The organism is Micromonospora sp. NPDC000668 (assembly GCF_042897975.1).
In the GTDB taxonomy this organism is placed as follows: domain Bacteria; phylum Actinomycetota; class Actinomycetes; order Mycobacteriales; family Micromonosporaceae; genus Micromonospora.
Window position 1 is genome coordinate 205,302 of the sequence record NZ_JBIAYP010000002.1, and the last position, 57,171, is coordinate 262,472.

Consider the following 57,171-nt stretch of genomic DNA (forward strand, 5'->3'; position numbering starts at 1 on the left):
CGAGCGTGCACCGGTCCACCCCGAGGAAGGTGACGTCCGGCCCGTACATGGCCCCGTAGCGGCTCATCGCTCCTCCATTCCCCACGGCGAGCCGTAGGCGGTCAGCAGGTCGAGGAAGGGCATCGGGGGCAACGCCTCCGGGCCGAGCACGCCGACGCCGGACCAGACGCCGGTCGCGAGCAGCTCCAGCGCGACCACCGGGTTGACCGCGGTCTGCCAGACCACCGCCTGGTGGCCGTACTCCCGCATCGACCACTCGTTGTCGACCACGTGGTACAGGTAGACCTCCCGGGGCTGCCCGTCGGGGCCGAGACCGCGCACCCAGGTGCCGGCGCAGGTCTTGCCGCGCATCCGCTCGCCGAGGGTGGCCGGGTCGGGCAGACAGGCCGCAACTACGTCGCGCGGGGACACCTCGACGCCGCGCACCCGGACCGGGGAAGCAGCGTCCAGGCCGAGCTTGTGCAGCGTCTTGAGCACCTCGATGAACTCGTCGCCGAGGCCGTACTTGAAGGTGACCCGACGGGCCTTGACCCAGCGCGGGATGAGCAGCACCTCCTCGTGCTCGACGTTGACGCACTCGACCGGCCCGATCCCCTCGGGGAAGTGGAAGACCTCCGGCTCGGAGAACGGCTCGGTCGTGTACCAGCCCCGATCCTTCTCCCAGACCACCGGCGGGTTGAGGCACTCCTCGATGGTGGTCCAGATGGAGAACGAGGGCGCGAAGTCGTAGCCGTCGACAGTGAGGTTCGCGCCGTCCCGGACGCCGATCTCGTCGATCTCGCTGAACAACTCGTCGGCGGCGTACCGGGCGAACACGTCGGACAGGCCGGGTTCGACGCCGATGCCGCAGAGCGCCAGCCGACCGGCCGTGGACCAGGCATCGGACACCGCGAACTGCTCGTCGCCGAGCATCACCCCGGTTTCGGCGTATGGGCGGGACGGGTGCGGGTGCGACAGCGACATCGCCATGTCGAGGTAGTCCGCACCGGCCGCGAACGCACCGTCGAAGATCGGCATGACGAAGCGCGGGTCGACGGCGTTGAGCACATGGGTGATCCGGTGCTCCCGGCAGAGCGCGGCGACCGCGTCGGCCGACGAGGCGTCCACCTGGGCGGCGACGAAGCGGTCACCGTGCCCGGCGATCGCCCGCTCGGCGCGGCCCGGGTCGTGGTCGGCGACCACCATGGTCTCGAAGTAGGAGCGTCGGGCGGCGATGGCTACGGCGGCGGAGCCGACGCCACCGGCGCCGACGAGGAGGACACGCATCAGGAATCAAACCCCAAACCGAGACGATCGAGAGTACGGAGCCAGAGGTCGCGACGGCCGTCGCGTGCGTCAGCACGGGCCATTGACCAGCGGGTGAGGTTGATGCCGATCGCGCGGACGGGTTCCGGCGGGAACGGCAGTGGCTTGCTGCGGACCAGGTCGAGCCGGGTCAGCGGGGTGTCCCCGCCGGCCAGCAGGTCGAGCAGTACCCGGGCTCCGAAGCGGGTGGCCCCCACGCCGAGACCGGTGTAGCCGGCCGCGTACGCCAGCCGGCCGCCGTACGCGGTGCCGAAGAACGGGCAGAACCGGGTGCAGGTGTCGATGACGCCACCCCAGCGGTGGCTGAAGCGCACGTCGGCGAGCTGCGGGAAGGTGGTGAAGAAGTGCGCGGCGAGGGCGGCGAAGGTGGCCGGGCGCTGCTCCAGCTCCGGCGCTACCCGGTTGCCGTAGTGGTAGACCGCGTCGTAGCCGCCGAAGAGGATCCGCCCGTCGGCCGTGATCCGGTAGTAGTGGAACTGGTTGCCGGTGTCGGCCAGCCCCTGCCGGTTGCGCCAGCCGATCGCGTCCCGCTGGGCCGGGGTGAGCGGTTCGGTCATCAGCACGTGGTCGTAGACCGGCACCAGGTACGCCCGCAGCCGGCGCAGCAGCGGCGGGAAGGCGTTGGTGGCCAGCACGATTCGTCGGGCCCGCACCGACCCGGGCCGACCTGCGGCCGGCGCGCCGGCCATACCGGCGTCGGCGGGATCGGTGCCGAGGGTGCTGGCGTACAGCGCGGCACCGTCGGCGCGCAGCCCGGTGACCCGGGTGTGCTCGTGCACCCGCACGCCGAGGTCGAGGCAGGCGCGGCGCAGCCCCCACGCCAGCTTCGCCGGGTCCAGCATGGCCACCCGGTCGGCGTCGAACATCCCGCCCAGGTACGTCGGTGAGTTGACCTCGGCGCGCACCTCGTCGCGGTCCAGCAGCCGCACGTGGTGGCCGTACCGCTGGGCCAGCTCCGCGTCGGCGGCCAGCCCGGCCACCTGGTACGGCGCGACGGCGACGGCCAGCTCGCCGGTGCGCTCGAAGTCGCAGTCGATGCCGAAATCGGCGACGGTGGTGGCGATGGCGTCCAGGTTCTCCCGGCCGAGGCGTTCCAGCTCGCCGATCTCACCGGGGAACCGGTCGACGCCGTTGGCCAGCCCATGGGTGAGCGAGGCCGCGCAGAACCCGCCGTTGCGCCCCGACGCGGCCCAGCCGCAGGTACCGGCGTCGACCAGCAGCACGTCGCGGTCGGGGTCGGCCTGCTTGGCCAGCAGGGCGGCCCAGAGCCCGCTGTACCCGCCACCGATCACCAGCAGGTCGGCGTCCTGCGGGCCGGCGAGCGGCGGAAGCGGGTCGGGGCGGTCCGGGCGGTCGAGCCAGTAGGGCACGGGCGCCGCGTCGGCCAGCGCCCGGCCGGTATGCGGCAGGGTCATGACGACCGGCGCGTCTGACGGCCCGATGCCGTGCCGGCCAGCAGGTTGGCGCGGCGGGATCGCCGGCCGCGCAGCGAGCTGAGCCCGACCAGCAGAAGCGCGATTGCGAACATCGCGGTGCCGATGACGTTGACCTGCGGCGGGATGCCCCGCTGGGCGGCACCCCAGACGTACATCGGGAACGTGACGGTGGTGCCGGCGTTGAAGTTCGTGATGATGAAGTCGTCGAAGCTCAGCGAGAAGGCCAGCAGCGCGGCGGCCACGATGCCGGGCAGCACCAGCGGCAGGGTGATCCGCCGGAAGGTCTGCCACTCGCTGGCGTAGAGGTCCATGGCGGCCTCCTCCAGCCGCCGGTCCATCCCGGCCAGCCGCGCCTTGACCGTGACCACCACGAACGAGACGCAGAACATCACGTGCGCGATGACGATGGTCCAGAAGCCCTGCGGCACCCCGGCGGAGACGAAGAGGGCCAGCAGCGAGGTGCCCATCACCAGCTCCGGGGTGGCCATCGGCAGGAAGATCAGCACGTTGATGCCGGACCGGCCACGGAAGCGGTGCCGGACCAACGCGAACGCCATCAGGGTGCCGAGCACGGTGGCGACCACGGTGGCGATGAAGCCGATCTGCACGCTCCGGACCACCGAGTCGCACATGTCGGAGGTGGCGCAGGGCTGACGCCAGTTGTCCAGGGTGAACTCGTTGAAGTCGTACGACAGCCGGCTCGACGGCCGGTTGAACGACAGCCCGGCCACCACCAGGATCGGTAGCGCCAGGTAGCCGAGCACCAGCAGCGCCACGATCATCACCCAGCGGTCGGCCAGCCAGCGGGACACTCTCATCAGAGAACCTCCTCCGTGCCGGCCTTGCGCAGGTAGCCGAAGACCACCGCGAGGATCGCCGCCATCAGCAGGAACGACAGCGCCGCGCCCTGCGGGTAGTCCAGCCGGACCAGGAACGCCGAGTCGATGACGTTGCCGATCATGTACTCGTTCGGGGTGCCGAGCAGCTCGGCGTTGATGTAGTCACCGCTGGCCGGAATGAAGAACAGCAGCGTGCCGGCGATCAGGCCGGGCATGGACAGCGGCAGGGTCACCCGGCGGAACGCCTGCACCGGGCTGGCGTACAGGTCACTGGCCGCCTCCAGCAGCCGGTAGTCCAGCCGTTCCAGGCTCGCGTACAGCGGCAGCACCAGGAACGGCAGGAAGTTGTACGTCAGGCCGAGCACCACCGCGAACGGGGTGGCCAGCAGCCGGCCGTCCGGGGCGAGCAGGTGCACGTCGCGCAGCAGGCCGACCAGCGCGCCGTTGTCCGACAGGATGGTCTTCCAGGCCAGCGTGCGGACCAGGAAGCTGGTGAACATCGGCGCTACCACGCAGACGAGCAGCAGGTTCTTCCACCGGCCGGCCTTCTGCGCGATGGCGTACGCCAGTGGGTAGCCGAGCAGCAGCGCCAGCACCAGGGCCAGACCGGCGTAGCCGAACGAGCGGAGGAACTGCGGCCAGTACGCCTGCAACACGTCCGGGTAGTTGCCGAACGCCCAGGTCATCGCGTACCCGGTGGAGAGCGAGCCGCTGGGGTCGTAGAGGCTGGCCGAGGCGAGCTGCACCAGCGGCACGCCGAAGAAGACCAGCAGCCAGGCCGCGCCGGGCAGCAGCAGCAGGTACGGCAGCAGGCGGTACTTCCCGGACCGGGCGGCCGGCGGCGTGGGCGGCGGCTGCCCCGATCCGGTAGGCACCTGGGCCAGGAGGGTCACGACGACGCACCCACCGGCTCGTCGAGCACCGGGGAGGTCCGATCGGTGTCGGCGGCGTCCCGGGGCAGCAGGAACGCGTGCCGCGGGTCCCAGTAAGCCACCGCCTCGCTGCCGACCGGAACCTGCGCCACCGCACCGCTGTTGGCCGCGAAGACCGACAGTTCGGTGCCCCAGCCGGTGCGCAGGAGGTACTGCGTGCTGACTCCGACGTAGGAGGCGTCGGTGACCACCCCGGTGACGTGCTGGTGGCCCGCGGGCACCTGGTCGGCGGAGCCGACCAGATGGAGCTTCTCCGGGCGTACCCCCAGGTGGACCGGGCCCTGGTCGGCCCGGGCGCGGCCGGCGGGCACCGAGAAGCGCGCGCCGTGCGCGGTCACCGCGACCTCGCCGCCGCCGGTGCCGGCGGCTTCGCCGGCGAGCAGGTTGGACTGGCCGAGGAAGTTCGCCACGAAGGCGGTTGCCGGGAACTCGTAGATGTCGGCCGGGGTGCCGAGCTGCTCGATCCGGCCGGCGTTCATCACCGCGACGGTGTCGGCCATGGTCATGGCCTCCTCCTGGTCGTGCGTGACGTGCACGAAGGTGATGCCCACCTCGGTCTGGATCCGCTTCAGCTCGATCTGCATCTGCCGACGCAGCTTCAGGTCGAGCGCGCCGAGCGGCTCGTCCAGCAGCAGTACCTGCGGCTGGTTGATCAGCGCACGGGCCAGCGCGACCCGTTGCTGCTGGCCGCCGGAGAGCTGGGCCGGGCGACGGTTGCCGTAGTCGTCGAGCTGCACCAGCGACAGCATCCGCATGACCTCGTCGTCGACCGAGCGGATGCCACGCCGACGCAGCCCGAAGGCCACGTTCTCGAAGATGTTCAGGTGCGGGAAGAGCGCGTAGCTCTGGAAGACGGTGTTGACCGGGCGCTTGTACGGACGCAGCCGGGCGATGTCCCGGTCGCCGAGCAGCACCTGGCCGCTGGTCGGCTCCTCCAGGCCGGCGATCATCCGCAGCGTGGTGGTCTTGCCGCAGCCGGACGCGCCGAGCAGGGCGAAGAACGAGCCCTGCGGGACGGTCAGGCTGAGGTCGTCGACGGCGGTGAAGATGCCGAACCGCTTGGTGAGGTTGGCCAGGCGCAGGTCGCCGGCGGGTGTCTCGCGCGCCATCCCCGTCACGCTCCGATGACCTGCTGGAACTTGCCCTCGAACTCCTTCTCCTGCTTCTCGTCCAGGGCCATGAACACCTTGGACTTCGACAGCAGCGCCTCGTCAGGGAAGATCAGCGGGTTGGCGGCCAGCTCCGGGTCGATCTTCTCCATCTCGGCCTGGGCGCCCTTGACGGGGCAGATGTAGTTGACGTACGCGGCGAGCGTCGCGGCGACGGCCGGCTCGTAGTAGTAGTTGATCAGCGCCTCGGCGTTGCCCTTGTGGGTGGCCTTGTTGGGGACCATCATGTTGTCGCTGAACAGCATCACGCCGGAGTCGGGTGCGACGAACTGCACCTTCTCGTTCTCGCTGGAGAGCTGGATGACGTCGCCGGACCAGCCGATGCACGCGGCGATGTCGCCCTTTGCCAGGTCGGGTGCGTAGTCGTTGCCGGTGAACTTGCGAATCTGCCCCGAGTCGACGGCCTTCTTGAGCTTGTTGAGCGCGTCGTCGAACTGGGCCGTGGTGAAGTTGGCCGGGTCGTGCCCGTTGGACTGCATCAGCAGGCCCATGGTGTCGCGCATCTCGCTGAGCGCCGTCACCTTGCCCTTGAGATCGGGGCGGGTGAGCAGCTCGTCCACAGTGCGCAGCTCCTTGGTGACACTGCCGTTGTACGCCAACCCGGCGAGGCCGGACTGCCACGGGATGGAGATCCGGTTCTCGGTGTCGAAGGAGCGGTTGAGCAGCGACGGAAGCAGGTTGGCCTGGACGTTCGGGATCTTCGCCGGGTCGAGCTTCTGGATCCAGCCGAGCCGGATCATCCGGGCCGCCATCCAGTCGGTCAGCACGATGATGTCCCGGTCGGTGCTCTGGCAGGCCGCGAGTTGGTTCTGCACCTTGCCGAAGAACTCGTTGTTGTCGTTGATGTCCTCGGTGTACGTGACCTGGATGCCGCTCTTGGTGATGAACCCGTCCAGGCTGGGCCGCTTGGACTCGTCCTTCTCGTCCACGTCCATGTACTGCGGCCAGTTGGAGAAGGCAAGCTTCTTCTCGGTGCCGGAGAGGTCCTCGCTGACGCAGCCGGCCTCGGTCTGCTGGGCACCCTTGGTGCCGCAGCCGGCGAGGCTGCCGCCAGCGGCGAGCAACGCAGCCGAACCGAGAGTGCCGGTGAGCAGTCCACGCCGGGTGAGGGGCCGGAGGGGAGTACGCATGACGACTCCTAGGGGGTCATCGTCGGCGGGCGGGACGGGGGTGGCGCGCCGGCGGGAGGTCAGGTGCCAGGGACGACTGATCCTGACATGAGGTGACCTCCCTTACAAGGGATTCCGTTGCGGGAATAGCGATGCACGACGAAATACGCCAGACTGCGCGGGGACAAACGCGCGACATCACGATTCGGGACATGGGGAACGGACGATGACGAACCGACAGCATGAGAACGGCACCGGCGGGCGACGGGTAGCTGTCCGTGAAGGTGCCAATCACGTTCTGCTGGACGACGTGGCCAAACAGATCATCGAACAGCTCCAGGAGGACGGCCGTCGGCCGTACGCCACCATCGGCAAGGCGGTCGGGCTCTCCGAGGCGGCGGTCCGCCAGCGGGTGCAGCGGCTGCTCGACTCCGGCGTGATGCAGATCGTCGCGGTGACTGATCCACTCCAGCTCGGTTTTCCCCGGCAGGCGATGATCGGCCTGCGTACCGACGGCGACCTGGAGGCGGTGGCCGACCGGCTGGCCGAGCTGGTGGAGGTCGACTACGTGGTGATCACCGCCGGGTCGTTCGACCTGCTCACCGAGGTGGTCTGCCGCAACGACGACCACCTGCTGGAGATCCTGCAACGGCTGCGCGCGGTGCCCGGGGTGCTCTCCACCGAGGCGTTCGTCTACCTCAAGCTGCGCAAGCAGACCTACACCTGGGGTACGGCCTGACGCATGCCCTTGACCCACTCGACGTCCCCGAAATCGCGGTATCAACCCTGCCCTGACACCGCAGTTTCGGCGATATGGAGTGGATCAGTGGGTCGGCCGGCGAAGAGCGTCGACGAAGGACGCCCACGCGGCCGGAGCGAAGGTCAGGGTGCCGCCGTCGCGGTCCTTGCTGTCCCGGACCAGCACCCGGCCGGGCAGATTGTCGGCCACCTCAACGCAGTCGCCGCCGTTGTTGCTGCTGCGGGTGGCGGTACGCCAGCGGGCGTCGGTCATGTCCATGTCTTGGCCACTTCCCTGATCAGCTCGATCGACCGGCGTTGGGGGAACGCCTCGCCGGTGACGCTCTCCCACCTGCGTCCAAGGCTAGCGACGTCGATGGGATCGGTCACGACCTGACCGCGTAGCTGGTTGTCGAGATACGCCAATTCCGTCCCGTCGGGCAGCCGGCCCAGAACGAAGGGACCGGCCAGACCGGTGTGCCACGGACTGTCGGCCGGAATCACCCGGACCTGCACGTGCTCCCAGTCGGCCACCGCCGCGAGGTGCGCCAGTTGTCCGGCCATCACCGACCCGTCGCCGACCGGCCGGCGAAGCACCACCTCGTCGATCACCGCGACGAGTTGCGGTGGGTGGTCCGCGGCGAGGACGGACTGACGCTCGATCCGGCTCGTCACGATCTGGTCCACCTCGGCCGGCGCGACCAGCCCGCCGGTGCCCAGCACCGCGCGGGCGTACCCCTCGGTCTGCAGTAGGCCCGGCACCAGCAGCGGCTGATAGGACCGGATCGAGGTGGCGTCCTGTTCGAGCTCGGCCCAGGGGCGAAACCACGGCAGGTCGCGGCGGCGGAACGGCTCGGGCCAGAGGTCGGCGGCGTCCCGGCGCAGCACCTCCGCAACCGCGACCCGGGTACGCGGGTGTGGAATGCGCCCCGCGGCGAGCCACCGCGCCGCTGACTTCGGATGGACGTCGACCTTCTCAGCCAGCGACTCGACCGTCTCCCCCGCCTGGGCCATCGCCACCCGCAACGCCTCGTTCGCCACCGGATCCTCCTGCCAGCCAGGTGCACACTGCGGCGCACAGTAGCCACGCTCCGTGTCCATGTCCGCCGACTACCGGCGTGTTGCGGTGGACGTGTTGGCGCGCATCCAAGACGCTCCGCAACAGCCCCGAAGGTGCTGTGCCACCGTCCCCCGCGCGCCCACGCCCCCGCGCCACGCCGACCCGCCGAGTTGATCCACTCGACATCCCCGATATCGCGGCATCAACCTCGCCCCAAGCCCCCACATCGGCGATATGGAGTGGATCAACCCGCTACCAACGCCCGACGGCGGGCGGGGCAACCGTCGACGGCCGGCGCGGGGCGGGGAGGCGGCGGGCGGGTGCTCAAATTTGGGGCAGCTCGACAGCGGGGCGCGACCACACCCGCCGGGTCACAGGGCAGGCACCCGCCGACCAGGCCGGCCGCCCGTGATACGAATTCCGTTGCGCATACCGTAACCCCTCGCTGAATCCGTTGCGCTCGGGCCAGCGCGCCACCGATACCACTTGCCTAAGACCACAAGACTGTGCGATAACCGTTGGCAGAGCGGCCGGCGTCACCCCTTGGACCGGCCCGACGAACCGATGGGGCTGACATGGCCAACGCCACCGACCACCTGTGGATGCACTTCACCCGGATGGCGAGCTACTCCGCCGGCGAGGTGCCGACCATCGTGCGCGGCGAGGGCGCATACGTGTGGGACGCCCAGGGTCGCCGCTATCTGGACGGGCTCGCCGGGCTCTTCGTCGTCAACGCCGGCCACGGCCGCACCGAGCTGGCCGAGGCGGCCGCGAAGCAGGCCGGTGAGCTGGCGTACTTCCCGCTCTGGTCGTACGCCCACCCGAAGGCCGTCGAGCTGGCCGAGAAGATCGCCACGCTCGCCCCCGGCGACCTGAACCGGGTCTTCTTCACCACCGGCGGCTCCGAGGCCGTCGAGGCCGCGTGGAAGCTGGCCCGGGCCTACTTCAAGCGCACCGGCCAGCCCAACAAGTACAAGGTGATCAGTCGGTACATCGCCTACCACGGCACCTCGATGGGCGCACTGTCGATCACCGGCCTGCCCGGCATCAAGAGCGACTTCGAGCCGCTGGTGCCCGGCGCGATCAAGGTGCCGAACACCAACTTCTACCGCGCCCCGGAGCACGGCGACTCGCCCGAGGCGTTCGGCCGCTGGGCCGCCGACGAGATCGGCCGGGCCATCGAGCGGGAAGGGCCGGACACTGTCGCCGCGGTCTTCCTGGAGCCGGTGCAGAACTCCGGCGGCTGCTTCCCACCCCCGCCCGGCTACTTCGAGCGGGTCCGGGAGATCTGCGACGCGTACGACGTGCTGCTCGTCTCCGACGAGGTGATCTGCTCCTGGGGGCGGCTCGGCGAATACTTCGGCGCCGTGCGCTACGGCTACCAGCCGGACATCATCACCACTGCCAAGGGCATCACCTCCGGGTACGCCCCGCTCGGCGCGATGATCGCCAGCGACCGGTTGATGGAGCCGTTCCTCACCGAGACCGGGATGTTCGCCCACGGGGTGACCTTCGGTGGCCACCCGGTGTCCTGCGCGGTGGCCCTGGCCAACCTGGAGGTCTTCGCCCGCGAGGACCTGATCGGGCACGTACGGGCCAACGAGGACGCCTTCCGATCCACCCTGGAGAAGCTGTACGACCTGCCGATCGTTGGCGACGTTCGCGGCGACGGCTACTTCTACGGCATCGAACTGGTCAAGGACAAGACGACCCGGGAGACCTTCGACGAGGCCGAGTCGGAGCGGCTGCTGCGCGGCTTCCTGTCCACGGCACTGTTCCAGGCCGGGCTTTACTGCCGGGCCGACGACCGGGGCGACCCCGTCGTGCAGCTCGCCCCGCCGCTGATCGCCGAGCAGCAGCACTTCGACGAGATCGAGCAGATCCTGCGCACGGTGCTCACCGAGGCATGGGCACGACTCTGACCGGCGATCCGGCCGGGATGCCCCGCTATCGGGAGCTGTCGCACTGGCTGTCCACCGTGGACGAGTCGCTGACCCCGCGACCGACGCTGCCCGGCGACACGGACGCCGACGTGGTGATCGTGGGCGCCGGCTACACCGGGCTGTGGACGGCGTACCACCTGGCCCGGGCCGAGCCTGGGCTCCGGATCATCGTGCTGGAGAAGGAGATCGCCGGGTACGGGGCGTCCGGTCGCAACGGCGGCTGGTGCTCGGCGCTCTTCCCCACCTCCCTGACCGGGCTGGCCCGCCGGCACGGACGGGACGCGGCGGTCGCCATGCAGCAGGCCCTGCACGAAACGGTCCGCGAGGTGGGCCGGGTGGTCGCGGCGGAGGGCATCGACTGCGACTGGGCCGACGGCGGCACGGTCACCCTGGCCCGCACCGGCCCGCAACTCGTCCGTGCGCGGGCCGCCGTGGACGAGGCCCGCGCGTTCGGTTTCGGCGCGGAGCACCTGGCGCTGCTCGACGCCAGCGAGGCCGCCGCCCGCTGCGCCGCCGAGGGGGTACGCGGTGGGACGTACACCCCGCACTGCGCGACCGTGCACCCGGCGAAGCTGGTCCGTGGCCTGGCCCGGGTGGTGGAACGACTCGGGGTGACCATCCACGAGCGCACCCCGGTCACCGCGATCCGGGCCGGCGCGGCGGTCACCGCCGCCGGCACGGTACGGGCGCCGGTGGTGGTCCGGGCGACCGAGGGGTACACGCCCACGCTGCCCGGGCAGCGGCGGGCCGTGGCACCGGTGTACTCGCTGATGGTGGCCACCGAACCGCTGCCGACGGAGACCTGGGCACGGATCGGGCTGGCCCAGCGCGAGACGTTCTCCGACCACCGACACGTGATCATCTACGGCCAGCGCACCGCCGACGGTCGGCTGGCGTTCGGCGGGCGCGGTGCTCCGTACCATTTCGGGTCCCGGGTCTCCCCCGACTACGACCGGGAGCCACGGGTCTTCGCCGCGCTGCGGCGGACGCTCGGGGAGCTCTTCCCAGTGCTCGGCCCGGATGTGCCGGTGACGCACACCTGGGGCGGGCCGCTCGGGGTGGCACGGGACTGGGCCGCCTCGGTCGGCTTCGACCGGGCCAGCGGCCTGGCCTGGGCGGGCGGCTACGTCGGGGACGGGGTGGGCTCCAGCAACCTCGCCGGCCGCACCCTGGCCGACCTGATCCGTGGCGAGCGCACCGAGCTGACCACCCTGCCCTGGGTCAACCACCGCTCCCCCCGCTGGGAGCCGGAGCCCCTGCGCTGGCTGGCGGTCAACGCCGGCCTACGACTCATGACCAGCGCCGACGCAGCGGAATCCCGCACCAACCGCCCGTCCCGCCGAGCCACCACCTTCTCCCGCCTCCTGGGCAACTAACCGCGCCCCCGCACGCCGTCTCTCCCCTGGTGATCAAGAGGTTTCGGTCACCGAACGGCGCGATTTTGACGCAAACCTCTTGATCACCAGGGCGGAGCGGGCCTGGGGGGTGGGGTGGGGGTTAGTGGTTGGGGGGGATTACGCGGAGGTGGCCTCGGCGGCCGGTTTGGTGGGGGTTTTCGTGGTGCTGGTCGTCCGATGGGGGGCGGGGGGCCGGGCGGGCGGCCTCGCGGACCGCCTCGGCCAGCGCGACCAGGTCGTCGGTGGTGGGCGGCGGCGGTTCGAACTCGCCCTCGTGCCGGACCACGTCCCAGCCCCGCGGTGCGGTCAGGCTGCGGGCGTGCTGCTCGCACAGGTCGTACGTGTGCGGCTCGGCGAAGGCCGCCAGCGGACCCACCACCGCTGTCGACTCGTTGTAGACATAGGTCAACGTGGCGACCGCTTGCCGGGGGCAGCCGTTACGGGAGCAGCGCCGTGGTGACCTCACGGCGGCAGGTTATCTCCATTACCGGGTCCGGCGCACCGCTTCGCGTTGCGACACGCCCGTCGTGGTGATCACAATCCGCCGACCGCGTCGCGCCGCGCCACGGGAGCGGCGCTGCCGCTGGCCAGCCCGACGCGGGCGCTACCCTTTGCCTCATGACGAGCCCGGAACACCGCCGCCCCGGCTCCGGCCGGCGCGCTCACCGCGACCGGCATGGACGCGGCCTGCGCGGGCGGCTGGTGCCGGCAACCGTGCCACTGGCGCGGACCAAGGCGGAGGTCTTCGACGACCTGGTCCTGGACACCGTCGAGACGCTGGAGCGCCGCTTCGCCAAGGAGCTGGCCGGCGTCGAGTTCGCGGTCGAGGACGTCCCGCCGGACCTGAACGTCTACGACTCCGACGTGCTGGAGGACGGCGAGGTCCCGCTGGCCCGGCTGCTGCCCGGTCGCCCGGGCCGGCAGGAGGTGCCGCCGCGGATCGTGTTGTACCGGCGACCCCTGGAATTCCGGGCGATGGACCGCGAGGACCTCGCCGACCTCGTGCATGACGTGATCATCGAACAGGTAGCCAACCTGCTCGGGGTCGACCCCGACGAGTTGGCCTGAGCCGTCCCCGCACGGGCGAGCCGGGCGGCCCCCACCGCCCCGACCCGAAACCGCTCAGGCGACCCGCCGCTTCAACTTGCGCCGCTCCCGCTCCGAGAGCCCACCCCAGATGCCGAACCGCTCGTCGTGACCGAGAGCGTATTCGAGGCATTCGGTCTTGACCTCGCAGCGCGAGCAGATCCGCTTCGCCTCGCGGGTCGAGCCGCCCTTCTCGGGAAAAAACGCCTCGGGGTCGGTCTGCGAGCACAGCGCCCGCTCCTGCCACTCCGGCGCGTTTCCGAGCAGGTCGGCCACCTCAAGCTGGCCGTCCATCAAATGCCTCCTTGTCGCGCACCGACGTCATCGCCGCTGCAACCCCCCACGCGAAAGGCGTGCTTGTCCGTCCGGTCCCGTTTGTTGCGTTCCGCGCGAACAACCCCATTCAAATTACACGCGTGTAATGCGTGCGCCGTCAAGCCAAACTTGATAATGGAGTCGCCCTCCCGACACACCCGGCCGGACACTCGGACCGTCCAGCCTCGCAACCTGCCCTATCGATTCAGACCCCGGCCGAGTAACGCCCTCTCCGGCGAGTTGCCCGACTTTTCTGCCGTGGCGCTCCCACGACGGCTCGCCACCACGACGCCGCCAGGAACACCGAATGACCCCCTCCACAAAAGCTGATCTTGGTGGGAGACAGGTTAACGCGGCATGGCCCAGACCGCCCGTCGAGCCATGGACCACCGCTCGCGCCCCGCCCACAATGTGGACGGGGCGCAGCGGATAAAATGTGTCGTGGGGTCAGCCGGTCGCCCCGAAATCCCTGCTCGGCCACACGAACTCAGCTATCTCTCCACCGTGGACAGAAACCGTCCCGACTCGTACATCGTCGTCCCACCAGACGGTATAGATGGCGGCCGGCAGATCGGGGTAAACCGCCGTGTGGAACGACCCGTCCCGCACCCGGCGTTCCCGCACCGCCGAGTGTGTCCGCTGCGCACCGTCCCGGCTGATCTCGATCTCGCGGCCGAGAAGATCCTGACCGGTGTAGACGATGAGGGCTCCGGTCTCGCCGCCCAGATCGAGGACGACGCTCCCGGTCTCCGACGGCCCGTACGCGTGCTCGTGCATCCGCTGCTCCCCCGCGCCGCTCAGGACGACGCCGACGGGTTGTTGAACCCGTCGTACGGCGTACCCAGGTAGGGGAAGTTCCCGAGGAACGGGGCGCTCACGTCGGCGGCGCTCAGCCCCGGGGTGAGCGCGGCGGTCGCCGCGTCCGGACGGAAGGTCCTGTCCACCAGCGGAACGGTCAACCCGGCGATCGCCCGCAGCGCGATGCTCACCACGTCGTCGCCGACCCGCCGCCCGTTCGGGAAGCCGGCCAGGTCACCGCCGAGCACCCCGAACCGGTCCGGCTGCCGGCTGGGCGGGATCGCGGTGTTCAGCCGCAGCATGTCGGCCTGCACATCCCCGGTGGCGTTGGTGAAGCCGTCGATCAGCCCGGCCGGCACGCCGGTGAGCAGGATCGCCACCAGGTCCGCGCGGGCCTTCTTGGCCTTGGTGAGCTTGTCCAGGTTGGGAAAGACGTCCGGGTAGAGCGCCGGCAGCAGCGCCGCCAGCTCAGGTTGCTCGACGAACTGCGCGAACCGCTTGTCCTCCGACGGCGGCAGCGAGTTCCACAGGTCCTTCTTGGACATCGGCACGATGACCTCGTTGAACAGCGGATTCCCGAGCCGGGAGACCTGGGTGAACGGGCCGGTCGCGGTGTCCGCGGCCCCTCTGTCGCCGAGCACCCGGACCTGCCGGCGGGACGCCGACGTCCACACCCCGATCACCGACGCCCGGTCGGCCGCGCCGTACCGGTTGGCGCGCCGGCGCACGCGGCTCAGCGGCACCTGCACGGCGATGCTGTGCACGTTCATCCGGTCGGTGGCGTTGACCGGCTCCCCCTCGGCCTTGAAGATCTTCTTGCCGGCCACGTGCAGTTGCTGGAACGGCCGCAGCGTGCCGAGGTCGAAGATCGCCCCCAGGTCGACGAAGAAGCCGTCCGCGCGCTGCCCGGCGAAGACCCGCTCCCCGGTGGAGAGCGAGTAGGTGGCCTGTCGGACCAGTTCGGCGTACTTCGGAGTGGAGAGCGGGCCGACGTTGCACGGCGGGCAGGGCAACTTGTGCGCCAGCCGATGCTCCCGGCCGTCGGCCACCCGCGTCAGGCTGTAGAACTGCCGCCGGTTCCAGTTCTCGCTGTCCAGCGAATCGATTGGGCCGGTGTTGTAAAGAAAACTGTTCGGATTCGTGATCTCGGTGGTGAATTCGAAGCGGTAGGTGACATCCGGACGACCGTCGCCGTCGTTGTCAATATGGATCTCGTAGCGCACGTCGTCACCGAACTCGAAGAAGTTCGGGCCCCCGGAGGGGAGCTGCAACGGCACGTAGTTGGCAATCAGCGTGACCGAGTCGGGCTTGTCGGGGCTGACGAACGCGTACAGGTCGGAGCTGTCGGCGACCGGATCCTTGGCTATTTCCGGGGCCTCGCGGTGGGAAGACATGGCGGACCAACCTCACTGGGCGGGGACGGGGTGGCGGGCGGAGCGTCGGGTCAGCGCCGGGCGGCGCGCCGCAGCCGGTCCGCCAGGCCGCGGTCGCGTACCTCGATCCGGGACTCACCGACGAAGATGTCCATCGTTCCGGAGGCGGCGTCCCGCAGGTGCACGACGATCGGGTCGTCGGCCCGGCCGGCCGCGCCCGGTGCGTTCTGTGCGGCTGACAGGCCCGGCACGGTGAGCGCGGCGGCGCCGAGGGTGGCGCTGGCCGCGGCGGTCAACGTCTGCCGGCGGGTCAGTCGCGGCCAGGGCCGCTTCCGCTGATCACTGGTCATGGGCAACCTTTCGGCGGCGGCGCGAACGCGCCCGATGGGACGGACGGGTCCCGCGCCGCCTACCGACGCCGCCGGGCCCCAGGGACACCGGCGGCGGTCCTCGCCGCGACCGCCGCCGGCACCGCTTGGTACGGCCGGCGGCGGGAAAAGGTTCGACCTCAGGGCCGGACGTGACCGTACGCGGTCGTGCGCTTGCGCGCCGGGCGACCGGCCGCCGTGGCGATGGCCCGCAACTGCTCCTCGGTCCGCGCCGAGCCGTTGTCCGAGCCGGCCATCCGGGAGATGGTCTCCTCCATCAGCGTGCCGCCCAGGTCGTTGCAGCCGCCCTGGAGCATCGCCACGGTGCCCTCGTCGCCCAGCTTCACCCAGGAGCACTGGATGTTGTCGATCCGGCCGTGCAGCAGCAGCCGGGACATCGCGTGCACCACCCGGTTCTCCCGCCAGGTGGGCCCCGGCCGGGCGATGCCGGCGAGGTAGATCGGGGCGTTGGTGTGCACGAACGGCAGCGCGACGAACTCGGTGAAGCCACCGGTGCGGTCCTGCACACCGGCCAGCACCCGGAAGTGCGCCAGCCACTGCCCGGGATGGTCGACGTGGCCGTACATCATCGTGGAGCTGGACCGGATGCCCAGCTCGTGGGCGGTGCTGACCACGTCGACCCAGGCGGCGGCCGGCAGCTTGCCCTTGGTCAACACCCAGCGCACGTCGTCGTCGAGGATCTCCGCGGCGGTGCCCGGGATGGTGTCCAGCCCGGCCTCGCGCAGCTGGGTCAGCCACTCGCGCACCGGCACGCCGGCCTTCGCCGCGGCCGTGACGATCTCCATCGGGGAGAACGCGTGCACGTGCATCTCCGGCACCCGGGCCTTGATCGCGCGCACGATGTCGGCGTACCCGGTGACCGGCATCTTCGGGTCGATGCCGCCCTGGAGACAGACCTCGCTGGCGCCGGCCGCCCACGCCTCCTCGGCCCGGTCGGCCACCTGGTCGACGGAGAGCCGGTACGCGTCGGCGTCCCGCTCGCGCTGAGCGAAGGCACAGAACCGACAGCCGACGTAGCAGACGTTGCTGAAGTTGATGTTGCGGTTGACCACGTAGGTGACGTCGTCGCCGACCGCACCCTGACGCGCCTCGTCGGCGAGCCGGCACAACTCGTCGAGCGCCGGCCCGTCCGCGCCGAACAGGGCCAGCGCGGCATCGGTGTGCCGGGGCTCCAGCAGCGCGGCCGGGTCGTCGGCGGCCAGCCGCAGCCCGGCCCGCAGGTCGTGGTCGCCGGCGAGGGCGGTCGGCCCGGCGGTCACCTTCGTGGCGACCTCCGCCCAGTCCCCGTAGACGCTGTCGAAGTCGCCACGCCGGTCGTCCGTCCGACCGGTGGTGTCGATGGTGGCGTGCAGGTCGGTCCGCCCGCCGAACACCTCCTCCGGCTCCTGCCACGGGCGGCCCTGCGGCCGGGCCGACTCGACCGCCAACCCGGTCACCGGATCGGCCAGCGCGCTGACGTGCGGCAGCAGCCGCGGGTCGAGCCACGGGTCACCGGCGCGCACGTACTCGGGGTAGATGGTCAACCGCTCGCGCAGGGTGAACCCGGCCAGCTCGGTGTGCCGGGCCAGCTCCTCGATCTGCGGCCAGGGACGTTCCGGGTTGACGTGGTCCGGGGTGAGCGGGGAGACACCGCCCCAGTCGTCGATGCCGGCCCGCAGCAGCAGGCCGTACTCCCCGGCGATGAGGTTCGGCGGGGCCTGGATCCGGGCCTTCGGGCCGAGCAGCAGCCGGGCCACCGCCACCGTGGCGGCCAGGTCGTGCAGCTCCGCGTCGGGCATGCCGCGCATCGCCGTGTCCGGCTTGGCGCGGAAGTTCTGCACGATCACTTCCTGGAGGTGGCCGTACTCCCGGTGCGCGCGGCGGATCGCGAAGAGTGCGTCCACCCGCTCGGCCGGGGTCTCCCCGATGCCGATCAGGATGCCGGTGGTGAACGGCACCCCGACCCGGCCGGCGTCGTCGAGCACCCGCAGCCGGACGGCCGGCTCCTTGTCCGGCGAGCCGAAGTGCGGGCCGCCCGGCTCGGACCAGAGCCGGGTCGCGGTGGTCTCCAGCATCATGCCCATGCTCGGCGCTACCGGCTTGAGCCGTTGCAGCTCCGACCAGGACAGGACCCCGGGGTTGAGGTGCGGCAGCAGCCCGGTCTCCTCCAGCACTGCGACCGAGCAGGCGCGCAGGTAGTCCAGGGTGGAGTCGTAGCCACGCTCGTCGAGCCAGGTCCGGGCCGCCGGCCAGCGCTCCTCGGGCCGGTCACCGAGGGTGAACAGGGCCTCCTTACAGCCCTGCGCGGCGCCTGCCCGGGCGATGGCCAGCACCTCGTCGCGGTCCAGGAACGGTGCCGGCAACCGGTGCGGCACGGTGGCGAACGTGCAGTAGTGGCAGCGGTCCCGGCAGAGCCGGGTCAGCGGGATGAAGACCTTCTTGGAGTACGTGACCACGCCGGGCCGGCCGGCGTCGCGCAGCCCCGCGTCGCGGATCCCACCGGCCACCCGGAGCAACTCGTCGAGCGCGTCACCACGGGCGGAGAGCAGCGCGGTCGCCTCGTCGACGTCCAGCGCCCGCCCGGTCGCGGCCCGGCTCAGGGCCCGCCGCACACTCGCCTCGCTCGGACCGGAGTGGGTGCGATCAACCATCCACTCAGCCTAGGCGCTGCGCCCGGCTGCTCCACTGGTCCCAGCCCGCAGGGTGGGAAAGGGCACGCCTCCCGCGTCCGGCCACGGTGGGCGCGGTCGGTCACGGGAGGCGTGCGGGTGTTGGTGCGCAACGCGGCCCGCACGGTCAGGCGCGGGCGGCGCGGCTGATCAGCGCGGCTGTTCCGGGTGCTCGCCCGGGTTGATCCGCTGGGTACGGTCGCTGTCCACGTCGGCGGGGAGGACGATGGCCTCGGTCGCGTCGGCGGACTGGCGCGGGATGGCCTGGGTCGGGTCGGCCGACGGCGGCTGCCCGAACGGCGGTGCGGCCGGCATCGGCGGCGCGGACTGCGGGGCGGGGTTGGCCGGCGGCGCGGACTGCGGGAACGGCGGGGCGGACTGCGGGAACGGCGGCGCAGACTGCGGGGCCGGCTGGAACGGCGGCGAGGGCTGGCCGTACTGGCCGGGGTACTGCGCCGGCGGGTAGCCACCGGGCTGGCCGGGGGCCTGCCATCCGCCCGCCGGCTGGCCGCCGGGCTGCCCCGGGGCGGGCCAGCCACCCTGCTGCTGCGGCCAGCCCGGCTGGGGCTGGCCCGGCTGCGGCTGGCCGTAGACGCCCGGCTGCGGCTTCGGCCGGGGCACGTAGTACAGCTTCCGCCAAATCGTGTAGACCACCCAGGCGGCGACCGCGAAGATCATCAGCCAGGCGAAGCGGGTGAGTACGCCGAGCAGCACGTCGAGCACCTCGGCCTCGGCCAGCCGACCCACCATCCAGATCAGCATGGTCAGCGTGCCGAGCAGCGCGCTGACCGCGTACTCACCGAGGGCCACCTGCGTGATCAGCTTCGCCTTCGGCAGCACCGGCGAGATGTGGGTGGCCAGCAGCACGGCCAGCAGCGGCAGGACCGCCGCCTCGAAGCCGATGAATGTGAAAGAAGCGCTGCCCGCACGGTCGGTGAAGGAGCTGAAGTCGCTCGGGATGAGTAGCCGCAGCAGGCCCACGAAGAGGAACACCGCGTTGGCGCCGAGCAGCGCGAGCGCACCCAGTTCCCGTAGTGGCTTGGTCAGCTGGCGGGCCTGCGTCGCGTCGGTGGACGCGGGCTCGGCGGGGCTGGTCACGAACTCCCCCTCGGGGCATGGACGGACAGGGCGCACGTGAGCCTAGTCTCCCGGGCCACCGGAGGACCGAAGGCGTCACGTGCGCGAGGATGGTCGACATGCGCATCGTGGTTCTGGCCGGCGGCATCGGCGGCGCCCGGTTCCTGCTCGGCGTCCGGGCGTACGCCCGCGAGGTCGGCGCCGAGGTGACCGCCGTCGTCAACGTCGGCGACGACCTGTGGCTGCACGGGTTGAAGATCTGTCCCGACCTGGACAGCGTCATGTACACCCTCGGCGGCGGCGCCGACCCCGAGCGGGGCTGGGGCCGAGCCGGGGAGACCTGGACGGTCAAGGAGGAGCTGGCCGCGTACGGGGCGGAGCCGACCTGGTTCGGCCTCGGCGACAAGGACATCGCCACCCACCTGGTACGTAGCACCATGCTCAACGCCGGCTACCCGCTGCACGCGGTCACGGAGGCACTGGCGACCCGCTGGGAGCCGGGCGTACGCCTGCTGCCGGCGACCGACGACCGCCTGGAGACGCATGCTGTGGTCGACCGCGACTCGGGCCAACAGGCGATCCACTTCCAGGAGTGGTGGGTGCGGTACCGGGCCGACATCCCCACCCACCGCTTCATCTTCGTCGGCGCGGAGACGGCGAAGCCGGCGCCGGGGGTGCTGGACGCGATCGGCACGGCAGACCTGGTGCTGATCGCGCCGAGCAACCCGGTGGTGAGCGTCGCACCGGTGCTGGCCGTGCCGGGCCTGCGCGAGGCGGTGGCCGACGCGCCCGCCCGGGTGGTGGGCGTCTCGCCGATCATCGGCGGTGCGCCGGTCCGCGGGATGGCCGACCGCTGTCTCGCCGTTCTCGGTGTCGAGTGCAGCGCGGCCGGCGTGGGCCGGCTCTACGGAGGCCGAACGGCCGGCGGGCTGCTGGACGGCTGGCTCGTGGACGAGCAGGACGCGGGCACGCTGGTGCCGGAGGTGACGGTCCGCGCGGTGCCGTTGCGGATGACCGACGATGCGGCGACGGCGGCGATGGTCCGCGCCGCGGTGGAGTTGTCGTGAGGCTGGAGATCCTGCCGGTGCTGGGCATCGGCCACGTGACCGAGGGCGACGACCTGGCCGCGTTGATCGCCAACGCCGCGCCCTGGCTGCGCGACGGCGACGTGCTGGTGGTCACCAGCAAGATCGTCTCCAAGGCCGAGGGCCGGCTGGTCGACGTCCCGGCGGACGGACCCGAACGGCTCACCGCGCGGGACGAGGTACTGGCCGGGGAGACCGCCCGGGTGGTGGCCAGCCGGGGGCCGACCCGGATCGTGCAGACCCACCACGGCTTCGTGATGGCCTCCGGCGGGATCGACGCGTCGAACGTGGACAAGACCCGGTTGGTCCTGCTGCCGGTGGACCCGGACGCCTCGGCCCGGGCGCTGCGCGCCGCGCTGAAGGAGCGCTACGACCTGGACCTCGCCGTGATCATCACCGACACCATGGGCCGCCCCTGGCGTAACGGGCTGACCGACGTGGCGCTCGGGGTGGCCGGAATGCCGGCCATCCGCGATCACCGGGGCGAGGTGGACCCGTACGGCAACGAGCTGCAACTGACCCAGATGGCCGTGGTGGACGAGCTGGCGGGTGCCGGCGAGCTGATCAAGGGCAAGTGTGACCAGGTCCCGGTCGCGGTGGTGCGGGGCTACCTCTCCGCCACCCGCCCGGACGACTCCGTTGGCGCGCGGGCGCTGGTCCGCGACGCCGCCCAGGATCTGTTCTCGCTCGGCACCGCCGAGGCCCGGGCCGCAGGGCTGGCCGACGCCGCCACCCTGGCCGACGCGCCCGGCGCCACGCCGGCCGACCCGGCCGCCGCCCGGCGAGCGATCGACGCGGTCGCCGGGGTGGTCGCCCCCGGCACGGTCTTCACCCTGGTCGACGAGGCGGAGGTACGGGCCGGTCTGATCGCCGCGGTGCCCGGCTGGCCGGCCGGCGCCACCGCCCTGGTGCTCGGTTCACCACCGGCCCCGGTCGACCCGATGGACCTGGTCCGCTTCGGCGCCGACCTGCACCGGCTGCGCGTCGCCCTGGCCGCCGAGGGCATCGGCTCGGCCCTGCTCCCCCCGCCCGCCGGCAGCCCGGCCAGCGCCGCGCTCGCCCTGTAGACGGCTGGCCGGGTCAGGCGTCCAGCATGGCCCGGCCGAGCGGAGTCAACGTGTGCAGCACGGTGTTGCGTTCCCGGTGACTGACCAGCAGGCCGGCGTTGCGCAGCACGGTGGCGTGCTGGCTGGCCGCCGCCGGTGAGATGTTGAGCCGGCGGGCCACCTCGCCGGTGGTGCAGCCGTCGTCGCTGGCCTGCAACACCGCCGCCCTGGTCCGGCCGAGCAACGCGGCGAGCGAGTCCCGGACGGAGCCCGGCACGGTCGGTGCGGCACCGTCGGCCGGCGCCAGCCCGCCCAACCGGTCCACCGGATAGACCAGCACCGGTGGCAGCGCCGGGTCGAGCAGGGCGACCGGGGTAGCCGCGCAGAAGAACGACGGCACCAGCAGCAGCCCTCGGCCGTCCAGGTGCAGTTCCCGGCTGTGCGGGTAGTCGCGGACCTCAAGCACCCCGCCCTCCCAGCGCATGGCCGGTCGGAGGCTGGCCAGCAGCCCCTCCACTCCGCCGTCGAGCAGGGCCCGGGCCCGTCGGGTCCGGTCCGCCTCCACCGCGGACTGGATCCGGCTCCAGTACGGGCTGATCGCCAGCGACCGGTACTGCTCCATCGACTCGGCGAGGTGACGCAGCACATCCACGTCGCCCCGGGCCAGTGCGGAGGCCGAGGAGGGCAGCGGGTTCTCGGAGGCCAGCACGGTCAGGTCCCGGTGCAGCACCTCCTTGGGAGTGCTGCGGACCGCGTCCAGCCCGGCCCCGAAGCCGTGGACACTCGCGTACGGGGTGAGGAAGTCGGGGAAGTAGCCGCGCGGCGGGTTCAGCGCGAAGAGCAGCCGGAGCTGGTCGGAGGCGACGTCCTGGCGCAGGTGCCGGGCAACGGTGCGCCGCCAGTTCGACGTCAGCGGATCGCGGGTACGGCCCTGCAACACGTGCAGGCTGAGGACCGACTCCCAGACCGGGTCCGCCGCCGGCGCCACCCGGGTCCGGAGGATGTCCTCGCCGGAAAAGTGGATCTTCAGCATGGAGTGCTCCCGTGTCGCCAGCAGAGGGATGCCGGGCGACCGTTCGACTCTACCTGGCCGGCAATTATCTCCATCTTTAAGCCAGGGCTGAAAAACCTCGACGCCTCCGGGGGCGGTTCGGCATGCTTCCAGTTGCCCGTACACGGCACCGGCGCGTCTCGCACGCACCCGGCACCGCGGGACCGGGGAGGACCGGTGATCGGGCGGCACCACGAGGGTCTGCGGCCCTTGCTCCGCAGAGGTGCCGTCCGGTCATCCGTCGTCTCATGACGCCGTCCCACGAATTCGACGAGTCGCAGGGTCACCGCGCAAGCCTACGGACCGGGCGCTCGTACAGTGGCGGGGTGCCCGACACCGCGTTCACCGGACCCGCCGCCCACCCCAGCGCCTACGCGACGCTGCACGCCGACGCCACCGCGCTGCTCGACGGCTGGCACCCCACCGGCCCGGCCGCCGCCGAGGCGCGGGACCGGACCCTCGCGCTGCTCGCCGCCGGGCCCGTCGCGATGAGCCGACCACACCGCCCCGGGCACGTCACCGCCAGCGCACTCGTGCTGGACCACACCGGCTCGCGGGTGCTGCTCTGCCTGCACGGCAAGTTCGGGCGCTGGGTGCAGCTCGGCGGGCACTGCGAGCCCGACGACCTGACCCTGGTCGGCGCCGCGCTGCGCGAGGCCACCGAGGAGTCCGGAATCGCCGGCCTGCGCATCGACCCCGTGCCGATCGACGTGGACATCCACCCGGTGAGCTGCCAGGGCGGCTCGCTGCACCACGACGTCCGGTTCGCGGTGGTCGCCCCGCCCGGCGCGGTGGAGCAGGTCAGCGACGAGGCCGAGGCGCTGGGGTGGTTCCCACCGGACCGGCTGCCCGAGCCACTGGCCGGCGGGACCGTGCAACTGGTCGCGCCGGCCCTCGCGGCCCTCAGACGTAGCCCTCTTCGCCCCGCTCCTTGAGCTCGTCGACCAGGGCCTTGACGTCCTGGGCCCGGTCGCGTGGGCAGACCAGCACCGCATCCGGTGTGTCCACCACGATCAGGTCACGCACCCCGAGGACCGCCACCAACCGGCCGGACTGCGGCACCACCACCAGGTTGGCGCTGTCCCGCAGCAGCACACCCGGCTTGGAGCCCGCGCCGAGCACCACGTTGCCCGCCGCGTCGGCCGGCAGCACGTCACCGAGGGTGTGGAAGTCGCCGACATCGTTCCAGCCGAAGTCGCCCGGCACCGTCGCCACCCGACCGGCGGTGGCCGCGCCCTCCATCACCGCGTAGTCGACGGAGATCTTCGGCAGGGTCGGCCAGACCGTACCGAGCATGTCGTCCTGCTCCGGTGTGCCCCAGGCGGCAGCGATCGCGGTGACCCCGGCGTGCAGGGCGGGCTGCTGGCGGGCCAACTCTTCGAGGAACACGTCAACCCGCCAGACGAACATGCTCGCGTTCCACAGGTGCCGGCCCGAACGGACGTACGCCTCGGCGACCTCGGCGGCCGGCTTCTCCTTGAACTCGGCCACCGGGCGCCACGGAACGCCCTCGATCGGATCGCCGGTCTCCAGGTAGCCGTAGCCGGTCTCCGGACGGGTCGGCGTGATCCCGACCGTCATCAGCATGCCCTGCTCGGCTCCGCGGACCGCCTCCCGGACCGTACGCACCCAACTCTCCGGGTCGCCGATCAGGTGGTCGGCGGCGAAGCTGCCCATCACCGCCTCCGGGTCGCGCAGCGAGATCACCGCAGCGGCCAGCGCGATCGCCGCGCAGGAGTCCCGGGGCGAGGGCTCGACCAGGATGTTCTCCTCGGGCAACCCGGTGAGCTGCCGCGCCACCGCCGCGACGTGCGCGGCACCGGTGACCACAAGGGTGTGATCCGGTGTGGCCAGCGGCGCCAGCCGCTCCACGGTCGCCTGGAGCAGCGACGCGTTGGAGCCGGTCAGCGGATGGAGGAACTTGGGATGACCGGCGCGGGACAACGGCCACAACCTCGTGCCACTGCCACCTGCCGGAATGACCGCATAGAGCATCCGCACATCATGCCCGAAGGACCTGGACCGGGTGGGCGGGTCCGCAGCCGGCTGCCCGGCCGGTCAGGAGCGGGCGCGGCTCCAGGCGGCGATGTGCACCTCGGCGCTGGACTCCCAGGTGAACTCCTTGGCTCGATCGAAACCGGCCTTCGCCAGCGACAACCGGCGCTGCTCGTCGTCCAGCAGGGCGGCCAGGTCGGTGCCGATCTGCTCCGCGTCCTCTGAGGTGTACGCGACCGCGTCGCCGCCCACCTCGGGCAACGAGAGCCGGGGCGTGGTCAGCACCGGGGCAGCGCACGCCATCGCCTCCAGGATCGGCAGCCCGAACCCCTCGCCATAGGACGGGTAGGCCGCCACCAGCGCACCGCCGAGGAAGCCGGGCAGGTCGGCGTAGCGCAGGTAGCCGGGCCGCAGCAGCCGCAGGTGGGAGGGGACCTCGGCCACCGCCCGGTCGATGTCGTCGTCGTGCCCCTGCCCGCCGGCGATCACCAGCGCGGGCGGGTCGGCCCGGTCGGCCACCGCCCGGGCCCAGCCACGGATCAGGTTGGGCACGTTCTTGCGTGGCTCCTTGGCCCCGAGGAAGGCCACGTAGCTGCTGTTGCCCAGCCCCAGCCGGGCGCGCACGCGGGCCTTCTCCTCCTCGCTGGGCGCGTGGAAGGCGGCGTGGTCAACGCCGTGGTAGGCCACGTCGATCCGGGTCGGGTCGGCGTCGAGCAGCCGGATCAGCTCGTCCCGGGTGGCCTTGCTGGGCACGATCACCCGATCGGCGCGGCGCAGCGAGGTCTTGATGGCGCTGCGGAAGAACGTCCGGCGGGACTTGTCGTAATGCTCCGGCTCGGTGAAGAACGTCGCGTCGTGCACGGTGACCGTCACCGGACACCCGGCCCGCAGCGGGCAGGTGTAGAAGGGCGAGTGCAGCACGTGCGCACCAACCTGCTGGGCGAGCAGCGGCAGCCCGGTCTGCTCCCAGGCGAGCCGCGCCGGGCGGTGCGCCACGGCGGCCGGGGCGGGGATGATCTCCGCGCCGGGCAGCATCCGGGTGTACCGCTCCAGGTCGGTGCGGAGGCTGACCACCGCCAGCTCCACCCCCGACCCGCACACCTTGCCGAGGGCACCGAGCAGACCGTCGACGTATCGACCGACACCACCACGGTCGGCGGGGACACTCGTGGCGTCGATGAGCACGCGGGGCGGGCGACCGGCGGTCACGGGGCGACTCCTTGTAAATGGCGGGTCTGTGGGCAACAACACTCCGGTGGCCAAGCCTACGCTGGAGCACGGGGCCGACGCTGACTGCGACCCGACGGTACGCCGACTTGTCACCGTCTACGAGTACGGGCCACAGGGGCGTATCGTTCGCGCCGATGGCCGACAACATTGCCCGGGTGTTCGCCGACGCGATCACGACCGACCCGACCCGACCGTTGCTGACCTGGTACGACGACGCCAGCGGCGACCGCACCGAGCTTTCCGGCGCCACGCTGGCGAACTGGGTGGCGAAGACCGCCAACCTTCTCGTCGACGAGGTCGGCCTCGCACCGGGCACCCCGGCCGGGGTGCTGCTGCCGCCGCACTGGCAGACCGCGGCGGTGCTGCTGGGTTGCTGGTCGGCCAAACTGGCCGTGGTCGACACGCCGGGCGACGTGGACGTGCTCTTCGCCGCCGCCGACCGGCTCGACGAGGCGCAGTCCTGGTCCGCCGACGAGCGGTACGCCCTCGGGCTGTCCCCACTCGCCGCCCCGCTGCGACAGGTGCCACCCGGGTTCGCCGACTACGTGGTCGAGGTACGCCGGCACGGCGACCACTTCACCCCGCAGCCCGGGCCAGGCCCCGCCGACGGGCCCCTGCTGGCCCGCGCCCAGGCCCGCGCCACGGAGCTGGGCATCACGCCCGGTGCCCGCATCCTGATCGACACCGCCCGATACCCGGACCCGGTGGACTGGCTACTCGCCCCGCTGACTCAGGCCGCCACCGTCGTCCTCTGCGCCAACCTCAACCCCGCCAGCCTGGCCGCCCGCACCACCACCGAACAGGTGACCCACACCCTGCCCTGACCCACCGCCGCCAGCGTCAGGCGGGGGTGTTGTTGGGGGCACGGCGTTGGGCGAAGGTGGCGAAGGCGGTCAGGGACTCGGGGTTGACCAGGGCACCCTTCGCGGCGGCCGAGTCGACCGGAGTGCCGGTGAGGATCTTCTTGACCGGGACCTCCAGCTTCTTCGCCGAGAGGGTGCGGGGCACCGCGCGTACCTGGTGGATCTCGTCGGGCACGTGCCGGGGCGACAGGGCGGTACGCAGCTCGCGGCTGATCTTCGCGCGCATCGGGTCGTCCAGCTCCAGGCCCTCGGCGAGCACCACGAAGAGCAGCAGCTCGCCGGCGCCGCCCTCGTCGTCCTCCAGGTGCACGACAACGGAGTCGACCACCTCGTCCAGCCCCTCGACCACCGAGTAGAACTCGGCGGTTCCCAGCCGCACGCCGCCACGGTTGAGGGTGGCGTCCGAGCGTCCGGTGATCACGCAGCCGCCACGGGCGTTGATGGTGATCCAGTCACCGTGCCGCCAGACGCCCGGGTAGACGTCGAAGTACGCCTCCCGGTAGCGGGTCCCGTCCGGGTCGTTCCAGAAGCCCACCGGCATGCTCGGCATCGGTTCGGTGATCACCAGCTCACCCAGCTCGCCGATCACCGGGGTGCCGTCGGCGGATCGGGCCTCCACCTTGGCGCCCAACGCCCGGCAGGCGATCTCACCGGCGTACACCGGCAGCAGCGGCACCCCACCGACGAAGCCGGTGCACACGTCGGTGCCGCCGGAGAGCGACTGGAGCTGGAGGTGGTCGCCGACGGTCTCGTACACCCAGGTGAAGCCCTCGGCGGGCAGCGGCGCACCGGTGGAGCCGACGCCGCGCAGCGCGGACAGGTCAGCGACCTCGCGGGGCACGAGACCGGCCTTGCGGCAGGCCAGCAGGAACGGCGCCGAGGTGCCGAAGTACGTGGTGCGGGTCTCCGCCGCCAGCCGCCACAGCCCGCCCAGGTCGGGCTCAGCCGGCCGGCCGGGCTCAGCCCGGACCGCCGGGTTGCCGTCGAACAGCACGATGGTCGCGCCCACCGCCGGACCGGAGACCAGGAAGTTCCACATCATCCAGCCGGTGGTGGTGAACCAGAAGAACCGGTCGGCCGGACCCAGGTCGTGGTGCAGGGCGAGCATCTTCAGATGCTCCAGCAGGATGCCGCCGTGGCCGTGCACGATCGGCTTGGGCAGCCCGGTGGTGCCCGAGGAGTAGAGCACGTACAGCGGGTGGTCGAACGGCACCGGCGTGAACGCCAACGGCTCGTCGGTGGGCGCGGCCAGGTCGGCCCAGCCCAGCGCGTCCACTGGCGCGGCCTCCGCCGGGTCCAGATAGCCGATCCCGACGGTGTGCCGCAACGACGGCAGGGCCGCCCGGATGGCGGCGACCTCGGCGCGCCGGTCCACCGGCTTGTCGCCGTACCGGTAGCCGTCCACGGCGACCAGCACGGTCGGCTCGATCTGCTGCCAGCGGTCGACGACGCTGCGGGTGCCGAACTCGGGCGCGCAGGACGAGAAGATCGCCCCCAGACTGGCGGTGGCCAGCAGCAGGACGTACGTCTCGGGAATGTTCGGGGCGTACGCCGCCACCCGGTCACCGGCGGTGACGCCGAGCCGGCGCAGCCCGGCCGCCACCCGGCGGACCTGTTCGCGCAGCTCGGCGGCGGTCAGCGTGACCGGCGCCCGGGTCTGCCCGTGCGCGATCACCACCGGGTCGTCGTCGGCCCGCCCGGGCATCCGCAGCACGTTCTCCGCGTAGTTGAGCGTGGCTCCGGGGAACCAGCGGGCACCGGGCATCCCCCGCTCGGCCAGGGTCGCCGTCGGCGGGGTGTGCGCCACCACCTCGAAGTGGTCCCAGATCGAGCGCCAGAACGCGTCCAGGTCGGTGACCGACCAACGCCACAGCGCGTCGTAGTCGGCGAAGTCCAGCCCACGGTGCTCCCGCAGCCAGCGCAGGTAGTCGCCGATGCGGGTCCGCTCCAGTACGTCCGCCGGCGGCGTCCACAGCACGTCACCCACTGCTCCACCCTCCCCCTGGCCCGGCACGACACTGTGATTGGGCCGTGGCGCCATCTTGCCCTACCTCGAAGCGCCATTCTGCGCACCGGGTAGGGCCACCGACGCGTGCCCACGCCACATGCCCCAGCCGCGACCTGTGTGGGCCGCCGCTCAACCCGCCCCGGCCCGACCGCGTTCAGCCCGCGCGGTGCGCCTGGATGGCGCGGCGGCGAGCGAGACGGTGGGCGCGACGGATCTCCGCCTCCCGATACCGGCGCTCGTCCTCCGGCGTCTCCGGCAGCACCGGGCGGACCATCCGCGGCGCCCCGCCCACGTCCACCCCGACGAAGACCAGGTACGCGGTGGCCACCCGGACCGGCGCGTCCTCGGCCGAGTCCCACCGCTCGGCGACCACCCGCACGCCCACCTCCATCGAGGTCTGCCCCGTCCAGTTCACCTGGGCGTGCGCGTGCACCAGATCACCGACCCGGACCGCCTCGGAGAAGACGATCTCGTCGATCGCCGCGGTCACCGCCGTGCCACCACTGTGCCGCGCGGCGGCGGCCCCCGCCACGTCATCGACGAACTTCATCAGGACCCCGCCGTGCACAGTGCCGTAGAGATTCACGTCGACGGCGGTCATGATCTTACTCAGCGTGACCCGGGAGTACGACGTCGGCTTGCCGGTCGGAGCGGCGGAGAGGTGCTCGGTCATGCCGGAAACGGTACGGTGCGCGGATGCGACATCTCTGGAGCTTCCTCGCCGGGCTGGTGGTGGCGCCCATCACCTGGGTGTTGGTCACACTGGGGCAGGACGGGTCGAGCCGGACGGTCGACCGCTGGGTGGAGATCGGCACCTTCAACACGGCCAACCTGATCGAGCCGGCTGTGTACCTCGGTGTCGGTGCTGTCCTGCTCGGCCTGCTCGGCACACTGCGCGTCTCGCCGCTGGGCCCGCTGGTGGCCGGGCTGCTGCTGGCCATCCCGTACGTCGGGATGTTCATGGCACCGTTCGAGGTGCGGGATGCGATCCCGCAGGGGTGGAAACTGTTCGGCGATCCGCTGCCGCTGCGGCTACCGCTGGAGAACGGCACCCTCTTCCTGATCGGCCTGCTGCTGCTGATGGCGACGTTCAGCAGGCAACGCTGGCAGGCCTGGCCGCGTCCGGCGACCGAGCCGGCCGCGACGCCAACACCCGTGCCAACGGACGGCCCCCCGAGCGACAACCCCACACTGACCGACTGGCCGCCCCGCGAGCCCGCGGAGCGCGACACCACCCCGGTCACCCTGGGTTACCCGGCCGATCCGACACCGACCGACCCGCTGCCCCGCCGGGTGGGTGGCGAGTCGCCGTGGTCCGCGCCGCCGCGCGGCCAGTCCCGCCCCGAGGACACCACCGAAATCCGCTGATCATCGGGCGGGCCGGGTGACCGGCCCGCCCCCTAGTGCACGGCGACAGCCAGGTCCGGGTCGACGGTGCCGAGGTCGGCGCGGGGAACGACGAGGAGCATGACCGCCAGCGCGGCGGCCATGCCGCCCGCGATCACGATCGCCATCGGCACGCTCCCGGTGCCCAGGAACCCCACCAGGGGTGCCGACACCGCGCCGATGCCGAACTGCACGGCGCCGAGCAGCGCCGCGGCGGTCCCAGCGGCCTCGCTGTGCCGGGTCATCGCCAGCGCTGGCGCGTTCGGCAGGGCCAGGCCCGCCGCGGCCAGGACCAGCCACAGCGACGCCAACAGGGCGCCCAGGCCACCGAGGCCGGTCACAGCGAACATGATCAGCAGCAGCCCGGCCGCCGTCCCGGCGATCAGGGCGCTGACCAGGATCTGCTGTGGGGTGAAGCGACGCAGCAGCCGGACGTTGAACTGGGTGGCCCCGATCAGGCCGACCGAACCCGCCCCGAAGGCCAGGCCGAACTGCTGCTCGTCGAGGCCGTACTGCTCCTGCAGCACGAAGGACGACCCGGAGACGTACGCGAACAGGGCGGCCATGGCCAGCCCGGCGACCAGCACCAGACCGATGAAGGCCCGGTCGTTGAACAAGCGCCGGTAGTCGCGCATCGTCGCACCCACCCCGCCATGCCGGCGGCGAGCCACCGGCAGGGTCTCCGGCAACCGGAGCGCGGCCACGACGGTCAGCAGCACGCCCAGCACCGCCAGCGTCGCGAAGACACCCCGCCACTCGGTCCAGCGCAGCACGCCGCTGCCCAGGGTCGGTGCGAGGATCGGCGCCAGGCCCATGACCAGCATCAGCCGGGAGAAGATCCGGGCGAAGGCGGCACCGCTAAACAGGTCGCGTACCACGGCGGTGGCGACCACGGTGGCGGCCGCCACCCCGAGGCCCTGCAGCACGCGCAACGTGCCGAGCACGGCGATGCTGGGCGCGAACACGCACAGCACAGATGCCACGACGTGCACGACCAGCCCGGCCAGCAGAGGCGTACGCCGCCCGACCACGTCGGAGAGCGGCCCGATCAGCAACTGGCCCAGCGCGAGGCCGACCAGGGTGCCCGTCAGCGTCAACTGCACCGCGGTCTCGGTGGTCTGCAGACCGGCCGTGATGGCGGGCAGCGCCGGCAGGTACATGTCGATGGTCAGCGGCCCGATCGCGATCAGCGCACCCAGCACGAGCACGAGCTGCACCCGTTGGCGTTTGGTCATCAGGTCGCCGGGCAGCACCTCCTGCTCGGCGGCGGAACCGGGGCCGGTCTTGTCCACCAACTGCTTCATCATCTCGATCTCTCTGCGTGTTCGTAGACGTCGTTGGGCGCGCCCGACGCTGGGCAGCGAGTGGAGGACAAGGCAAGGGATGGCGGCACGGATCAGCCGGAGGTCAGGTGCGTTGATTCTCCCCGCTCGTCAACGACACGAACCCGCACGAAATGCTCGGTGTGTGGGGAGTCACGTGTGCCCTCGTGGCACAACGCAGGCAGCCGACCGAGAAATTCAACTCGGTCGGCGCCCGGGATCTGACTGGGAGGAAAGCCTAGGCAACGCCGTTGAGCAGCTGCCGCGCCATGACGATCCGCTGCACCTGGTTGGTGCCCTCGTAGATCTGGGTGATCTTGGCGTCCCGCATCATCCGCTCGACCGGGTAGTCCCGGGTGTAGCCGTAGCCACCGAGCAACTGCACCGCGTCGGTGGTGATCTCCATGGCGGCGTCCGAGGCGAAGCACTTGGCCGCCGCGCCGAAGTAGGTCAGGTCCGCGTCGCCACGCTCGGACTTGCCGGCCGCGGCGTAGGTGAGCTGCCGGGCCGCCTCCAGCTTCATGCCCATGTCGGCGAGCATGAACTGGACGCCCTGGAACTCGGCGACCGCCTTGCCGAACTGCCGGCGCTCGGCCACGTACCCCTTGGCGTAGTCGAGCGCGCCCTGCGCGATCCCGATGGCCTGCGCGGCGATGGTGACCCGGGTGTGGTCCAGGGTCCGCATCGCGGTGGCGAAGCCGGTGCCCTCCGCGCCGATGATCCGGTCCGCCGGGATCCGCACGTTGTCCAGGTAGACCTCACGGGTCGGCGAGCCCTTGATGCCGAGCTTCTTCTCCGGGGCGCCGAAGCTGACCCCGGCATCGGACTTCTCGACCACGAAGGCGGAGATGCCCCGGGACCGGGCAGTCGGGTCGGTGACGGCGAAGACGGTGTAGAACTCGGAGACGCCGGCGTTGGTGATCCAGCGCTTCACACCGTTGAGCACCCAGTGATCCCCGTCACGTACCGCGCGGGTGGTCATCGACGCCGCGTCGCTGCCCGCCTCGGGCTCGGAGAGGCAGTACGAGAACATCGCGTCCCCCGCCGCCACCGGCGTCAGGTAGCGGCGCTTGATCTCCTCGGAACCGGACAACAGCAGCGGCATCGTGCCAAGCTTGTTGACCGCCGGGATCAGCGAGGAGGACGCGCAGGCCCGGGCCACCTCTTCGATCACGATGGCGGTGGCCAGCGCGTCCGCGCCCGCACCGCCGTACTCCTCGGGGATGTGCGGGGCGTGGAAGTCGGCCGCCCGCAGCGCGTCGTAGGACGCCTTCGGGAACTCACCGGTCTCATCGGCCTCGGCGGCGTGTGGGGCCACCTTCGCCGTACAGACCTCGCGGACCGCCTCCCGGATCGCCACGTGCTCCTCAGGCAACCGGTAGACGTCGAACGACTCCCCTGCGGCCATGTCGGCCCCTCCCCTTCACCGCTATCATGCGCAGTCTGTAGCGTCTCCTGACCGCCGACCGCGCAGACTGAAGACTAGCGACTGCAGTTCAAGTGATGTTACCGGCGCGTAGGTATAGACATGACGGAGCACCCAGGCCGCTGCGCGATGATGGAAGAAGACAGTTGAGCCACCCTCCGGTGCCCGGCCAGGCGCCGCAGCAAAATGCGACGCGACGAAGCGCCGCCAGTGCGAGCGGAGAAGACAGGCGTGACGATCCCCTATCCCACCATTCAGCCGACCCCCGCCATCGCCGCGGTGACGCCGCCCTCGGGTGCGGCCCGGCCGCGGGTGACCTTCCTGGGGACCGGTTACCTGGGTGCGACGTACGCCATCTGCTACGCCGAGCTGGGGTACGAGGTGCTCGGGTTCGACGTCGACGCTGACAAGATCGCGATGCTCAACGCCGGTCAGGTGCCGATCCACGAGCCCGGCCTGGACGAGCTGCTCAGGCGCAACCTGGCCGCCGGCCGGCTGCGGTTCAGCACCGACATCGCCGAGACCGCCGACTTCGGTGACGTGCACTTCATCTGCGTCGGCACCCCCCAGCGCGCCGACGGGATGGGCGCCGACCTGTCGTACGTCGAGGCCTCGGTGACCAGCCTGGCGCAACACCTCACCCGCAAGGCGCTGATCGTCGGCAAGTCCACCGTGCCGGTGGGCACCGCCGAGTGGGTGGAGCAGCTGGTCGGCAAGCACACCCCCAACGACCTGGGCGTCGAGGTGGCGTGGAGCCCCGAGTTCCTCCAGGAGGGCTTCGCCGTCGACGACGTGCTGCGCCCCAACCGGATCGTGGTCGGCGTGAAGAGCGAGTGGGCCAACGGCATGCTCTACGCCGCCCACAAGGGTGTCTTCGACCTGGCCGCCACCGAGGACCGCGAGGTGCCCCTGGTGGTCACCGACTTCGCGACCGCCGAGCTGGTCAAGGTCGCCGCGAACGCCTTCCTGGCCACCAAGATCTCCTTCATCAACGCGATGGCCGAGGTCTGCGAGGCCTCCGGCGGCGACGTCACCCAGCTGGCCCGGGCGATCGGCTACGACCCGCGGATCGGCAACCGGTTCCTCCAGGCCGGTCTCGGCTTCGGCGGCGCCTGCCTGCCCAAGGACATCCGGGCCTTCCAGGCCCGGGCGCAGGAGCTGGGCGCTGGCGAGGCGCTGCGCTTCCTGCACGAGGTGGACCTGATCAACCTGCGCCGCCGGACCCGGGTGCTCCAGCTCGCCGCGGACCTGCTCGGCCGCCGCTCCGGGCCGGCCGGCCCGGACTTCTCCGGCACCCGGATCGCCGTGCTGGGCGCCACCTTCAAACCCAACACCGACGACGTCCGCGACGCCCCGGCGCTCGCCGTCGCCGCGCTGCTGCAGAAGGCCGGCGCCGACGTGCACGTGTACGACCCGCAGGGCACCGAGAACGCCCGCCGCGCCGTACCCGAGCTGACCTACGAGGCCGGCATCAACGAGGCGGTCAGCGGCGCGGACCTGGTCTGCGTCCTCACCGAGTGGGCCGACTTCCGCAACGCCGACCCGGTCGCCCTCGGCGAGCTCGTCGCCGGCCGCAAGGTGGTCGACGGCCGCAACTGCCTCGACTCCACACTGTGGACCCAGGCCGGCTGGGAGTACCGGGGCATGGGCCGCCCCTGACGGATCAAACCCCACCGGCCGGTCTCGGAGCACCCTCCGTGGCCGGCCGGTGTCGTTTGTTTGCCCCGGACCCGCCGACAAGTGTCGTAATCCGCGCCAGCTTTGGGCATGCTGCGACAGTGGATGTCCACAGTGCGGGTGGAGGATGTCGTGGCGACGTTTCAGTGCTCCTCGTGCGGCCAGGAGATCAAGCCGGCTGTCCGCTGCCCGCACTGCGGGGCCGACCAGCCGCAGTGGGTCGAGCACCTGGCGGACATCGAGCGCTCGATCGCGGAGATGAAGGCGCGCGACGCCGCCATCGCCAGCGAGCAGCGGCAGATCGCCGCCAAGATGCAGGCCGCGCTCTTCCAGCGGGACATCCTGGCGCACGCCAGTGAGGAACGGCTCAAGCAGGCCACCCGGCCACGCCGGGTGCTGCGCCGCCGGCCCGGCCGCCGGCCACCGACCGCCACCACCGGTGCCCCGCCCCGGGTGCCCCGCCAGGGCAGCCCGCCCGCCCCGGAGGACCCCCCGCCGCCACCACCGCCCCGGGCGTCCTGGCTGGACGCGGACGACCCGGAGCACCCGCCGGAGGCGTCCTCCCGCGAGGTGCAGAACATCCCACTCGGGCTGGGCGCGTTGCTGCTCGGGGTGGCCGCGGTGGTCTTCGCCGCAGTGGCGACCAGCTCGATGGACGCGCTGGCCCGGCTCGGCATCCTGCTCCTCGCCACCGTCCTGATGCTGCTCGCCCCACCGGCGCTGGCCCGGCGCGGGCTCACCTCGACCGCCGAGACGATCTCCGCGGTCGGCCTGCTGCTGGTGCCGCTGGCCGGAAACGCCCTGTGGGCGGTGGACCGGATCGGCAACGGGGGCTCCTCCGGAGCGGTCTTCGCCGGGGTGATCTTCGCGTTCACCGCCGCCGTCGCGTTCGGGTACGCCAGGTGGACAGGTCTGCGCACACCCCGGTTCGCCACCGTGCTCGCCGCGCAGCCGGTGCTGCCGCTGCTCGCGTACGACCGGATCACCGGGCCGGGTGGCTGGGCCCTGCTGCTGACGCTGGTCGCCCTCTTCGACCTCTGGCTGACCCGCACCGGGGTCGCCGTGGAGCGGCCCGTCCGGCAGGACCTGCCAGAGCCCGGCATGCCCCCGGCGCCCCCGCAACGGAGCGCCGAGAGCCGACCCGAGGGCGACCCGGAGGAGGCCGCCGAGCTGCTCAACGCCGATGCCGGGGCCGCCGACACCCGGCCGACCCGCCCGGTGCCCGGGCTGCGCGAGCTGATCTGGCTGCTGCACGCGGTGGCGGTCGCCGTCGCCCTGGCGTACGCCGTCACCGCCCTGCTCCAGGCCGAGACCGTGCCGGCGGCGACCGGTGCCGGGGTGGCGCTGCTGCTGGCCGCCGCGGTCGGGCTGGCCGGCGCGCTGGTGCTGCGCCGACCGCCGCTGCCCGACGTCGCGGCCGGCATCCTCACCCTGGCCGTGATCGGCGCGCTCGGCCGGATCGCCTCGGTGGCCCTGCCCGGCCGGTCGTTGCTGCTGATCGCGGCGGTCATTACGGTGACCGGGCTGGCGGTGCGCGCGGTCCCCGAGGCCGCCCGGCGCGGCCCGCAGGTCGCCTCGGCGGTGGCGCTCACCGTCAGCGGGCTGGTGGTCGCCGGGGGCGCGCTGCGCGCCGGAGTGGCGCCGGTCCAGGCGGTACTGCCCGCCTGGGGCGCCGACCTCGACCAGTACCGGGCCGAACTGGCCGCTGCGGTCGGCCCCACCACCTGGCAGCTCGCCGCCGCCGCGTTCCTGCTCACCATCGCCGCGGTGCTGGCCCTGCCGCCGGAGATCCGCCGCGAGTTCGCGGTCGCCGGGGCGGCGCTGACCGCGCTGGCCGTGCCGGCCTCGTTCGGTCTCGGCTGGGCGTATGCGCCCTGGCCGATGGTGCTCACCGCGGTCGGCATCGGCGTGATCGGCCTCTCCGCGCGGACCAGCCGGGCCGCCCTGGCGCATGGCATCGGGGCCGCCGTGGTGGGCATGTTCGGTGCGGGCGCCAGCCTGGTCGGGCCGACGCTCACCGCCGCGGTCCTGCTCACCCTCTTCGCGGCCGGCGCGCTGGTCGCGCTGGCACCCCGGATCCGGATCGCCTCGGCCGCAGCCGACACGGTCGCCGCCTGGGCCGCCGGGGGCGCCGCTTTCGCGCTGCCCGGGGCGGTCGCCGCGTTCGTGGCCGCCACCGTGCCGACCGATCCCACCCCCACCCCTGCCAGCCTGCGCGAGGTGACCGTCCCGGTGCTGGCGGCGAGTTTCCTCGCGGTCTGCGTCACCCTCGGCTACGCCGCCGTGGTGCAGGTCTCCCAGCGGCGCATCCCGACACCGCTGTCCGTCGGCACCGGTCTCGGCGCGCTGGTGGTCACCGCCGCCGCCTTCGGCGCACCCGGGGCGACCGTCGCCGACGCCTGGGTCGGCGCAATTCTGCTGGTCGCCGCCGTGCTGCTCTTCCTGGCACCGTCGATCGACGCCGGACGCCGCTCCGACCTCGCCCTGGACGGCTCCGACCTGGCCGCCGCGGCGGTGACCACCGCCCTGATCGCCACGCTGGTCCGGATCGCCTCGGTACTCACCCCGGGCGGGCAGTTGGCGGTGGCCGCCGGTCTGGTGCTGGTGGTCGCCGTAGGTGCTCGCGCCATGCCCGAGGAGTGGCGGCGCGGGCCGATCCTCGGCATCACCGTCGGCGGCGCACTGATCGGCGTACTCGCCGGCTGGACGGCGCTGCGCGGCGGGCTGGGCGTGCTGGCCACGCCCGGTCCGATCTGGGACGGCAACCTGACCGACTGGCCGGCCGCGCCGACCGGAGGCGCCACCTGGCAGGCCCCGGTCGCGCTGGCGCTGCTGGCCGTCGCCGCCGGCATCCTGCTCCCGCCGCCCTGGCGGTGGGACGTGTCCGGCGCCGCGGTGGTGCTCGCCACGATCGGCGCACCGGCCGCCTTCGACCTGCCCTGGTGGTCGCCGGTCCTGGTCGGCGGGATGGTCGCCACCGTCTTCGGCATGGCCGCCGTGGCCACGGAGGAGGCCCGGGCGGGGCTGTCCCGGGCCACCGTGGCCGGGGTGGTCGCGCTGCACGCGGCCGGCGCCGGCCTGGTCCGGCCGTGGACCACCGCGCTGGCGCTGGGCAGCATCGCACTGATCGGCGTGGTGGTGGCCACCCTGGCCCGCGTACTGGCGGGTCCGCAGGTGACCGACATCGAAACCGACGGGATGCCACCGCACCTGGCGCAGATAGGCGGCGCGGCGACCGGTGCCGCGCTGCTGGCCCTCCCCGGCGCGGTAGCGGCGCTGTCCGCCGAGTTCCAACACTCGGCGCAGGTGGTGCTGACCGCGGCGCTGGCCGCGTCCAGCCTGGGCCTGGCCGCCGCGGCCGCAGTCCGCCGGCAGGTGCCGCAGTACCTGCCGTGGGTCAGCGTGGCCGTGGTTGGCGGGGCCACCATCAGCGCGCTCGCCGCCATCCCCACCGGCCTCCCCTCGGGTGTCTACGCGGCCGCGGCCGCCCTGCTCGGCGTGCTCGCCGAGTTGATCCGGGCGGCCACCGTGCCGCCGACCGGCTCGGCGCAGCCGGTCCGCCGCTGGGCGGTGCTGTTCAGCGGCGCGATGCGGCGGTTGCCGGACGACCCGGACCGTCGGCGATGGCGGGTCAGCCCGTCCGCCGGCGCGCTGGCCGCGGCGGCCCTACCGACCGCCCTGGCGCTCGCCTCGATCGGACCCGCCCTGGTCACCGCCCTGGTCGAACCGCACCGCACGTTGGCCCGCATCTGGGAGGGGCCGCCGCCGGAGCTGCTCACCCCGCCCCCGGACGTGGTCAACCCGACCCACGTGCTGACCGCGCTGCTGCTCACCGCGACCGCGGCGCTGGCCGCCACCGGGTTCAGCGGCGGGCGGCGGTCCCGGGCCGTACCGGTGGTGCTGCCCGGCGCCGCCGTCACGCTGCTGATCGCGCCCATCGCGCTGGGCATGGGTTGGCCGGCGAGCACCGTCGCCGCGCTCTCCGTCTTCACCATCGCGATGCTCGGCCTCGCGCTGACCCCGCCGCCGCCGCTGGTCGAGCCGGCCCGTTCGCTACGGCTGGCCCGGGTGCTGGTGTTCCTCATCGGGTTGGCCGGCGGCGGCGCCGGGCTGGCCGGCAGCCTGGCCGACCGGCAGCTGACCCTGTTCACCCTCGGCAGCGCGGTCGGCGTGGGCGCGGTGGCGGCGCTGTTCGGCACCACTCAGCGGGCGCGCATCCTCGGCTGGCTCTTCGCATCGCTGATGGCGCAGCTCTTCGTGCTCACCGTCGGCCTGGTCGCCGGCCTGGCCGCGGTCTGGTCCGCGTTCGGTGTGCTGGCCGTCGGTGCGGTCCTGCAGGTGCTCGCCGCGACCCTGCCCCGGTTGCGCCGTCCCGAGGCGCAGCGCGAGGCCTCCACGGTGGAGTGGAGCGGGTACGCGGCGGCGCTGATCGCCTTCGCCCTCGCCTTCGACTCGCCCCGCCACATCGCCGCCCTGCTGGCCGCCTGGGGCGCGGTCCTCGGCGTGGCGGCGACCCGGCCCGGTCGGCGGCCGGTGGAGCGCCGGATCCTCTTCTGGTCGGTGGTGGTCTGCGAGATCACCGCCTGGTGGATCCTGATGCGCGTCGCCGACGTGGCGCTGCCCGAGGCGTACACCCTGCCCTTCGCCGCGCTGGCCCTGCTGGTGGGGGTGCTCGAGTTGCGCCACCGGCCGGACCTGAGCAGCTGGGTGGCGTACGGGCCGGCGCTGGTCGCCGCGTTCGTGCCCACCCTGGCGATCGTGCTGGCCACCGAATCCAGCACGCTGCGGCAGATGCTGCTGCTGCTCGGCGCGGTGGCGGTGCTGATCTTCGGCTCGACCAGCCGACAGCAGGCGCCGGTGATCGTCGGCGCGTCGGTCACCGCGATCACCGCGATCCACGCGCTGTTCAGCCTCGGCCCATGGCTGGCGCTGATCCCGGTGGGCATCCTGCTGCTGATCCTCGGCGCCAGCAACGAGCGCCGCCGCCGCGCCCAGGAACGCCTACAGACCGCGCTACGCGGCATGAGGTGAAACCGGAGGGTCGTGCGGCGTGCGTGAGTGGGCACGGTGAGATGAAGCGGAGGGGTCGTGCGGCGTGCGTGAGTGGGCACGGTGAGCAGGCCGGGTACGTACGTCCGGCGCGGTGAGCGTGCCGGGTGGGTACGTACGTGCGGCACGGTGAGCGTGCCGAGTGGGTACGCCGGGCTCGGCGGGGAGCGGGTCGGGGGCGGACGTTTGGTGCCGTGGGGGGTTAGGTGAGGGTGGCCTGGAGGGCGGCGTCCTTGGTGATGATCAGCTGTTCCAGGTCTTGCTGGTAGGTCGTCATCCGCGCGCGGAGGTCCTCGTCGGCGACGCCGAGGATCCGCACGGCCAGCAGGCCGGCGTTGCGGGCGTTGCCGATCGACACGGTGGCCACCGGGATCCCGGCCGGCATCTGCACGATGGACAGCAGCGAATCCATGCCGTCGAGGTGCTTCAGCGGCACCGGCACGCCGATCACCGGCAGCGGGGTAACCGAGGCGACCATGCCCGGCAGGGCGGCGGCACCGCCCGCACCGGCGATGATCACCTTGAGACCCCGGTCGACGGCGTCGCGGCCGTAGTCGATCATCGCGACCGGGGTCCGGTGCGCCGAGATCACCCGGACCTCGTACGACACCCCGAAGTCGTCCAGCACCTCGGCCGCGGCCCGCATCGTCGGCCAGTCCGAGTCGCTGCCCATGATCAGCCCGACAGTGGTCACTGCGGTCCCCTCTTCGTTCGCGACTGCGGGGCTCGGGCTCACTCGTGCCCCTCACGCAGCCAGCGGGCGGCCCGCGCGGCCCGCGTCCGTACGTCGTCCAGGTCGTCCCCGAGCACGGTGACGTGCCCGATCTTGCGGCCGGGTCGTACCTGCTTGCCGTAGAGATGCACCTTGGCCCCCGGCTCGGCGGCGAAGAGGTGGTGCAGCCGCTCGTCGATCGACATCCCGCCCGGCTCGCCGCCGAGCACGTTCGCCATCACCACGACCGGCGCGGCCAACGCGGTATCGCCCATCGGGTAGTCCAGCACCGCCCGCAGGTGCTGCTCGAACTGGGAGGTCCGAGCCCCCTCGATGGTCCAGTGCCCGGAGTTGTGCGGACGCATCGCCAGCTCGTTGACCACGATCGCCGGTCGGCCGGCCGCGTCGCGCACCTCGAAGAGTTCCACGGCGAGCAGGCCGACCACGCCGAGCGCGGTGGCCAGGTCGATGGCGAGCTGCTGGGCGGTGACCGCCAGCTCCTCGTCCAGGCCGGGTGCCGGGGCGAGCACCTCCACGTTGATGCCGTCCCGCTGCACCGTCTCGACCACCGGGTACGCGGCCACCTGGCCGAACGGCGAGCGGGCCACCTGCACGGCCAGCTCCCGGCGCAGCGGCACCCGCTCCTCGACGATCAACCGCGTGCCGCCGGCGAGCAGCGTCCGTGCCAGCTCGACGGCCTGGGTGGCATCGTCGACCAGCCAGACACCCCGGCCGTCGTAGCCACCCCGGGCCGCCTTGAGCACCACCGGCCAACCGACCTGCTCACCGAAGCCGACCAGGTCGGCGGGCTCGCCGACCGGCCGCCACACCGGGTTGGGCGCGCCCAGCTCGGTCAGGCGTTCCCGCATGACCTGCTTGTCCTGGGCGTGCAGCAGCGCGTCCGCCGGCGGGTACAGGGTGACGCCTTCCGCCGCCAGCGTGCGGATGTGCTCGGTGGGCACGTGCTCATGGTCGAAGGTGACCACGTCGCAGCCCTTGCCGAAGGTCCGCAGGGCGGCCAGGTCGGTGTGGTCGCCGTACTGGACGTCGGCGGCGACCAGCGCCGCGCCGTCGTCGGGGGCGGTCGCGAGCACACGCAGTGACTGGCCAAGGGCGATCGCGGCCTGGTGGGTCATCCGGGCCAGTTGGCCGCCGCCCACCATGCCGACAACGGGCAGACCGGTACGGGAATCCATAGCGCGGCCAGCCTATCCGGGCCGCCGACGCGGCCAACCGGAGGGCCGGCGCTCGCGCCCGACCCGTCCAGGCGCTCGCCGGCCAACACCCGGCGTGGGGCGCGAGCGACCTCCCGGGCACTACTCCGGGCAACCATCGGGCCGCACCCGGGCGGCGGGGACGCTCAGCCGAGCTCGGCGACCAGCTCCTCGACCGAGGTGACCGGGCGTTGACAGACGAAGCCCCGACAGACGTACGCGGCGGACCGGCCGTCGACCAGCGGCCGGTCGGCGAGCAGCGGCACACCGGGCTGGTCCGGGCGCCCGGCCACCACCACCGCGCCGGGCGGGGCGTGCCGGTGGGCGGCGGCCACCAGCGGGTCGCCGATCGGGTCGTCGGTCGCTACGGCGATCTCGTACGGCCCGGAGAGCAGCGCCTCGCCGACCGTGGCCGCGTACCCGGTGAACCGGGCGTGCTGCCCGACGATCGGCGCGACCGTGCCGAGCGCCACCTCGGCGGCCTCCCGGTAACGCGTCTCCCCGGTCAGCGCCGCGTACGCCACCAGCCCGGCGATCAGCGCCGACCGGCCGGACGGGGTGGCGTTGTCGGTCGGGTCGGCCGGCCGGGTGACCAGCCGCTCCGCGTCGTCGGCGGTGTCGTAGAAGGCGCCGCCCGGCGCCGCGAAGTGCTCCAGCGCGGTGTCCAGCAGCCCGCCGGCCAGGGCGAGCCAGCGGCCCTCGCCGGTGAGCTGGTGCAGCGCGCAGAACGCCTCGGCCACGCAGCCGTAGTCCTCCAGCACGCCCGCCGGCTCACCGACCACACCGCCCCGGGAGACCCGGCGTAGCCGGCCGTCCACCAGGTGCACGGAGGCCAGGTGCTCGCCGGCGTCGCGCATCGCGCCGTCGGCGACGATGGTGACGCCCTCCATCAGGTTGGCATCCTCGTCCTGTGGCGACGCGTACAGCGCGGCCACCTGCTGGAACTCGACGATGGCGGTGATCGCCAGGCCGTTCCAGGCCGCCACCACCTTGTCGTCGCGGGCCGGTTGCGGACGGGTGTCCCGGGCCGTGAGCAGTCGACCCACCACCTGCTGCCAGCGGACCCGGGTCTCGGGTGCGACGTCGTCGACGTCCCGGGCGAGCCGGAGCACGCTCATGCCGTGCTCGAAGGTGCCCTCCTCGGTCACGGCGAACAGGTCGGCGGCGAACCGCCCGTCGTCCTCGCCCAGCACCTCGACGAGTTGGGCCGGCGTCCAGGCGTAGGTGAGCCCCTCGACGCCCTCCGTGTCGGCGTCCAGCGCGGACGCGAACCCGTCCCCCGGCCGGTGCAGCTCGTCGGCGAGGAACCGGGCGGTGTCCCGGGCCACCCGACGGGCCAGCGGGTCGCCGGTCAGCCGCCAGAGCTGGGTGTAGAGCCGGAGCAGCAGGGCGTTGTCGTAGAGCATCTTCTCGAAGTGCGGCACCGTCCAGTGCCCGTCCACCGAGTACCGCGCGAAGCCCCCGGCGAGCTGGTCGTAGATGCCGCCCCGGGCCATCGCCTCGGCGGTGTGGCGGACGATCTCCAGGCTGCGCGGGTCGCCCGTCCGCTGGTGCTGGCGCAGCAGGAAGAGCAGGTTCATGTGCGGTGGGAACTTCGGCGCGCCCCCGAAACCGCCGTTCGTCGCGTCGTACTCGCCGGCCAGCTTGGCGGCCGCGGCGTCGAGCAGCGGGGCGTCCAGCGGCGCGGTGGGGCCGCCCACGGCCTGGGCGCCCCCGATCGCCTCGACCACCGCGGCGCCCTGACGCACCACTTCCTCGCGCTGGTCCCGCCAGGCGGCGGCGACCGACTGGAGCAGCCGGACGAAGTTGGCCCGCGGGAAGTAGGTGCCGCAGAAGAACGGGGTGCCGTCCGGGGTGGCGAAGACGGTCATCGGCCAGCCGCCCTGGCCGGTCATCGCCTGGGTGGCGGTCATGTAGACGGCGTCGACGTCCGGACGCTCCTCACGGTCCACCTTGATCGACACGAAGTCGGCGTTCATCAGCGCGCCGACCTGCTCGTTCTCGAACGACTCGTGCGCCATCACATGGCACCAGTGACACGCGGCATAACCGACCGAGATGAGTACCGGTACGTCCCGTCGTTTCGCCTCGGCGAACGCCTCGTCGCACCAGGGCCACCAGTCGACCGGGTTGTCGGCGTGCTGGAGCAGGTATGGACTGGTGGCGCCGGCGAGTCGGTTCACCCGACGACCATAGCCAGCCCCGGCGCGGACCGCGCAGGCTCCGCCCGGATGGTCAGGCCGGCCGGTGTGGCCGCCCCGTCCGAAACCGATCAGCGGGGGTCGCCCCGACGGTCAGGAGGCGCCGTCGGCGCGGAGTCGGAAGACGTTCGACTCGGCCGAGTCGCGCAGCGACCCGAGCACCGCGCCGATCTTGTCGGCCGGCATCGGCTTGAAGAAGTGGTATCCCTGCGCCGAGGTGCAGCCCAGCTCGGTCAGGGCGATCCGCTGCTCGGCGGTCTCCACCCCCTCTGCCACCACGCGCAGGCCAAGCTCGTGGGCGAGGCCCACAGTGGTCCGTACGATCGCCGCCGCCTCGGGCGAGTCGGCCATCCGGATCACGAACGAGCGGTCCACCTTCAACTCGTCCACCGCGATCCGGGTGAGGAACGTCAGCGAGGAGAAGCCGGTGCCGAAGTCGTCCACCGCGAGTTGCACACCCATCGACCGGAGCGTCGCCAGCACCTCGTCGATGACCTCCAGCTCGCTCATCACCACCGTCTCGGTGATCTCCAGGACCAGCCGGTGTGGTGGGACCTGGTGCCGGCGCAGCGCGTCGGCGATCTCCGCCGGCAGTCGGGGGTCGAGCAGGCTGCGCGCCGACAGGTTGACCGAGATCGGGACGTCCAGCCCCTCCAGGGCCCAGCCGGCGGCCACACCGAGCGCCTTGTCCAGCACGTACCGGGTGAATGCGCCGAGCTGCTCGCTGTTCTCCACGGGGCGGATGAAGTCGGCCGGGCTCAGCCAGCCACGCCGGGGGTGCCGCCACCGAATGAGCGCCTCCACCCCGGTGGGCGCGCCGGTGGCCAGGTCGACCGCCGGCTGCAACGCCAGCACCAGCTGGTCGTCGACCTCCAGCGCCTCCCGCAACTCGGCTAGCAGGGCGAGCTGATCGGTGCTGGCCGCGTCCCGGGCGCTGTCGTAGGCGGCGACGCTGCCGCCGCCCTCCTTGGCCTGGTACATCGCGATGTCGGCCCGGCGCAGCAGCTCGGTCAGGTCGGCGGTGCCGGCGTCGGCCACGACCACCCCGACGGAGACCTCGATCGACATGCGTACGCCGGCCACCTCGGTCGGCGCGGCGAGCCGCTCGGCGATCTCGCGGGCCTGGCGCAGCGCGTGCGCTATCGGGGCGGCCCGGTCACCGAGCACCGGCACCGAGGTGAGCAGCAGCGCGAACTCGTCGCCGCCGAGCCGGCCGAGCAGGTCACCGGGGCGGGCCAACGCGCTGAGCCGGTTCGCGGTCAACCGCAGAAGCTGGTCACCGGCGGCGTGCCCGAGGGTGTCGTTGACTTCCTTGAACTGGTTGATGTCCAACAACAGCAGCGCCACCGGGTGATCGTGCGCGAGCTGCCGCAGCGACTGATCGCCCTTGCCGAGCATGGCGGCCCGGTTGGCCAGCCCGGTGAGTGGGTCGTGCACCGCCTCGTACGACGAGCGGGCGGTGACCAGCCGCAGCTCGCGGTGGGTCGCGGCGTCGTGCAGCGCAGCCGCGAGCGCGTCGCCGAACGCGGCCACCGCGTCGCGTTCCCGGGCGGCGGGCGGGGCGGAGCGGGGGAACCGGATCCGCAGCTGACCGACCGGCGCGGCACCCACCGTCAGTGGACGGATCAGCTCGTCCTCATCGGGCTCGGACGGGCGCGGCGGGTCGACCTCCCGATCGACGAGCTGGCCACCGGCGTCACCCCGGTAGCGGCGCCACCGGCCGTCGGCCCGAGCCACGTCGACGTCCACCAGCTCGGCGTTGAACAGCGTCAGCGCGCCGGTCACCGCCGCGCTGGCCACGCCCCGCTCGTCGAGCTGGTTGAGGGCCGCGGTGGCCTCGGCGAAAGCTCGCCACGTCCGGCGTTCCTGGTCGGAACGCAACCGGTAGCGGTAGGTCTGCTGAAGCAGCCAGAGCAGCGGCGGAAGCAGCAGCAGCCACCGTGGGTCAAGCTCCAGCAGCGCGACCACCACCAGGCCGACCGCCAGGTTGCCGACGAACATCAGCAGCTTGCCGCGCAGGGCGGCGAGCAGTGGTGGCCCGATCGGCACTCCGTGCCGCAGGCCCAGCGTCACCCCACCGAGCCAGGCGGTCACCAGGAGATAGGTCACCGACCCGGCGATCACGGCCAGCGCCAGCCTCGGGGTGGGCGGGGCGAGCAGCGGCTGCCCCAGCGCGCTGGTCACGGACACGGCCAGTGCCGACGCGGCGGCCAGCGACGCGGCGATCCGGACGATCTCCAGCGGCGGGCGGCGGTCGTTGTGCAGTGAGTGCACCGTCCAGGCCAGGCCGGCACCGAGGAGGGTGGCCAACGGCAGCCAGCCGGCGGGCGCCAGGTACAGGCAGACGATCAGCGCCGCCTCGCCCCAGGTGATGCTGACCATTCCGGCGGCCGAGCGGAACCGCAGCCGGGCGAACTGGGCGACAGCGAGGACGGCGACGGCGATGCCGAAGCGGGCCGGACCGCCGAGCGGGTCGTCGGCCGGCAGCCCATCCGGCAGGGTCAGCCCTACCCCGGCGGCGACCAGTGCGGTCAGCGTCACGGCGGCGGTGAGCACGAGCAGCCGAGCAGGCATGCCGCGCACCCCGAGCCGGTCGAACGGATCGCCGGCCGGGCCGGAGGTCATCGACCTCCCCCGTCAGCCGACCGACCGACGGTACGGCGGGCGGCCGGTGCTGTGACGGTCATCGGCGCCCCCTTCCGCACACGGCTCGGGGACTTTTGGTCCCCCCGGCGGAAGGCTAAGCCAAACCGGGTGGTCGCAACAGGGGTCGACCACCCGGTTCGGCGTGAATCATGCGCGGACTACCCGTTCCGGTGCTGCTGGTGCCCGTTGGGAGCGGGCGTGGATGAATCGTGCGCCGCGGTCTCGTCTGTCGGATCAGCGACTGCCGATTCGGCCCTGGTCGGGTCGGTCGGGTGCGCCTGCTGCGGGAACCGGTCGGGCAGCCGGCGCAGCCGGGCGTTCATGTTGCGGATCAGCAGGATGGTCGCGGTGGCCAGCAGCAGGATGAGGAAGAGGCCCATCGGCCCAGCCAGGCCACCCGTGCGGGTATCCCCGAAGTTGTTCTCCGCGAGCACCTCGGCAGCGGTCAGCATGGTGTTCCTCCGATGGGCGACTGGTTACCAGAGTAGCGCCGTACGGAATCAGCGCGCGTGCGCCGTCTCCCGCACGCCCGCGAAGAGATCGGACTCGGGCATCGGGCTGTCCACCACCGAACGGGCCAGCTCATAGTCCTCGGTCGGCCAGGCGCGCTGCTGGAGCTCCATCGGCACGTGGAACCAGAAACCGTCCGGGTCGACCTGGGTGGCGTGGGCGCGCAGCGCGTCGGCGCGGACCGGGAAGTAGTCGGCGCACTCCACCCGGGTGGTGATCCGGGGGCCCTTGTCCGGCCGCTCCTCCCAGCGCTTGAGCCAGTCCTCGTAGGGCGACTCCAGGCCGGCGGCGAGCATGCCCTCGTGCAGAGCCATGATCTTGGCCTTGGAGAAGCCGATGTCGTAGTAGAGCTTCAGCGGCTGCCACGGGGTGCCCAGCTCCGGGTAGCGCTCTGGGTCGCCGGCGGCCTCGAAGGCGGCCACGCTCACCTTGTGGCACATGATGTGGTCGGGGTGCGGGTAGCCGCCCTCTTCGTCGTACGTGGTCACCACGTGTGGACGGAACTCGCGCATCAGCCGCACCAGCGGGCCGGCGGCCACCTCGATGTCCTGGAGGGCGAAGCAGCCCTCCGGCAGCGGAGGCAGCGGGTCGCCCTCGGGCAGCCCGGAGTCGACGAAGCCGAGCCAGGCCTGCTCGACGCCGAGGATCGCCCGGGCGGCGTCCATCTCCGCGCGCCGGATGTCGGCGATGTTGGCCCACACGTCGGGTCGGTCGAGCTTGGGGTTCAGCACACTGCCGCGCTCCCCGCCGGTGCACGTCACGACCAGGACATCCGCCCCCTCTGCGACGTACTTCGCCGTGGTCGCTGCACCCTTGCTCGACTCGTCGTCCGGGTGCGCGTGCACGGCCATGAGACGCAGTTGCTCTGCCAACTTCGGCGCTCCTCGTCTGTGCCGGACGGTGGACCCGACCGGGCTCGACCGGCTGACCTGCCGGGGATCCTCCTCACCCCGTCGCCGGTCGGCACCGCGGTGGGCTCGACCTGCCATTCCTGCCGCTAAGCCGGGCTGGGAGGATGGACCCTGTCATTCTTGCTGATGCCGCCGACAACAACGCCAGGAGATACCCGCCGGTGACCGAGACGCACGCCACAATTCCGCCGGGCGCGCCCGTTTTTCCGGCCGGTCGCTACGGCCGCCGCCGGGCGCCCGGGGGCGGCCGCCCCCGCAAGCTGCTGGCCGCGCTGGCGCTGGTGGTGCTGCTGGCAGCGCTGACCTTGATCTCGGTCCGGCTCTACCAGCAGTACGGCGACCCGGAGTACGACGGCCAGGTGATCACCTACACCGACATCACGGACAACCAGGTGGTGGTCAACTTCCGGGTGACCGTGCCGCCGGGCGGATCAGCGGTCTGCGTGCTGCGGGCGCGGGACCTTGCCGGCGCGGAGGTGGCCCGCGAGGAGGTCACGGTGACCGCCGAGCCCGGCGACCGGCATGTCACCACCCAGCACCGCCTGGCGACCTCCGCAAAGCCGTTCATCGGCGAGGTGCTGCGCTGCCGGCCGCCGGCCTGACCTGCCAGAACACCGTCTCAGCAGGCCACCTGAGGGGTTCCGGTGGACGCCTACCAGCGGTGTTGGATACGGACACCAACGGTCATCGCCGACACGCTGTGTCGTACCGCACTGGTAACTTGGTAGTTCACCTGTCAGCCAGCCACGCACAACTGAGGAGACCGCCTGTGTCTACTGGCAACGAGGCGCCCGCCACCTGGCTGTCCCAGGACGCGCACGACCGCCTCCAGGCCGAGCTCGACGAGCACATCGCCAACCGCCCGGCGATCGCCGCGGAGATCAACGCCCGGCGCGAGGAGGGCGACCTGCGGGAGAACGGCGGCTACCACGCCGCTCGCGAGGAGCAGGGCAAGGCCGAGGGACGCATCCGCTACCTACAGGAGTTGCTGCGCACCGCCAAGGTCGGCGAGGCACCGACGACGGACGTGGTGTCGCCCGGCATGGTCGTGACGATCTACTTCGACGACGACACCGCGGACACCGAGACCTTCCTGCTCGGCTCCCGGGAGATCTCGTCCACGACCGAACTGACCGTCTACAGCCCCGAGTCGGCGCTCGGCAAGGCGATCCTGGGCGGTCGGCCCGGGCAGACATGCACCTACACGGCGCCGAGCGGCGCCGACATCAAGGTGACCGTGGTCAACTTCGAGCCGTTCTCCGGCTGACCGGCACACGACCCGCCGAGGCGTGGCACCCAGCGGTGTCACGCCTCGGCGGCGAAGACCACCTGGTAGCCGCTGGCCCGTAGCGCGCTGATCAGCGTGTCGGAGTGCTCCACCCCCCGGGTCTCCACCGACAGCGCCACCTCCACCTCGCCGAGGCTCAGGTGCGGGTTGGCCCGCTGGTGCTCCACGTCCACCACGTTGGCCCGGTGCTCGGCGATCTGGCTGAGCAGCGAGGCGAGCTGCCCGGGCCGGTCCGAGCAGCGCACCGTCACTCGCAGGTAGCGACCCGCGGCGGCCAGACCGTGCTCGATCACCCGCAGCAGGAGCAGCGGGTCGATGTTTCCGCCGGAGAGCACCGCGACCACCGGGGCCTCCACCTCCACCACACCAGCCAGCAGCGCGGCCACGCCGACCGCGCCGGCCGGCTCGACCACCAGCTTGCCCCGCTCCAACAGCATCAGCAGGGCGCGGGAGATGTCCTCCTCGGAGACCGTGACGATCTCGTCGACCAGCTTGCGGACGTGGTTGAAGGTGATCTCCCCGGGCCGGCCGACCGCGATGCCGTCCGCGATGGTGGAGAAGGCGGGCAGCCGGACCGGTTCCCCGGCCACCAGTGAGGGCGGGAAGGCCGCCGCGCCGGCCGCCTGCACACCGATGATGCGAACGTCCGGCCGCAACGCCTTGGCTGCCACCGCCATGCCCGAGATCAGACCACCGCCGCCCACCCCGGTGATGATGGTCCGCACGTCCGGGCACTGTTCGAGGATCTCCAGCGCCACGGTGCCCTGGCCGGCGATCACGTCCGCGTGGTCGAACGGGTGGATCAGCACCGCCCCGGTGCGCTCGGCGTACGTGTGTGCGGCGACCAGCGACTCGTCGACGGTGTTGCCGGCCAGCTCGACCTGCGCGCCGTACCCCTTGGTGGCGGCCACCTTCGGCAGCGGCGCGTTGATCGGCATGAAGACCGTGGCGTGCGTGCCAACCAGGCCGGCGGCCAGCGCCACGCCCTGCGCGTGGTTGCCCGCGCTCGCCGCCACCACGCCGCGCTCCCGCTCCGCCGCCGACAGCCGGGAAATCCGCACGTACGCGCCGCGCACCTTGTACGAGCCCGCCCGCTGCAGGTTCTCGCACTTCAGCCAGGTCGGCCCGCCGAGTGCCGCACTCAGCGGCCGGGAGGGCTCCAGCGGGGTGGTCCGGACAACGCCGGCGAGCAGTTCCCGCGCAGCCCGCACATCGTCGAGACCGACCAGTTCCGTCATGCCCCGATCGTGCCACCCGCGCCCGCCGCACCCTGCGGCGACACCGGGGTCGGCGGGAGCGCCGTCCCCGTGCACCGGGTTGATCCACTCGACATCCCCGATATCGAGGGATCAACCTCGCCCAGATAGCGCGATATCAGCGATCCGGAGTAGATCAATCCCGGGACTGCGCCTCCGGGCCCGACGGGGCCTCCATGCCCACCTGAGGGCTCACCGTGGTCGGCGTGAGTGCGGCCGGCACCGGCGCACCCGAACCGGCCGGTGGCTCCCCGCCCGGCGCAGAGGCCGACGGCATGGCGCCGCCAGCGGCATGCCCACCCGAGACCGACCCAGCCGGCCAACCCTGAGCAGCTGGCCACACCGGGGCAGTCGGCCAGACCGGAGCGGTCGGCCAGACCGGCAGCGCGCGGGCGATGCGGGCCTCCTGCTCGGTGGAGATCCGCTGGATCAGCACGATCAGCGCGACCGCGGCGATCACGCAGGCCACCCCGGGCACCGAGTACCGGAGCAGGGAGTCCCGGTAGTAGTCGATGTGCGCCTGGTAGCCGGCGTCGTTGAAGGGGGTCTCCGGCAGCTTGTCGTACGCCTGACTGTCGAGGCGGCTGACGACCCGCTCACCGATGCTGAACACCAGCCAGGCGGTCCACCACAGGAAAACCAGGGCCGGGGTGCGCCGCCGCCAGAGGCTGTCCCGAGCCACGTTGGCCACCACGCGGGCCGGCACCACGAAGCTCGCGAACGGCACCAGCCAGCCGGCGATCGCCCAGCCGGCCCCGAGCGTTGGCAGCGCGCCCGGGAACGCGTCGGTGTTCTTCCGCGCCCGCCAGGTCCAGATGATCACCAGTACGGCGGCGGCAAGGTACGCCACCGCCATGGGCAGCGCCGCCACCACGGTGACGATGAGCGCGCCGAGCAGCAGATCCGGGTCGCCGTCGGCCCGGGCCTGCCGGGCCATCGCCATCCCCAGCAGCGGGGAGAGCGCCACCGCCAGGAAGAGGACAGCGGTCGCACCGACCGCGATGGCGGCAGCCAGGCCGATCCCGCGTACCCGGTAGGTCGCTAACCCCGGAGTGACGGCGGGCTGGCCCGGCGGCGTGTGGCAACGCGGGCAGTCATTGTGCTCGGGGGACCTGGGGTCCCCGCAGGTCTGGCAGCGCATTGGTGTCCCCCGGTCCGCGCGACGATGCGCGCACACCGTAGACGATCATGCAGCGGCCGGCGACCCCGTTCCGACCTGGGGGTAGCCGGGGGCGTGCCTCGACCACGGGGCGGCCATCTCGAACTGGCCGGCCACGCCGAGCAGCAGCAGCTCCGAGCCGGGCGGACCGACCAGCTGCACGGCGACCGGCAGCCCGTCCGGGCGGCGGCCCACCGGCACCACGATGGCCGGCAGACCGGCGATGTTCCACGGAGCCGCGAACGGGGCGTACCGGATGTTGGCCGACATGTTCGCCCGCCAGGACCGGTCGGACCAGCGCGCGGCCTCCGGCGGCGCGCTGGCCAGCGCCGGGGTGAGCAGCAGGTCGACCGAGTGGTCGGTGAAGAAGTCGATCGACCGCTCCCGCCAGGCGGCCCGGTCGGCCTCCCGGACGTAGCCGCGGCGCTGGGCCCACTCGCCCAGCGCGACGTGCCGGCGGCTGCGCCGCTGCAGGTCGCGCCGGTTCAGCCCAGCGGCCCGGACGTCGGCTGCGGCGGCGGCGAACCAGGTGGCGATGCCCTGCAGGCCGAGCGCGGTGGGGTAGACCGGATCGGCCGGAACGGTGTCGTGCCCGGCGGCGGCGAGCAGTCGGCCGGCGGCGGCGACCGCGTCCCGGTTGGGCGCGTCCGGCGAGACACCGCGCACCGGGGAGCGCAGCGAGACGCCCACCCGGAGCCGCTGCGGCGGGACCAGCTTCTCCGGCCGCCGACCGGCGAGCACCGAGAAGCCGACGGCCGCGTCCGCGACCGTGCTGGTCAGCATGCCGTGCTCGGTCAGACCGAACCAGTCGTCCGCCCCGAGCTGGCAGGGGACCACGCCCCGGCCGGGCTTGAGCCCGACCAGGCCGCAGCAGGCCGCCGGGATCCGGATCGAGCCGAGGCCGTCGTTGCCGTGCGCGATCGGCACCAGCCCGGCGGCCACTGCGGCAGCCGCGCCGCCAGAGGAGCCGCCGGGGGTACGCGCGCTGTCCCACGGGTTGCGGGTCACCGCGCTGTCGTCGTCGGTGAGCGCCCACAGCCCCAGTTCGGGCATCCGGGTCACCCCGAGGATCACCGCGCCGGCGCCGCGGAGCCGTCGGACCACCTCGTGATCGGCCTCCGCGACGCTGGTGCGCACCGCTGCCGACCCGTTCCAGGTCGGCAGGCCGGCGACCGGAGTGTTCTCCTTGACCGCCACCGGCACCCCGGCCAGCGGCAGGTTGGCCAGGTCCTCCTGCTCGTCGACCTTCTCCGCCTCGGTGATCGCCTCGCCGCCGCGCACGGCGCGGAACGCGCCCAGCTCGCCGTCGGCCCGCGCGATGTATTCGAGGTGGTCGGCGACGACCTGAGTGGCCGAGACATCGCCTCGGCGTACGCCCCGGGCGATCTGCTTGGCGGTCGCCCCGACCCAGGTCGCCATGATGTCCTGCACGGCCATCCTCCCCAGCGGTCAGCCCAGTGCCTGCTCCAAATCGGCGAGCAGGTCGTCGACCGTCTCGATGCCGACAGACAGTCGCACGAGATCCCCGGGAACTTCAAGCGGCGAGCCGGCAGCACTTGCATGTGTCATCCGGCCGGGGTGCTCAATCAGGGATTCCACCCCGCCCAGCGACTCGGCGAGAACGAAGAGCTTGGCCCGGTTGCAGATCTCCACAGCGTGGTCCTCGCCGCCGGCCGCCCGGAAGGAGATCATGCCGCCGAACCGGCGCATCTGCTTGGCGGCCACCTCGTGGCCGGCGTGCGAGGGCAGCCCGGGGTAGATCACCTCGGCCACCTTGGCGTGCCCGTCCAGGTACGCGGCGAGCCGCTCGGCGTTGTCGCAGTGCCGGTCCATCCGTACCCCGAGGGTCTTGATGCCGCGCAGGGTGAGCCAGGCGTCGAACGGGCCGTTGATCGCGCCCATCGCGTTCTGGTGGTAACGCAGCTCCTCGCCGAGCGCGGCGTCGGCGACGACGAGTGCGCCACCCACCACGTCGGAGTGCCCACCGATGTACTTCGTGGTGGAGTGCACCACCACGTCGGCGCCGTGCGCGATCGGCTGCTGCAGGTACGGCGAGGCGAAGGTGTTGTCGACCACCAGCAGCGCGCCCGCGTCGTGCGCGACGCCGGCCAGGGCGGCGATGTCGGCGATGCCGAGCAGCGGGTTGGTCGGCGTCTCCACCCAGACGATCTTCGTCCGGCCGGGCTGTACGGCGGCCCGGATCGCGGCCGGGTCGGAGACCTTGGCCGGGGTGAACTCCAGGCCCCAACGCTGGGCGACCCGGGCGAAGAGCCGGTAGGTGCCGCCGTACGCGTCGTCCGGGATGACCACGTGGTCGCCCGGCTGGCAGACGGCCCGCAGCAGGGTGTCCTCGGCTGCCAGGCCGCTGGCGAAGGCGAGCCCGACGGGCCCGCCCTCCAGCGCGGCCAGGCATTCCTGGAGCGCGTCGCGGGTCGGGTTGCCGGAACGGCTGTACTCGTATCCGAGCCGGGGCGCGCCGACGGCGTCCTGGGCGTAGGTGCTGGTCTGGTAGATCGGTGGGATCACCGCGCCGGTGCGGGCCTCAGGGTCCTGACCGGCGTGGATGGCGAGCGTCTCGAAGCCGTGGTTCATTCTGGTGAGGCTAGTGCCCCGCCCCGCGGGCCGTGGCGGAGCCGGGCAGTCGGCATAGCCTGGGCCGATGAACGGGTGCGTGTTCTGCGGGATCGTGGCCGGCGAGGTGCCCGCGTTCCGGGTGGCCGACGAGCCGGACGGGGTGGCTTTCCTGGACACCCGCCCGGTCTTCGCGGGGCACGTGCTGGTGGTGCCCCGGGTCCATCTGGTGACCCTGGCCCAACTGCCGGCCGATCTGCTGCCGGGCTACTTCGCGCTCGTTCAGCGGCTGGCGGTGGCGGTGGAGACCGGTCTGGGAGCCGGTGGGACGTTCGTGGCGATGAACAACAAGGTGTCCCAATCCGTGCCGCACCTGCACACCCACGTGGTGCCCCGGACCAAGGGGGACGGGCTGCGCGGGTTCTTCTGGCCGCGTACCCGCTACCCGAGTGACCAGGACGCCCGGGACATCGCGGTACGGGTGGCCGACGCGCTGCCGCCCCCGCCTCGACCGGCGGCCTGACTGCCGGCCAGGCGGGTAAGAAACAAGGGCCCGCCGGCGTTGCATGCGGCAGAGGTACGAGAGGAGTTCCACCGTGTTCCTTCGCCAGTCCAAGGCTGAGCTGCCCACTCCCGACCAGGCCCTGCCGGGCCGCCCGATCGCGATGCCGGTCGCCGACCGACACGAGGTGCTGGGCACCCCGTTGAAGGGCCCGTTCCCGGAGGGCCTCCAGGTCGCCGTCTTCGGTATGGGCTGTTTCTGGGGCGCCGAGCGGCTGTTCTGGACCCTGCCCGGGGTCTTCACCACCTCCGCCGGCTACGCGGGTGGCAGCACCCGGAACCCGACGTACGAGGAGACGTGCTCCGGCCGGACCGGGCACGCCGAGGTCGTCCAGGTGGTCTACGACCCGAGCAAGATCACTTATGAGGACCTGCTGAAGGTGTTCTGGGAGAACCACGACCCGACCCAGGGCATGCGCCAGGGCAACGACGTGGGCACCCAGTACCGGTCGGCCATCTACACCACCACCGACGAGCAGCGGGCCATCGCTGAGTCGTCCCGGGACGCGTTCCAGCCGATCGTGAAGCGGGCCGGCAAGGGTGAGATCACCACCGAGATCGCCCCGCTCGGCAGCTACTACTTCGCCGAGGACTATCACCAGCAGTACCTGGCCCCGACGAAGAACCCGAACGGGTACTGCAACCACGGCCCGAACGGGCTGAGCTGCCCGGTCGGCGTGGCCCGTACCGCGGGCTGACCACCGCCCACCCTGCAAGACCTCGATGCCCGGCCGCCGAAAAAGGCGGCCGGGCATTCCCGTCTGACCGTGTGATCGAAATCCGTTGCCGAGCCCAGCGGGGACTCGATAGCGTGGCGGTACACGTGAAGGGAGGTGGTCCAGACTTGTATAGCAATCGGACTCGTGAGGTGGCTGTCCGCTAGCCGCTGTCCTCGACAGTGATCGGTCCGCCGCGAGGCGGGCACAAGCAACAACGTCGAGACCGTGTGGCAGCGGTGCGGCGAATCCACGACAGCCACCCGACCCCCGGGGCGCCGGCCCAGTCCAGCCGGCCCGCGCACGAGCGCGGAAAACCCCGGGGGTCGCTCCATCTGCCGGCGAGGCCGGGCCGGTCAGCTCAGCCGGAGGAGATCACCGTGTCGATGCGCGAGCTGGTGGTGCTCGGGACGGCCAGCCAGGCCCCGACACGGCGGCGCAACCACAACGGGTACGTGCTGCGCTGGGACGACGAGGTGATCCTCTTCGACCCGGGCGAGGGCAGCCAGCGGCAACTCCTGCACACCACGGTCACCGCCACCGACCTGACCCGGATCTGCGTCACCCATTTCCACGGCGACCACTGCCTCGGCCTGCCCGGCACCATCCAGCGGCTCTCCCTGGACCGGGTGGCGCACCCGGTCGCCGTGCACTTTCCGGCCGGCGGCGCCGAATACTTCGCCCGGCTGCGGCACGCCACCTCCTTCTACGAGACCGCCGAGCTGCGGGTCGAGCCCATCGAGGCCGACGGGCAGCGGATCACCCTGCGCTGCGGCACGCTGGAGGCCCGCCGGCTGCAGCACCCCATCGAGACGTACGGCTACCGGCTGATCGAGCCGGACGGCTGCCGGATGCTGCCGGAGAAGCTGGCCGCGTACGGCATCACCGGGCCGGCCGTCGGCGAGCTGATCCGGGTCGGGCACCTGGACCTCGACGGTCGCCGCATCACCCGGGACGAGGTGAGCGTGCCCCGGCCGGGGCAGCGATTCGCCTTCGTGATGGACACCGGCCTCTGCGACGGGGTGTACGCCCTCGCCGAGCACGCCGACCTGCTGGTCATCGAGTCGACCTTCCTGGAGTCGGAGGCCGCGCTCGCCGCCGAGGTCGGTCACCTGACCGCGGCACAGGCCGCCCGGGTGGCGAGCGAGTCCGGGGTACGCCGGCTGGTGCTCACCCACTTTTCCCAGCGGTACGGCGACCCGCGCCGGTTCCACGACGAGGCCCGCGCACACTTCGACGGTGAGCTGATCATCGCCGAGGACCTGACCACGGTGCAGCTCCCACCGCGCCGGGTAGCCTCGGCCGGATGACCGTCACGCTCCGCCCCGCCACCGGTGACGACCTGATGGGGGTGGGTGCCCTGCACCAGCGTTCCCGGGTCGCCGCGTACTCCTCGTTCCTTCCGGCCGAGGCACTGGCCGACCCGACGCAGGAGGCGATGGGCCGCTACTGGACCGAGCGGTGGAGTTGGGAACGGGACACCCACCGGCTGACCGTGGCGGAAAGCGCGGGGAGGCTGGTCGGGTTCAGCTACCTGGGCCCGGACGACGAGGACGACCCGGCGACCGGGCTGCTGAACGCCATCCACCTGGACCCGGCCGAGCAGGGCCGGGGGTTCGGCCGCGCACTGATGGTGGACGCGCTGGACGCCATGCGGGCCCGGGGCTGGCGGCG

General features: G+C 72.3%; 50 protein-coding genes (2 of these 50 running past the window's edge). 17 read left to right on the forward strand and 33 right to left on the reverse strand.

The genetic code is table 11. From position 1 onward, the window contains the following. The 7 genes in view from speB to ACFY29_RS10390 are tightly spaced (at most 5 nt apart) and all read right to left on the reverse strand, a layout consistent with a single transcriptional unit that may run on beyond the window. Window positions 1-67 carry the start of an agmatinase gene (speB, locus tag ACFY29_RS10360; protein ID WP_386985016.1) on the reverse strand. Its footprint begins 947 nt before the window's first position, so the window shows 67 of its 1,014 coding nt (coding positions 1-67); the start codon lies at window positions 65-67; its stop codon lies beyond the left edge, outside the window. Then, window positions 64-1,266 (reverse strand): saccharopine dehydrogenase C-terminal domain-containing protein, encoded by a 1,203-nt coding sequence (locus ACFY29_RS10365; RefSeq protein WP_355606514.1) that lies wholly within the window; start codon window positions 1,264-1,266, stop codon window positions 64-66. Before ACFY29_RS10365 ends, speB begins: the two co-directional genes overlap by 4 nt. Continuing rightward, on the reverse strand, window positions 1,266-2,720 hold the full coding sequence (locus tag ACFY29_RS10370; protein WP_386985018.1) for an NAD(P)/FAD-dependent oxidoreductase: 1,455 nt from the start codon (window positions 2,718-2,720) through the stop codon (window positions 1,266-1,268). Before ACFY29_RS10370 ends, ACFY29_RS10365 begins: the two co-directional genes overlap by 1 nt. After that, on the reverse strand, window positions 2,717-3,559 hold the full coding sequence (locus tag ACFY29_RS10375) for an ABC transporter permease (RefSeq protein ID WP_386985020.1): 843 nt from the start codon (window positions 3,557-3,559) through the stop codon (window positions 2,717-2,719). The genes ACFY29_RS10370 and ACFY29_RS10375 overlap by 4 nt, the downstream gene beginning before the upstream one ends. After that, window positions 3,559-4,473, reverse strand: a complete 915-nt coding sequence (locus ACFY29_RS10380) for an ABC transporter permease (protein ID WP_328423717.1) — start codon at window positions 4,471-4,473, stop codon at window positions 3,559-3,561. The genes ACFY29_RS10375 and ACFY29_RS10380 overlap by 1 nt, the downstream gene beginning before the upstream one ends. Next, on the reverse strand, window positions 4,470-5,621 hold the full coding sequence (locus tag ACFY29_RS10385) for an ABC transporter ATP-binding protein (RefSeq protein WP_355606504.1): 1,152 nt from the start codon (window positions 5,619-5,621) through the stop codon (window positions 4,470-4,472). Before ACFY29_RS10385 ends, ACFY29_RS10380 begins: the two co-directional genes overlap by 4 nt. Window positions 5,622-5,626: 5 nt before the next feature. Next, the gene (locus ACFY29_RS10390; protein ID WP_355606501.1) at window positions 5,627-6,811 is read right to left on the reverse strand and encodes a spermidine/putrescine ABC transporter substrate-binding protein; all 1,185 of its coding nucleotides are present in this window, start codon (window positions 6,809-6,811) and stop codon (window positions 5,627-5,629) included. Window positions 6,812-7,016: 205 nt separating this feature from the next. On the opposite strand from ACFY29_RS10390, the gene ACFY29_RS10395 reads away from it, so the two are divergent. Then, window positions 7,017-7,529: an Lrp/AsnC family transcriptional regulator gene (locus ACFY29_RS10395; protein WP_386985023.1), complete on the forward strand. Its 513-nt coding sequence runs from the start codon at window positions 7,017-7,019 to the stop codon at window positions 7,527-7,529. Between the two features lie 84 nt (window positions 7,530-7,613). Here the strand turns inward: ACFY29_RS10395 and ACFY29_RS10400 are convergent, their stop codons facing one another. Then, on the reverse strand, window positions 7,614-7,808 hold the full coding sequence (locus ACFY29_RS10400; RefSeq protein ID WP_386985025.1) for a DUF397 domain-containing protein: 195 nt from the start codon (window positions 7,806-7,808) through the stop codon (window positions 7,614-7,616). Beyond that, on the reverse strand, window positions 7,799-8,542 hold the full coding sequence (locus ACFY29_RS10405; RefSeq protein ID WP_386986622.1) for a DUF5753 domain-containing protein: 744 nt from the start codon (window positions 8,540-8,542) through the stop codon (window positions 7,799-7,801). Before ACFY29_RS10405 ends, ACFY29_RS10400 begins: the two co-directional genes overlap by 10 nt. Before the next feature lie 621 nt (window positions 8,543-9,163). On the opposite strand from ACFY29_RS10405, the gene ACFY29_RS10410 reads away from it, so the two are divergent. After that, window positions 9,164-10,510, forward strand: coding sequence for an aspartate aminotransferase family protein (locus ACFY29_RS10410; protein WP_328423707.1), 1,347 nt, complete (start codon window positions 9,164-9,166; stop codon window positions 10,508-10,510). Window positions 10,511-10,527: 17 nt separating this feature from the next. After that, a complete protein-coding gene (locus ACFY29_RS10415; protein WP_386986625.1) occupies window positions 10,528-11,907 on the forward strand; it encodes an NAD(P)/FAD-dependent oxidoreductase in 1,380 nt (459 codons plus the stop codon). A gap of 121 nt (window positions 11,908-12,028) precedes the next feature. Here ACFY29_RS10415 and ACFY29_RS10420 read toward each other — a convergent pair whose 3' ends face one another. After that, the gene (locus ACFY29_RS10420; RefSeq protein WP_328423703.1) at window positions 12,029-12,394 is read right to left on the reverse strand and encodes a DUF3499 domain-containing protein; all 366 of its coding nucleotides are present in this window, start codon (window positions 12,392-12,394) and stop codon (window positions 12,029-12,031) included. A gap of 152 nt (window positions 12,395-12,546) precedes the next feature. On the opposite strand from ACFY29_RS10420, the gene ACFY29_RS10425 reads away from it, so the two are divergent. After that, window positions 12,547-12,996 (forward strand): metallopeptidase family protein, encoded by a 450-nt coding sequence (locus ACFY29_RS10425; protein ID WP_074316962.1) that lies wholly within the window; start codon window positions 12,547-12,549, stop codon window positions 12,994-12,996. Window positions 12,997-13,050: 54 nt separating this feature from the next. Here ACFY29_RS10425 and ACFY29_RS10430 read toward each other — a convergent pair whose 3' ends face one another. From ACFY29_RS10430 to ACFY29_RS10455, 6 genes are all read right to left on the reverse strand, one after another. Beyond that, complete coding sequence (locus ACFY29_RS10430) at window positions 13,051-13,308, reverse strand: WhiB family transcriptional regulator (RefSeq protein ID WP_088980572.1); 258 nt, start codon at window positions 13,306-13,308, stop codon at window positions 13,051-13,053. Between the two features lie 468 nt (window positions 13,309-13,776). Beyond that, complete coding sequence (locus ACFY29_RS10435) at window positions 13,777-14,106, reverse strand: phospholipase (protein WP_355606488.1); 330 nt, start codon at window positions 14,104-14,106, stop codon at window positions 13,777-13,779. Window positions 14,107-14,126: 20 nt separating this feature from the next. Further along, on the reverse strand, window positions 14,127-15,521 hold the full coding sequence (locus ACFY29_RS10440; protein WP_386985030.1) for a DUF4331 domain-containing protein: 1,395 nt from the start codon (window positions 15,519-15,521) through the stop codon (window positions 14,127-14,129). A 50-nt stretch (window positions 15,522-15,571) separates the two neighbouring features. Next, complete coding sequence (locus ACFY29_RS10445; RefSeq protein WP_328423687.1) at window positions 15,572-15,850, reverse strand: hypothetical protein; 279 nt, start codon at window positions 15,848-15,850, stop codon at window positions 15,572-15,574. 158 nt (window positions 15,851-16,008) lie between these two features. Beyond that, complete coding sequence (locus tag ACFY29_RS10450; protein WP_386985033.1) at window positions 16,009-18,519, reverse strand: bifunctional FO biosynthesis protein CofGH; 2,511 nt, start codon at window positions 18,517-18,519, stop codon at window positions 16,009-16,011. A gap of 168 nt (window positions 18,520-18,687) precedes the next feature. Continuing rightward, window positions 18,688-19,635, reverse strand: a complete 948-nt coding sequence (locus ACFY29_RS10455; RefSeq protein WP_386985034.1) for a hypothetical protein — start codon at window positions 19,633-19,635, stop codon at window positions 18,688-18,690. Window positions 19,636-19,733: 98 nt separating this feature from the next. Between ACFY29_RS10455 and cofD the strand changes: the two genes are divergently transcribed. After that, a complete protein-coding gene (cofD, locus tag ACFY29_RS10460) occupies window positions 19,734-20,681 on the forward strand; it encodes a 2-phospho-L-lactate transferase (protein ID WP_386985035.1) in 948 nt (315 codons plus the stop codon). Further along, entirely contained in the window at window positions 20,678-21,766 is a 1,089-nt protein-coding gene (locus ACFY29_RS10465) for a coenzyme F420-0:L-glutamate ligase (protein WP_386985037.1), read from the forward strand. The genes cofD and ACFY29_RS10465 overlap by 4 nt, the downstream gene beginning before the upstream one ends. A gap of 13 nt (window positions 21,767-21,779) precedes the next feature. Here the strand turns inward: ACFY29_RS10465 and ACFY29_RS10470 are convergent, their stop codons facing one another. Then, window positions 21,780-22,778, reverse strand: a complete 999-nt coding sequence (locus ACFY29_RS10470; RefSeq protein WP_386985039.1) for a winged helix-turn-helix domain-containing protein — start codon at window positions 22,776-22,778, stop codon at window positions 21,780-21,782. A 344-nt stretch (window positions 22,779-23,122) separates the two neighbouring features. Between ACFY29_RS10470 and ACFY29_RS10475 the strand changes: the two genes are divergently transcribed. Beyond that, window positions 23,123-23,731, forward strand: coding sequence for an NUDIX hydrolase (locus ACFY29_RS10475; protein WP_386985040.1), 609 nt, complete (start codon window positions 23,123-23,125; stop codon window positions 23,729-23,731). Here ACFY29_RS10475 and ACFY29_RS10480 read toward each other — a convergent pair. Both ACFY29_RS10480 and ACFY29_RS10485 read right to left on the reverse strand, forming a co-directional pair. After that, on the reverse strand, window positions 23,700-24,791 hold the full coding sequence (locus ACFY29_RS10480) for a sugar phosphate nucleotidyltransferase (protein ID WP_355606463.1): 1,092 nt from the start codon (window positions 24,789-24,791) through the stop codon (window positions 23,700-23,702). The two genes, ACFY29_RS10475 and ACFY29_RS10480, sit on opposite strands and share 32 nt — an antisense overlap. A 63-nt stretch (window positions 24,792-24,854) precedes the next feature. Further along, window positions 24,855-26,000 (reverse strand): glycosyltransferase family 1 protein, encoded by a 1,146-nt coding sequence (locus tag ACFY29_RS10485; protein ID WP_328423673.1) that lies wholly within the window; start codon window positions 25,998-26,000, stop codon window positions 24,855-24,857. A gap of 155 nt (window positions 26,001-26,155) precedes the next feature. Between ACFY29_RS10485 and ACFY29_RS10490 the strand changes: the two genes are divergently transcribed. Then, window positions 26,156-26,845: a TIGR03089 family protein gene (locus ACFY29_RS10490; protein WP_386985043.1), complete on the forward strand. Its 690-nt coding sequence runs from the start codon at window positions 26,156-26,158 to the stop codon at window positions 26,843-26,845. Between the two features lie 16 nt (window positions 26,846-26,861). Here ACFY29_RS10490 and ACFY29_RS10495 read toward each other — a convergent pair whose 3' ends face one another. Further along, window positions 26,862-28,871 carry an acetoacetate--CoA ligase gene (locus tag ACFY29_RS10495; protein ID WP_386985044.1) on the reverse strand — a complete coding sequence of 670 codons (2,010 nt, stop codon included), beginning with the start codon at window positions 28,869-28,871 and terminating at the stop codon, window positions 26,862-26,864. Window positions 28,872-29,046: 175 nt separating this feature from the next. Next, the gene (locus ACFY29_RS10500) at window positions 29,047-29,565 is read right to left on the reverse strand and encodes a hotdog domain-containing protein (RefSeq protein ID WP_328423667.1); all 519 of its coding nucleotides are present in this window, start codon (window positions 29,563-29,565) and stop codon (window positions 29,047-29,049) included. Window positions 29,566-29,588: 23 nt separating this feature from the next. On the opposite strand from ACFY29_RS10500, the gene ACFY29_RS10505 reads away from it, so the two are divergent. Further along, window positions 29,589-30,260, forward strand: coding sequence for a hypothetical protein (locus tag ACFY29_RS10505; RefSeq protein ID WP_328423665.1), 672 nt, complete (start codon window positions 29,589-29,591; stop codon window positions 30,258-30,260). 32 nt (window positions 30,261-30,292) lie between these two features. Here the strand turns inward: ACFY29_RS10505 and ACFY29_RS10510 are convergent, their stop codons facing one another. Together ACFY29_RS10510 and ACFY29_RS10515 are read right to left on the reverse strand one after the other, a co-directional pair. Continuing rightward, window positions 30,293-31,585, reverse strand: a complete 1,293-nt coding sequence (locus tag ACFY29_RS10510; protein ID WP_328423663.1) for a multidrug effflux MFS transporter — start codon at window positions 31,583-31,585, stop codon at window positions 30,293-30,295. 253 nt (window positions 31,586-31,838) lie between these two features. Beyond that, window positions 31,839-33,008: an acyl-CoA dehydrogenase family protein gene (locus tag ACFY29_RS10515; RefSeq protein ID WP_386985047.1), complete on the reverse strand. Its 1,170-nt coding sequence runs from the start codon at window positions 33,006-33,008 to the stop codon at window positions 31,839-31,841. 249 nt (window positions 33,009-33,257) lie between these two features. Here ACFY29_RS10515 and ACFY29_RS10520 point away from each other — a divergent pair, with 249 nt between their 5' ends. Both ACFY29_RS10520 and ACFY29_RS10525 read left to right on the forward strand, forming a co-directional pair. Continuing rightward, window positions 33,258-34,685: a UDP-glucose dehydrogenase family protein gene (locus ACFY29_RS10520; RefSeq protein WP_386985048.1), complete on the forward strand. Its 1,428-nt coding sequence runs from the start codon at window positions 33,258-33,260 to the stop codon at window positions 34,683-34,685. A gap of 150 nt (window positions 34,686-34,835) precedes the next feature. Beyond that, the gene (locus tag ACFY29_RS10525) at window positions 34,836-39,734 is read left to right on the forward strand and encodes an SCO7613 C-terminal domain-containing membrane protein (protein ID WP_386985050.1); all 4,899 of its coding nucleotides are present in this window, start codon (window positions 34,836-34,838) and stop codon (window positions 39,732-39,734) included. Between the two features lie 220 nt (window positions 39,735-39,954). Here ACFY29_RS10525 and purE read toward each other — a convergent pair whose 3' ends face one another. The 6 genes from purE to mca all read right to left on the reverse strand — a co-directional run bounded on the left by purE (window position 39,955) and on the right by mca (window position 47,907). After that, entirely contained in the window at window positions 39,955-40,446 is a 492-nt protein-coding gene (purE, locus tag ACFY29_RS10530; protein WP_386985052.1) for a 5-(carboxyamino)imidazole ribonucleotide mutase, read from the reverse strand. A gap of 38 nt (window positions 40,447-40,484) precedes the next feature. Then, a complete protein-coding gene (locus tag ACFY29_RS10535) occupies window positions 40,485-41,660 on the reverse strand; it encodes a 5-(carboxyamino)imidazole ribonucleotide synthase (protein WP_386985053.1) in 1,176 nt (391 codons plus the stop codon). A gap of 164 nt (window positions 41,661-41,824) precedes the next feature. Further along, on the reverse strand, window positions 41,825-43,861 hold the full coding sequence (locus ACFY29_RS10540) for a thioredoxin domain-containing protein (protein ID WP_386985055.1): 2,037 nt from the start codon (window positions 43,859-43,861) through the stop codon (window positions 41,825-41,827). A gap of 111 nt (window positions 43,862-43,972) precedes the next feature. Continuing rightward, entirely contained in the window at window positions 43,973-46,453 is a 2,481-nt protein-coding gene (locus tag ACFY29_RS10545; protein ID WP_386986627.1) for a putative bifunctional diguanylate cyclase/phosphodiesterase, read from the reverse strand. 230 nt (window positions 46,454-46,683) lie between these two features. Further along, a complete protein-coding gene (locus ACFY29_RS10550; protein WP_328423647.1) occupies window positions 46,684-46,977 on the reverse strand; it encodes a hypothetical protein in 294 nt (97 codons plus the stop codon). A gap of 48 nt (window positions 46,978-47,025) precedes the next feature. Beyond that, window positions 47,026-47,907, reverse strand: coding sequence for a mycothiol conjugate amidase Mca (gene mca / locus ACFY29_RS10555; protein WP_386985059.1), 882 nt, complete (start codon window positions 47,905-47,907; stop codon window positions 47,026-47,028). A 200-nt stretch (window positions 47,908-48,107) separates the two neighbouring features. On the opposite strand from mca, the gene ACFY29_RS10560 reads away from it, so the two are divergent. Both ACFY29_RS10560 and greA read left to right on the forward strand, forming a co-directional pair. Next, window positions 48,108-48,548, forward strand: a complete 441-nt coding sequence (locus ACFY29_RS10560; protein WP_355606436.1) for a DUF4307 domain-containing protein — start codon at window positions 48,108-48,110, stop codon at window positions 48,546-48,548. A 167-nt stretch (window positions 48,549-48,715) separates the two neighbouring features. Beyond that, complete coding sequence (gene greA, locus ACFY29_RS10565) at window positions 48,716-49,213, forward strand: transcription elongation factor GreA (RefSeq protein WP_355606433.1); 498 nt, start codon at window positions 48,716-48,718, stop codon at window positions 49,211-49,213. 38 nt (window positions 49,214-49,251) lie between these two features. On the opposite strand, the gene ilvA is transcribed toward greA, so the two are convergent. The 4 genes from ilvA to ACFY29_RS10585 form a co-directional block, all read right to left on the reverse strand. After that, on the reverse strand, window positions 49,252-50,472 hold the full coding sequence (ilvA, locus tag ACFY29_RS10570; protein WP_386985061.1) for a threonine ammonia-lyase: 1,221 nt from the start codon (window positions 50,470-50,472) through the stop codon (window positions 49,252-49,254). 154 nt (window positions 50,473-50,626) lie between these two features. Then, window positions 50,627-51,631: a DUF4328 domain-containing protein gene (locus ACFY29_RS10575; RefSeq protein WP_386985063.1), complete on the reverse strand. Its 1,005-nt coding sequence runs from the start codon at window positions 51,629-51,631 to the stop codon at window positions 50,627-50,629. A 45-nt stretch (window positions 51,632-51,676) separates the two neighbouring features. Further along, a complete protein-coding gene (locus ACFY29_RS10580; RefSeq protein ID WP_328423635.1) occupies window positions 51,677-53,086 on the reverse strand; it encodes an amidase in 1,410 nt (469 codons plus the stop codon). Window positions 53,087-53,098: 12 nt separating this feature from the next. Further along, window positions 53,099-54,241, reverse strand: a complete 1,143-nt coding sequence (locus tag ACFY29_RS10585; RefSeq protein WP_386985065.1) for a cystathionine gamma-synthase — start codon at window positions 54,239-54,241, stop codon at window positions 53,099-53,101. Window positions 54,242-54,308: 67 nt separating this feature from the next. Between ACFY29_RS10585 and ACFY29_RS10590 the strand changes: the two genes are divergently transcribed. The 4 genes from ACFY29_RS10590 to ACFY29_RS10605 all read left to right on the forward strand — a co-directional run. Continuing rightward, window positions 54,309-54,743, forward strand: a complete 435-nt coding sequence (locus tag ACFY29_RS10590; protein WP_386985067.1) for an HIT family protein — start codon at window positions 54,309-54,311, stop codon at window positions 54,741-54,743. Window positions 54,744-54,816: 73 nt separating this feature from the next. Beyond that, window positions 54,817-55,479: a peptide-methionine (S)-S-oxide reductase MsrA gene (msrA, locus tag ACFY29_RS10595; RefSeq protein ID WP_386985069.1), complete on the forward strand. Its 663-nt coding sequence runs from the start codon at window positions 54,817-54,819 to the stop codon at window positions 55,477-55,479. A 398-nt stretch (window positions 55,480-55,877) separates the two neighbouring features. Next, complete coding sequence (locus ACFY29_RS10600; protein ID WP_386985071.1) at window positions 55,878-56,807, forward strand: ribonuclease Z; 930 nt, start codon at window positions 55,878-55,880, stop codon at window positions 56,805-56,807. Beyond that, on the forward strand, window positions 56,804-57,171 hold the 5' portion of the coding sequence (locus ACFY29_RS10605; RefSeq protein WP_386985073.1) for a GNAT family N-acetyltransferase. Its footprint extends 142 nt past the window's final position; 368 of the gene's 510 nt are visible here — the first part of the coding sequence; the start codon lies at window positions 56,804-56,806; the stop codon falls past the right edge of the window. Before ACFY29_RS10600 ends, ACFY29_RS10605 begins: the two co-directional genes overlap by 4 nt.

Coding starts and splice junctions, on each gene's coding strand:
- ACFY29_RS10390 (WP_355606501.1), bottom strand. CDS start 6,811: ATGCGTACTCCCCTCCGGCCCCTCACCCGGCGTGGACTGCTCACCGGC.
- ACFY29_RS10500 (WP_328423667.1), bottom strand. CDS start 29,565: ATGACCGAGCACCTCTCCGCCGCTCCGACCGGCAAGCCGACGTCGTAC.
- ACFY29_RS10470 (WP_386985039.1), bottom strand. CDS start 22,778: ATGCTGAAGATCCACTTTTCCGGCGAGGACATCCTCCGGACCCGGGTG.
- ACFY29_RS10395 (WP_386985023.1), top strand. CDS start 7,017: ATGACGAACCGACAGCATGAGAACGGCACCGGCGGGCGACGGGTAGCT.
- ACFY29_RS10505 (WP_328423665.1), top strand. CDS start 29,589: ATGCGACATCTCTGGAGCTTCCTCGCCGGGCTGGTGGTGGCGCCCATC.
- ACFY29_RS10445 (WP_328423687.1), bottom strand. CDS start 15,850: ATGACCAGTGATCAGCGGAAGCGGCCCTGGCCGCGACTGACCCGCCGG.
- ACFY29_RS10510 (WP_328423663.1), bottom strand. CDS start 31,585: ATGATGAAGCAGTTGGTGGACAAGACCGGCCCCGGTTCCGCCGCCGAG.
- ACFY29_RS10370 (WP_386985018.1), bottom strand. CDS start 2,720: ATGACCCTGCCGCATACCGGCCGGGCGCTGGCCGACGCGGCGCCCGTG.
- ACFY29_RS10375 (WP_386985020.1), bottom strand. CDS start 3,559: ATGAGAGTGTCCCGCTGGCTGGCCGACCGCTGGGTGATGATCGTGGCG.
- ACFY29_RS10430 (WP_088980572.1), bottom strand. CDS start 13,308: ATGGACGGCCAGCTTGAGGTGGCCGACCTGCTCGGAAACGCGCCGGAG.
- ACFY29_RS10515 (WP_386985047.1), bottom strand. CDS start 33,008: ATGGCCGCAGGGGAGTCGTTCGACGTCTACCGGTTGCCTGAGGAGCAC.
- ACFY29_RS10405 (WP_386986622.1), bottom strand. CDS start 8,542: ATGGCCCAGGCGGGGGAGACGGTCGAGTCGCTGGCTGAGAAGGTCGAC.
- ACFY29_RS10585 (WP_386985065.1), bottom strand. CDS start 54,241: ATGAACCACGGCTTCGAGACGCTCGCCATCCACGCCGGTCAGGACCCT.
- ACFY29_RS10400 (WP_386985025.1), bottom strand. CDS start 7,808: ATGGACATGACCGACGCCCGCTGGCGTACCGCCACCCGCAGCAGCAAC.
- ACFY29_RS10450 (WP_386985033.1), bottom strand. CDS start 18,519: ATGGTTGATCGCACCCACTCCGGTCCGAGCGAGGCGAGTGTGCGGCGG.
- ACFY29_RS10410 (WP_328423707.1), top strand. CDS start 9,164: ATGGCCAACGCCACCGACCACCTGTGGATGCACTTCACCCGGATGGCG.
- ACFY29_RS10545 (WP_386986627.1), bottom strand. CDS start 46,453: ATGCCTGCTCGGCTGCTCGTGCTCACCGCCGCCGTGACGCTGACCGCA.
- ACFY29_RS10490 (WP_386985043.1), top strand. CDS start 26,156: ATGGCCGACAACATTGCCCGGGTGTTCGCCGACGCGATCACGACCGAC.
- ilvA (WP_386985061.1), bottom strand. CDS start 50,472: ATGACGGAACTGGTCGGTCTCGACGATGTGCGGGCTGCGCGGGAACTG.
- ACFY29_RS10590 (WP_386985067.1), top strand. CDS start 54,309: ATGAACGGGTGCGTGTTCTGCGGGATCGTGGCCGGCGAGGTGCCCGCG.
- ACFY29_RS10385 (WP_355606504.1), bottom strand. CDS start 5,621: ATGGCGCGCGAGACACCCGCCGGCGACCTGCGCCTGGCCAACCTCACC.
- ACFY29_RS10480 (WP_355606463.1), bottom strand. CDS start 24,791: ATGCTCTATGCGGTCATTCCGGCAGGTGGCAGTGGCACGAGGTTGTGG.
- ACFY29_RS10440 (WP_386985030.1), bottom strand. CDS start 15,521: ATGTCTTCCCACCGCGAGGCCCCGGAAATAGCCAAGGATCCGGTCGCC.
- ACFY29_RS10435 (WP_355606488.1), bottom strand. CDS start 14,106: ATGCACGAGCACGCGTACGGGCCGTCGGAGACCGGGAGCGTCGTCCTC.
- ACFY29_RS10535 (WP_386985053.1), bottom strand. CDS start 41,660: ATGGATTCCCGTACCGGTCTGCCCGTTGTCGGCATGGTGGGCGGCGGC.
- ACFY29_RS10415 (WP_386986625.1), top strand. CDS start 10,528: ATGCCCCGCTATCGGGAGCTGTCGCACTGGCTGTCCACCGTGGACGAG.
- ACFY29_RS10550 (WP_328423647.1), bottom strand. CDS start 46,977: ATGCTGACCGCTGCCGAGGTGCTCGCGGAGAACAACTTCGGGGATACC.
- ACFY29_RS10575 (WP_386985063.1), bottom strand. CDS start 51,631: ATGCGCTGCCAGACCTGCGGGGACCCCAGGTCCCCCGAGCACAATGAC.
- cofD (WP_386985035.1), top strand. CDS start 19,734: ATGCGCATCGTGGTTCTGGCCGGCGGCATCGGCGGCGCCCGGTTCCTG.
- ACFY29_RS10365 (WP_355606514.1), bottom strand. CDS start 1,266: ATGCGTGTCCTCCTCGTCGGCGCCGGTGGCGTCGGCTCCGCCGCCGTA.
- ACFY29_RS10425 (WP_074316962.1), top strand. CDS start 12,547: ATGACGAGCCCGGAACACCGCCGCCCCGGCTCCGGCCGGCGCGCTCAC.
- ACFY29_RS10580 (WP_328423635.1), bottom strand. CDS start 53,086: ATGGCCGTGCAGGACATCATGGCGACCTGGGTCGGGGCGACCGCCAAG.